Here is a 54,465-nt window from a genome sequence, read left to right as displayed (position 1 = left end):
CGCCGCGCCGATCATCTTCCTTCTCCTCTGGTCCGCGGGCTTTGCCATCGCCAAGATCGGTCTGCAGCACGCCGGACCCTTCACCCTGCTGGCCCTGCGCTACCTGATCGCCGTCGTGGTCCTCCTCCCCCTCGTCCCCCTGCTGAAACCGGACTTCCCGAGGGGTCGCGCCGCCTGGGACATCGCCATCGTGGGCTTCCTGATCCAGGTCGCCTACTTCGGCCTGTGCTACATCGCCTTTAAATCCGGCGTCTCGGCGGGCGGGGTGGCGATCATCGTCTGCCTGCAGCCGATCCTCGTCAGCCTGATCGCGCCCCGCATGGTTGGCGAGACCGTCAGCCGCCTCCGCTGGATCGGCCTCGCCCTCGGCCTGACGGGGGCCGTCACGGTGATCCTCGCCCGCTCCGATATCGCGCATGAACCCCTGATTGGGCTCCTGGCGGCGGTCGGGGGCCTCATCGGCATGACCGCCGCAACGCTTTACGAAAAGCGCTTCGGCGTGACGACCCATCCGGTCCCCGCCAACCTGATCCAGTACGCTGTCGGCGCGGTCTTCACCTTGCCGCTCGCCCTTGCGACCGAGGGGTTGCAGGCCGACTGGACGCCCGAGCTGTGGGCAACTCTCGCCTATCTGGTGATCGGCAATTCGCTGATCTCGATCACCCTTCTCCTCGCGATGATCAGGGCCGGAGAGGTCGCCCGCGTCTCGGCCCTTTTCTACCTGGTCCCGCCGCTGTCGGCGCTGTTCGCCTGGCCGCTCCTCGGCGAAGCCATGCCGCCCCTCGCCTGGGCCGGGATGGCGCTTGCCGGGATCGGGGTCACGCTGGCGCGACGGTAGGCTCCTCGCGCGCCTTCGGCTTCTCGTCGCGGGGGGCCAGCGAGGAGGGACGAAGTCGACCGACGAGCGGGGTCAGACGGGCTGCGCCCCGACCCCCAGCTTCACAGCCAATCCCGCATAAGCCGCACGATCCTCCGCCGACCAGTCCGCCACGCGCGAGGCCCAAAGCACCGCCTGGCTGGAATGGATCAGCCCGTCACTCAGGATACGCAGGTGGTTCGCTCGCAGCGTCTCACCGGACGAGGTGATGTCGGCGATGCACTCCGCCGTCCCGTTCTTCACTGTCCCCTCGGTCGCGCCCTGGCTGTCGACCAGCTGGTAATCCGCAACCCCTTGCGCTTGCAGGAAATCCCGCACCAGCCGGTGATACTTCGTGGCAATCCGCAGCCGGTGGCCGTGCGCCCTGCGGAACCCCGCCGCTGCGGCATCCAGATCGTCCACCGTCTCGACATCAATCCAGACGTTCGGCACCGCGATCACCAGGTCCGCCTGCCCGAACCCGAGCTTCGCGACCTCGGCCACCTCGTCCTCGCCCAGCTGCTCGCGCACCAGGTCCGAGCCCGTGACCCCCAGATGGATCCTCCCTGCTGCCAGCTCGCGCGGGACCTCACCCGCCGAAAGCAGCACCGGAACCACACCCTCGATGCCCTCGACCACGCCGGAATACTCCCGATCCGACCCCGCGCGCTTCATCACCACTCCGCGCGCGCCAAACCAGTCGAAGGTGTCCTGCATCAGCCGCCCCTTGGACGGCACCCCGATCCGGATCATATCGCCCCCTTCAGCCGAGCGACCAGACCCGGCCGGATCACCCCACCCACTGCCGGGATGAAGGCCCCTTGTCCAAGCACTGCCGTCAGTGCGTCATAGCGGCCCCCACTGGCGACCGGAGGCATCCCGTCCTTCAGGAAACTGAAGACGAACCCGTCATAATACTCCAGCGCCGTCCGCCCGTGGCTCGCCTCAAACGCCAGGGTCGAGACATCCACGCCCCGTGCCGCCAGCGCGTCCAACCGCGCCGCGAACCGATCCACCGCCGGGCCAATGGCCGGAAGCATCGGGGTGATCCCGCGCAGATGGCTCAGCGCATGACCCGCCGGGGCCTCCAGGCTGAGGAGATCATAGAGCAGCGCCGCCTCGGTCGCCTTGATCGGCGGAGTCTCGGCATCCGCGACCAGCGCCTCGGCCCGCGCCGCAATTTCCTCTGCAGAGCGCAGGCCCACGAAAGTCCCCGCTTCGTCGATCAGTTGATCCGGCGTCCCGGCCTTTAGCCGGTCAAGCAAAGCCACCCGCCCCGCCGGTACCGGAGCCCGTCCGGCAAACCGATCCAACAATGCCTTGAACCGCACCGGCCGCCAGACATGCCGCAAGAGCGCCGCCTTGCGCCGTTCCGTCGTCTCCAGCCCCCTTACAGCGGCCATCAGGATGCCGATATCCCCAGTTACCGGGCGCAGGCTCAGACCGGCCAGCAGGTCACGGAAAAGGGCAAACACCTCGGCATCCGCCGCCTCGGGTGAGGCACGGTCGAAAACCTCATACCCCACCTGCAAGTATTCGGATGCCCGCCCCGACCCACGCAACTGCTTGCGGAACACCTCGCCCAGATAGGCATACCGCGCCGGCTCCGCCCCATGCGCCATGTGGGCCTGCACGACCGGCACAGTGAAGTCCGGCCGCAGCATCATCTCGCCCCGGACCGGGTCATCCGTCACATAGGCCCGCGCCCGGATATCCTCGCCATACAGGTCCAGCAGCGTCCCCGCCGGTTGCAGGACATCCGCCTCGACCGGCACCGCGCCGGCCTGGACGAATGCCTGAAGGAGCCGCTCCCCTTCAGCCCGGATCGCGGCCTTGGGGGTCATTGCCCCAGCATCTTTCGCACTGCCACCACCAAGTCACCGCGGGCGACCTCGACCTGCGCCGGTCGGTCCTTCCACTCCTCCAGTGTCGCGCTTTCCGCGATCTTCGCACCGAGGATCAGGTCCTTCAGGATCACCGTCCCCGCAGCGGCCTCGTTCCCGCCCTGGATCACCGCGACCGGAGAGGCCCGCTTGTCCGCATACTTCAGCTGGTTGCCGAAGTTCTTCGGATTGCCCAGATAGACCTCCGCCCGGATGCCCGCCTGCCGAAGCTCCCCCACCATCGCCATGTAGTCGGCCATCCGGTCCCGGTCCATCACCGTGACGACCACCGGCCCTGCCACATCGCCCGAGACGCGCCCCTTCGCGTGGAGCGCGGCAAGCAGCCGGTCCACCCCGATCGAGACCCCCGTCGCCGGCACATCCTGCCCGGTGAACCGCTTCACCAGCCCGTCGTACCGTCCACCCCCGGCCACCGAGCCGAACTGCCGCTTGCGGCCCTTCTCGTCCAGGATCTCGAAGGTCAACTCCGCCTCGTAGACCGGGCCTGTATAGTAGCCGAGGCCGCGGACGACACCGGGGTCCAGCACGATCCGGTCGGGTCCGTAGCCCTGGGCCTCCAGCAGGGCCGCGATAGCTTCGAGTTCCGCGACGCCCTCGGCCCCGATCGCCGAACCGCCCACCAACTCCCGCAGCCGTGCGACCGTTTCGGCCCCCGTGTCGCGCTTGGCGGTGGTGAAGCCCATCACGACTTCGGCTTGCTCGGGGGACAGACCCGCCCCTTTGGTGAAATCGCCGCTGTCGTCCTTGCGGCCCTCTCCGAGGAGAGCCCGCACCCCGTCGGGACCGAGCCGGTCGATCTTGTCGATGGCCCGCAGGACGATGCCGCGTTCGGCATGCTTGTTGTCTCCGGCAAGGCCAGCGACCTCCATCACGCCGTTCAGGACCTTCCGGTTGTTCACCTTCACCACGTAGTCGCCGCGGGGGATGCCGACCTCTTCCAGGGCGTCGGCGAGCATGGCGCAGATTTCGGCGTCGGCGGCGACCGAGGCGGAGCCGACCGTATCCGCGTCGCACTGGTAGAACTGGCGGAACCTTCCCGGACCCGGTTTCTCGTTCCGCCAGACGGGGCCCATCGCGTAGCGGCGGTAGGGGCTGGGGAGGTCGTTGCGGTACTGGGCGGCGACCCTCGCGAGGGGGGCGGTGAGGTCGTACCGGAGGGCCAGCCAGTCGGCGTCCTCATCCTGCCAGGCGAAGACGCCCTCGTTGGGGCGGTCGACGTCGGGGAGGAACTTGCCGAGGGCCTCGACGGTTTCCACGGCAGAGGTCTCCAGCGGGTCGAACCCGTACCGGTGGTAGACCCCGGCGATGCGGTCGAGCATGGCTTTCCGTTCGGTGACCTCGGCCCCGAAGTAGTCGCGGAATCCCTTCGGGGTCTCGGCGCGGGGGCGGCGGGGGGGCTTGTCGGCCATGGCGGGACCTTCGCTTTTGATCGCCGTCCGTGTATCGGATGGGGGGAGAGGCGGCAAGCGGGGGTAGGATGGGGTCGGTCGATCTGGAAGAGAAGGTGGCCCACCTGATCCGGGCGGTGGAGGACCTGTCGGACGTGGTGGCCCGGCAGGCGACCGAGATCGCGGGGCTGGAGCGGCGGGTTCGGCTGCTGATGGAGCGGGCCGCGGAGGAGGAGGCCCTGCGGGGGGAGGCCCCGGAAGCGAACGTCCGCCCGCCTCACTGGTGAGGGGTGTCCACGGTGGACATTTCCGGATTTCGCTTTGATTACAAAGGGATGGTCGCGGACGTTAGGGGTTTTTTAAGTTTTGCCCAGAATATGCTTAACGTAGAGTAAAGCAAGCTCTAGACACGGGGAGGAAGAGTAAGCAGATTAGCTCCATTTAGTGGAGTCACGATATGCAGATTCGGGCGCTTGAGGTTTCTGGCTTTAGGTCGATACGAGAAGCCAAGATCGATTTCGATGACGTTACTGTTCTTATTGGAAGCAATAACGCGGGTAAATCATCCTTCCTACATGCTCTCAGGCTTTTCTTCGAAGCAGCTCCTAGAGTTACACCTGATGACTTCTACAAGCGTGAGGCAGAATCGATTGAAGTAACTGTGACCTTCGACAACCTGACACCCGATGAGCTTGAGGAGTTCGGTGGGGCAGTAATCGAAGGAAAACTGTCAGTTTCACGGACACTTTCCAGCGACAAGGATAGTAATCTTAGCTACAGTGTTCGCGCAAAGGCTTTTCCGGCCTTTGCCCCGATCAGAGCCGAATCCAGCAAATCAAAGCAACGGGATGCCTACAACGAGCTAGTTGGACAAGTCGAGGGGCTTTCTAAGGTAACATCTTCAGACCAAGCGTTGGAGAACATGTCCCAGTGGGAAGCGGCAAACCCAGATAAGCTCGAGTCGGTCTATGTTAGGGGTTTCTTTGGAGCGCCGAATGTCGCTAACGGAAAGCTAAAAAAGAAGACAGGCCTACACTTCGTACCAGCGGTGGCAAATGTTTCCGAGGAAACCGCGGACGCCAAGAAGAGCCCAATCATCCTACTTCTTGCGGATATCGCCCGCCAAACCTATGAGAACCGACAAGAAGTGAAGGATTTCATTGAGCAGACAAAGGCAAACTATGATGGACTAGTTTCACCGGACAACTTTCCTCAGTTGGCGCAGATTAGCGAGAGACTCACCGGGGCAATAAAGCGCTATTACAGCGATTCTAGGCTCTTCGCGGATTGGCAATCCGAAGAGAGTGTGAGGTTTGCCTTCCCCCAACCAGCAATTATGGTCGAGGATGCTGGATTTCTTAGTGCTTTAACGCATGTTGGTCACGGCTTGCAGCGTGCAGCGCTATTCTCAGTTGTGGAGTTCCTTGCTACGAGCACCGCGCAACCCGGCCAAGAGGAATTCGCAGCACCGCAGAGTGATATTATTCTCTTAATTGAAGAGCCAGAGATCTATCAGCACCCTCACAAGCAGAAGCTCGTAAGTGACGCGTTTCGCAGACTCTGCGAGGGTTTCAACGCCGCAACTGGCATAAGATTTCAAGTTGTGTTCGCTACGCACTCAGAGAAGTTCTTGGACATTCACAAGTTTCACACAGCGCGCATCGTTAGGCGGGAGGATGTTGGGGGAGAGCTTGTTCATAGCGTCGCTGCACTTTCCGTTTCTGAATGCGCAAGCTTCTTCGCGCAACTTGTTCAAAAGGACCCGATGACTGAGGAAGCATTCCTCGCAAAATTACACATCTTCTCCCGTGAAGTCTGTGAAGGGTTCTTTGCAAGCAAGCTAATTCTAGTAGAGGGACTGACCGACAAAGCAATTTTGGAAGGCGCCTATCGTTCAGCAGGGCGTGACCATTTGGCGGAAGGGATTCTGGTTGCGTCAGTAGACGGCAAGACAAAAATGGATAAGCCACTGTTCATCTTCAATAAGCTCGGCATCCCTACATATGCTGTTTTCGATTCTGATGCAAACTCTGCCGATAAGAAGACGAAAGTGAACAAGTACATCCAGACGATCTGTGGTGTTGCTGAACCACAGGAATACCCAGACGGATGCTTCGATCGTTTCGCTGCGTTTAGCACTAACCTTGAGAGGTACTTGAAAGATTGCTGCGGTGAGGCGTATGACAAAACCTTTGACGAAATTGCTGCCGAGTTCGGTCTGCATAGAGACGACATCTGCAAGACACCCTTCGCAGTCCTACAGGTTGTCTCTCGACTAAGAGCACAAGGAAAGACTTTTGAAAAGTTCGACCAGATAATTGATAGGGTTGACCAGATAGCGCCGCATTAGCGGCAGAGGATTCACTCTCTCCCGAACAACTCTTCCACCTTGTCCAGCACGTCGTCGATCAGGCCGGACTTCGCCTGCGCTCCGGTGAAGCGCAGGGTGTAGCCGCCGGGGCAGGCCTCCCGCGTGATCGTCAGGCCCTGGCGGAGCTTCAACAGCCTCCGGGGGCGGCGGGTGGTGGGGTTGGTGGGCTCTCGCAGCACATCCTGAAGGACGGGGCGGAGGGTGGACCATTGCGTCTCAGCCCCCTGGCCGATGACGGGGTGGAGGGTGGCGGTGAGGAGGTCCTCGTGCCCGGACTGGAGCGCGGCGGCGAGGGTGTCGAGTTGGCGGGTGGTGAGGCTGGTGGGGTCGGTGAGGAGGGGGGCGAGGGCTTCGACCACGCTCACATGGTTGCGGATGCGGGTGCGGGTGGTGCGGGGAGTGCTGGGGAAGAGGGCGGCGATGGCGGTGTCGGGGGTGTCGAAGTGGCCCTCATGGATGGCGTTGAGGATGAGAGTGGCCTTCTCCCATGGGGTGACGGGTTCGCGGATCTCATTCTCGGTCACCATCTGGGCGAGGGCCTGGGCGATGGTCTGGGGGGCGCGGAGGAAGGCGGGGATGGTGGTGTGGCCCAGGGCGCGGCAGGCGGTGAGGCGGCGGAGACCGGAGATGAGGCCGTACACGTGCCCGTCGCGGGGGGTGGAGAGCTGCCAGACCTCGATGGGGGTGCGGAGGCCTTCCGTGGCGATGGAGTGCTGGAGGAGTTGCAGGGCGGCGGGGTCAAGCGCGGTACGGTCGCGGAGGAGGGCGTGGGGGGCGATTTCCGCGATGGGCAAGTGCTGGAGGGGGGACATGGGCGTGCGCTCCTTTGAGAGGAGGGAAGCGCAGCGCGGTTAAGGCGGGGTGAGGGGGGCGCGCGGTTATTCGGCCGGGACCGCCTTGGCGCGGGGTTTGAGGACGATCTTCTCGGCCCAGGCATAAAGGTGGGCGCCGGCGATGCCGACGAGGATCGACAGGAGGAGCGCGAGCCAGGGGTGATGCTCGCCGAAGACTTTGTCGACGAGCGAGATCATCTGGTAGTGCGTCAGGTACATGAACATCGAGGCGCCGGCGATCTCGGCGACGATGACCTTGACCGGGGCGGGGACGGTGAAGGAGCGGATGAAGAGCACGACCGCGCAGCCGCCGGCGACGTAGAAGGCGGCGGAGGTGAAGTGCCAGTAGGCGAAGATGGTGACGAGGGAGAGGGCGAGGGCGAAGAGGCGGGAGGGCAGGTCGCGGGCCTGGGCGAGGACCATGCCAAGCGCGAAGCACCAGCCGTAGTGCCAGGGGGTGCGGTCGTAGTTGTAGTCGCCGGTCCAGTAGAGCTCGATCACGTAGTCCAGCGCGGCGGTGGCGAGGAAGAAGCCGACGGCGCTGAGCATGGGACGCGCGGCAAAGGCGCGGCGGACGGGGGCGAAGGAGAAGAAGAGGGCGGCGAGGATGAGGATCTGGATGTAGAACTCGACGAAGTAGAAGGTGTAGCCGGTGATCGTGTGGGGGTCGAAGTAGTTCGAGACGAGAAGGAGTTCCGGCAGTTCGAACTTGCGGGTGACGAGTTCGAGGAAGACGCCCATCAGGATCGTGGGGATCGCGACATAGCGGATGGTGCCCCAGAGGGTCTTGACGCTGCCGGAGCGGAGGATCTCGGGCAGCTGGAAGCGGGCGACGGAATAGCCGGCGAGCATGACGAGGAAGTAGGCGGCGCCCCAGTTGGTGGAGTAGACGAAGGCCTCGGTGTGGAGCGCGACGATGCAGACCATGAAGAAGGCGCGGGTCAGGGTCGCGGTTTCGAGGCGGCGCCAGGAGGAGGTGTTGCGGGCGTCGGCATGGGCCTGCAGCTGGGCGACGGTGAGCTTCTCCCAGTCGTCGGGCAGCTGGCCGAAGCGGGATTCGTAAGCGAGCGAGAAGGCGATGTAGTGGAGCGAGTCGCCGCCGAGGGAGTAGAAGCTGTCATCGGGCGAGATGGTCTGGCCGGCGAATTCGTGCCGGAAGAGCGCGCGGACGTCGGTGATGTCGCCCTTGTCCACGGCAGCAGGCGCGGAGGTGCTGACCTTGCGGCGGGAGAACTGGTCGGAGAGGAGGCGGCGCTGGACCTTGCCGGTACCGGTCACGGGCAGGGCGTCGAGGGCCATCACATGCAGCGAGGACCCGGCGGAGATGCCCATCTCGGCCAGGGCGGCGGTGGCGGCTTCCTTCACCTTGGGCAACTGGTCGGGCGCGCCGACGAAGGCCACCAGGACCCCGTCGCCGCGCTGGGGATCGGGGACCTTGGCGACAGCGATCTGCGGGCCTGAGGGCTGGCGGGCGCGGATGCGGTCTTCCAGCTGGTCGGGGACGATCTTCTGGCCGCCGCAGTTGATGAGGTCATCGGCGCGGCCGTCGAAATAGAGGTGGCCATCCTTGAAATGGCCAAGGTCGTTGGTCTGCAGCCAGCCGTCATCGTCGGTCAGGTCATGCAGACCGGCTGCGTCGATGCGCGAGCGGGCGACCTGGGGCCCTCGGATGCGGATGCGGCCATCGGCAGAAAGCGCGATTTCACCCTGGCCAACGGCATGGCCCACAGACTCCAGCTGGGCATCGGTGGCCTCGGAAATCACCAGGAAGGTCGAGCGTGAGGCTTCGGTCAGGCCATAGTGCTGGACAATGCGTGCATTCGGGAACATCGCCCGGATGCGGCGCTTTTCGTCGGCGGTCATCGCCTGCGAGCCGATCTCTAGCCAGCGGAGCGCCTTGCCTGCCGCACCGATGATGGCGGGATCGGCCAGGAGGATGCGCAGAAGCGTCGGCACGGCGGAAAGTGCGTTGACCTCGCCCGAGGTCAGCATGCGCGCCAGTTCCAGGGGATCGAAGCCGCGCGGCGGCATGTAGGCGAGCCCGCCCACGGCGCTGACCGCGCGGAACCGGGCCATGCCAAAGCTGAAGGTGGCCGGAACGCCCACATATTCGCGGATTTCGGACGTCATCTGCATCACCTCGATGATGCGTTCCGTCGTGTAGCCGAGGTTGCGGTAGGTCAGGAGAATGCCCTTGGGCAGCCCTTCGGTGCCCGAGGTGTAGCTGACCTGGGCAGGCAGGTCGTCCATGATGACGGGGTGCTGTGCGGTCAGCCAGCCGGTCTGGTCGCCCGGGTCGATGCAGCGGTCGATGTCGATGCCAGGAAGCTGGTCGGCCTGCGCTGGGCCGGAGACCAGAACCAGGGGACGCCGCGCGGCGTAAAGCGCGAACAGCTGTTCGACGAAAGCAATCGAGTTCTTGCGAACGACGGCTGTCGCCTGAAGCTTGCCGAATTCCATTTTTTGCTACCCGCAACGACTTGCCGGGCGGAAACGCCCAATTTGAATGACTAGTTCCGATTGTTGACCAAACTTTGTCTGCAAAACGGTTCTAAGGAGAATTCATGATCGCAATACACGTCAGCAATGCCGCGCTGCAGCTTTGCTGGCAAGGGCAAGTTTGCGTGATCCGGCGCGGGGCCGGTCAGGATTCCGGACCCGCGCAACCAGTGCGATAGACACGCGGGATCAGAACATCTGGAGGAGGCGCTTGAGGTAGTCCAGTTCCTCGGACGGGCGGGCGGGTTCACCGGACCGGCGGCGGATTTCGTCCAGAAGCTCTTGCGCGCGCTGGTCGGGGTCGTTCTGCACCATGTTCTCGTCCGAGCCGATTCGCGCAGTTTCGCCCGGGCGGCGGCCCAGCGGGTCGGTGCCTTGCGGATCGGCGGACCCGAATTCGCGGTCACCGCCCTGAGCGTCGCGGTTTTCGCGCTGTTCGTCGGCCATCGCCTCGCTGAACTGGCGCATGCCGTCGCGGAGCGCTTCCATCGCCTCGGCCTGGCGGTCGAGCGCGCCGTCGAGATCACCGTCGCGCAGCGCGTCCTCGGCCTCTTCCATGGCGCGACCGGCGCGGTCGAGGTTGCGGCGGCCCTCTTCGCCCTGTTCGGTGCCGTCGCCCGGCAGCTGGCCCTGCTGCAGCTGGTCCAGCCGTTCGCGCAATTCGCGCTGGCGTTCGGTCAGGCTGCGGTCGTCATTGCCGCCCTGCCCTTCGCCCTGCTGCGGGTCCTGGCCCTGGCCCTGCCCGTCCTGGCCAGGTTCCTGGCCCTGCCCCTGGTCCTGTCCGGGTTCCTGGCCCTGGCCCTGCTGTTCGCCGTTGCGCGGCACGCCCTGCAGGTCGCGGAAGGCGTCATCGGACAGTTCCTGCTGGTCGCGCAGGGTTTCGCCCAGCTCGCCCATCGGGCCATCCTGGCCTTGGCCCTGACCCTGGCCCTGCACCACCTGCATGTTTTCCATCATCTGGCGCAGCTGTTCCATCAGCTCGGCGGCCTCAGCCGTCTTGCCCTGCTCCATCAGCTCTTGCAGCTTGTCGAGCATTTCCTGCAGCTGGTCGCCGGACATCATCTGGCCCTGCATCATCTGCTGCTGCTGCTGGTCGCCCGGGTTGCGCTGCGATTCCTCGGCCAGTTCGCGCATGTATTCGTTCAGCGCCTGCTGCATTTCCTTCATCAGCTGGTCGATTTCTTCCGGCGAGGCGCCGTTTTCGATGGCTTCCTGCAGGCGGTCCTGGGCGCGCTGCAGGCGTTCCAGGGCGGACTGGAGGTTCCCTTCCTCGACCATCAGCGCGATCTTCCACAGCTTTTCGGCGATGGCGTCGCGGTCTTCGGTGGTCAGCGCGGCCTCTTTCGCCTCCAGGTCGCGCATCAGGACGCGCAGGTGCAGGAAGGCGCGGTCGTGACGGATGAAGCCCTCGGGGCGGTTGGTGACGGCCTTCAACAATTCGACAGCGCGGGGGGCGTTGACGCGGTTCCACAGGATGTCGCGGCGCATCTCGATGATGGCATTGGCGAGCGGGTCGAAGAAGCGCTTGCCATGCAGCGTGACGGCATAGGGGGCAGAGGTGCCTTCGTTGCCGCCCGCGTCTACGGCGGCGAAGACCATGGTCACGGGCAGGTTGGCGAAGACGTGTTTCGACAGGTCGTCGATGAGGGTGGAGGTAAGCTCCGTCCGGCTGCCCTTGCGCGGCATCGGCAGGTCAAGGGTGACGGGCTCGATGGTTTCGGGGTCGACGGTCAGGCCATGGCGGCGGTCGACCTTGGCGAGATCGAGGCTGATGGTGACGCGGCCGGCGGTGACGCCGTAGTCGTCGGCGGCCTTGAAGTCCTGTTTGAAGCGGCCGTCGGCCTCGCGCACCATCTCGCCGATGACTTCGATGGTGGGGGCCTGATCGGGGATCGCGGTGATCTGCCATTCGCGGCCGCCGGGGCCGGTGATGGACAGCTCGCCCGAGCGGGTGATGGTCAGGTCGTGGACGCCCTGGGAGGCGGTCGGGACGGCGGCGGCGGGGGTGGCCTCGGTGCCGGGTTCGGGGGCAGGCGGCGGGGGGATGTCGGCGACGGTCTGGGTGACGGTCAGGCCGCCTTCCGGCCCGTAGAGACGGATCTGCAGGCGGGTGCCGGTGGGAACCTCCAGCGCGGGGTCGGTGATGTCGTTGAGGTAGAGCGAGGGTTTGCCGGTATAGGCGGGGGGCTGGGCCCAGGCCTCCCAGCTTGGCCCGGCGGGGGTGGCGAGGGCCGCGCCGGGGGTGAGGCCGGCGACAGAGCCCGCGCGCCAGAACGAGCCGAAGAGGGCGGCCATGACGAAGGCGGTGAGCGCGACATAGCGGAGCGAGAAGCGGTCGCGGGAGGAGAGGCGGAGGTCGGGCTGGACGGGGCGGGCCCCGGCGGCGCGTTGGGCCATACGGTCTTGGTGCGCGCGCCAGACGGCGAGGGAAGCGGGGTCGCCCGTGCCGATGGCCTGGGTGTCGCGGAGCGCGGCGATGGGGCGGCCGGGCATGGTACTGTCCAGCCGGTCCAGCGCGTCCATCGCGGTGGGTTTGCGGAAACGGCGGATGCCCCAGACGAGGAGGGCCAAGGCGGCGAGGGCGATGACGGCTCCGGCCCCTTGCGCGTAGTGGAGCGGGCCGAGGTCCTGGATGCCGAAGGCGAGGGCAGCGAGGGTAACGAGGGTGAGGGACCACAAGGGCCAGAAGGCCCGGGCGAGCCGTTCCGCCCAAAGCCCCGCCAGCGTCAGGCGCATCGGCCAGACGAGCGATTTCAGCGGGGGTTGGGCCTTGGGTCCGGTCATGTCACCTGCCTGGGACCGGACGACGCGTCACAGCCACGGGGGAATGGTATCGCGGTTGAGGATTTCGTCAAAGCTTGGTCGTGCCCGGATGACAGCGAAGTGATCCCCGTTCACTAGCACCTCGGGGATCAGCGGCCGAGTATTGTATTCCGATGCCATGACCGCGCCGTAAGCCCCGGCGCTGCGGAAGGCGACGAGGTCACCCTCGGCCACCAGCGGCAGGTCGCGTCCCTTGGCGAAGGTGTCGCCGGTTTCGCAAACCGGGCCGACGACGTCGAATTCCTGCGTCGGGCTGGCGACGGGGGGTTCGGCCACGGGGATAATGTCGTGGTGCGCGCCGTACATCGAGGGGCGGACGAGGTCGTTCATCGCGGCGTCGAGGATCAGGAAATCGCGGCCCTCGCCGTTCTTCACGTAGATGACTTGCGCGACAAGGATGCCTGCATTGCCGGAGATGAGGCGGCCGGGTTCGATCTCGATCTCACACCCCAGGTCGCCCACCGTGCGCTTGATGAGCGCGCCATAGTCGGTGGGGAGCGGCGGTGCTTCGTTCGAGCGGGTGTAGGGGATGCCCAGCCCGCCGCCGAGGTCGAGGCGGGTGATGGTATGGCCCTCCGACCGCAAGCGGCGGGTCAGGTCGGCGACCTTGAGATAGGCCTGTTCGAAGGGTTCCAGTTCGGTCAGCTGACTGCCGATGTGGACGTCGATGCCGATGACCTGCAGGCCGGGAAGGCGGGCGGCTTCGGCATAGACCTCGGAGGCGCGGGCGATGGGGATGCCGAACTTGTTTTCCTTTTTCCCCGTCGCGATCTTTTCGTGGGTCCGGGCGTCCACGTCGGGATTGACGCGCACGGTGATCGGCGCGGTGACGCCGAGGCTGGTCGCGACCTCGGACAAGGCGCGCATTTCGGGTTCCGATTCCACGTTGAACTGCCGGATGCCGCCGGTCAGGGCGAGGCGCATTTCGTCGCGCGTCTTGCCGACGCCGGAGAAGACGATGCGGTCGCCCGGGACGCCAGCGGCCTTGGCCCGCAGGTATTCGCCGCCCGAGACCACGTCCATCCCCGCGCCGAGGTTGCCGAGCGTCTTCAGGACGGCGACGTTCGACAGGGACTTGATCGCGAAGCAGACGAGATGGGGGAGCGGGCTAAGCGCCTCGGTGAACAGGCGATAGTGCCGGGTCAGAGTGGCGGTGGAATAGACGTAGAACGGGGTGCCGACGGCGGCGGCGATGTCGGGGATCGCCACATCCTCGGCGTGGAGGGTGCCGTTCTTGTAGAGGAAATGGTCCATCGTCGTCCCCGGATCGCTGTCGCGCCGTCATAGCCGTGGGCGGGACGGCTGCAAAGGGACGATTTCTTCAAAGAAATCGTGACGGAGCCTTTGAAGGCTCCGGTCCGGAAATTATGAGATTTCCGGGAGTCAGCGGGGAGATGCGTTGCCTTCTTCGTGGGCGGCTTCCCAGACCTCATGCGCGGCATCGAGGTTCATCGCGGCGATGACGAGGCCGACGAGGATGTCGGGCCAGATCGAGGGATAGCTGGCGGTGACTAGACCGGCGGCGATGATGCCGATGTTCGCCAAGGCGTCGTTGCGGGCAGAGAGGAAGGCGGCCTTTGTCAGGGACCCTTCGGCCTTGCGGTGCCGGGCAAGAAGGAGGGCGGCGGTCAGGTTCACCGCCAGCGCGCCGAGGCCGACAAGGGTAAGCGCTTCGGCCACCGGTAGGGTCGGGTCCATCAGCTTGGCAACGAGTGTCCAGAGGAAGGCGACTGCCGGGACCAGAAGCAGCGCGGCCAGCACCTTGCCCACGGCGGCGCGGCGGGTGGCGGTCCAGGCCAGCGCAAAGAAGATCAGGATGTTGACGGCAGCGTCTTCCAGGAAGTCGGCGCTGTCGGCCAGGAGCGAGACCGAACTGGCCTTGAGGGCAGCCACGAACTCGACCCCGAAATAACCGAGGTTCAGGAGGGCGACGATCAGGACGGTTTGGCGGAGGGTGAGCATCGGATCGCCATGGTCAGAACAGGCCGGTGATAGCAGGCCGTACGGGACGGGCCAATGGCGGGAGGGCGGTTCCCACGGCGCAACCCGCATGTATAGTTGTCGGAATGTGGTGAGGGTGCTGGCATGGCGGTGACGCTGAAAGAGGTGGCGGAACGGGCCGGGGTGTCGCGGTCGGCCGTGTCGCGCACCTTTACCGATGGCGCCTCGGTGTCGGCCAAGACGCGGGCCAAGGTGGAACAGGCGGCGGCAGAGCTGGGCTATGCGCCGAACGCGCTGGCATCGAGCCTGACCACGGGGCGGACCAAGATGATTGGGCTGGTGGTGAACAACTTCCAGAACCCGCTGATCCTGGAGGTGTTCGACCTGTTCACCCGCGGCCTGCAGGACCGGGGGCTGCGGCCGTTGCTGGTGAACCTGACCGAGGCGACCGATCCGGCGGCGACGGTGCGGATGCTGCGGCAGTATTCGGTGGATGGGGTGATCGTCGCCTCATCCACCCTGCCGCCGAGCTTTGCCGAGGCGTTCAAGGGGGCGGGTTTGCCGGTGGTGCATGCGTTTGGCCGTCCCTCCAAGGCGCCAGATGTGTCGGTGGTGGGGATCGACAACGTGGCCTGCGGGCGGATGGCGGCAGAGGCGCTGCTGGCCCGGGGCTATGGCCGGGTGGGGTTTCTGGGCGGGCCGAAGGCGGCAAGCTCGACCCAGGACCGGGCGGCGGGGTTCCTGGGGGCGCTGGAAGGTAGGGCGGGCGTCGATGTGAGCGTCAGCTATGCCGAAGCCTATACGTTCGACGCGGGCCGGGCCGAGATGCAGCGGCTGCTGCAGGGTCCGCGGGCCGAGGCCTATTTCTGTGGCGACGACCTGCTGGCGGTGGGGGCGTTAAGCGCGATCCGCGAGGCGGGGCTGTCGGTGCCGGGTGACATCGGGCTGATCGGGCTGAACGACATGGAAATGGCGCGCTGGCAGATGATCGGGCTGACGACGATCCGCCAGCCGGTGGCGGCGATCATTGCGGCGGCGATCGCGGTGGTGGTGGCGACGATCCAAAGCCCTGACCGGAGGCCGGAGGTGCGGCTGTTTCCTTGCGAGGTGGTGGAGCGGGGGACATTAGGGCCCGCTCGTCGATGACTTCGTCACTCCTCGCTGGGGTCACCGAGGAGGAGACGAAGTCGAACGAGGAGGGTCAGCGGAACACCGGCGGGCGGGCGTCGACCCAGGTGCCACCCGCCTTGGCCGAGGCGACAGCAGCGTGGACGGCCGCCATGGAGCGCACCCCGGCGGCGGCGCGCGGGAGGCCGTCGCGGGCTTCGCCCCGGATCGCGTCGGCGAGGTCGCAGTAGATGTTGGCGACGGCCAGCGGGAAGCCCTCGGGGTGCGCGATGGCGACGCGGCTAAGGCGCTTGGCGTCGTCGTAGAGCCCGCCCTCACCCTTTTCCATGATCTGGGTGCGGCCGCCGACGGGCGTGTAGATCAGCTGGTTCGGCTGTTCGGAATGCCAGCGCAGGCCGCCGGTTTCGCCGAAGACCTGGATGTCGAAGCCGTGCTGCCGCCCGATGGCGACCGAGGACGTCCAGAGGCGCCCGACGGTGCCTTTGGCCATGCGGAAGTTGACCATTGCGTCGTCTTCCAGCTGGCGCGAGGCGATCGTGGAGGCGAAGTCGGCGGAGAGCTTTTCGACCTCGTCGTCGCAGATGAAGCTGGCCATGTGGAGCGCGTGGATGCCGCAGTCGGCGAACTGGCCGGAGACGCCGGCCATGGCCGGGTCATAGCGCCAGCGGACGCGGGGGTTGTCGGCGTCAGTCGCGTCGCCGTGGTGGCCGTGGCTGAAGTTGGTGACGACAAGGCGGACGCGGCCGATGTCGCCGTTGCGGACCATGGCGCGGGCCTGGCGGATCATCGGGTAGGCGGAGTAGCAGTAGTTCACCGCGCAGATGCGCCCGGTCTTCTGGGCGATCTTCACGATCTCCTCGCCTTCCTCGACCGTCACGGTCATCGGCTTTTCGCACAGGACGTGGAACCCGGCCTCCAGGAAAGCCTTGGTGATCTGGAAATGCGTCGCATTCGGGGTCGCCACGGTCACCAGGTCACAGCGGTCCGCCCGGTTGCGTTCACCCGCCAGCATCTCTTCCCAATCGCCATAGGCGCGGTCGGCGGCAACGCCCAGACGCTGCGCATATTCGCGCCCGACGTCGGGCCGGTGGTCCAGAGCCCCCGCGACCATCGCGAAATGCCCGTCGGCGAGCGCCCCCAGCCGGTGGGCCGGGCCGATCTGGCTGCCTTCGCCGCCGCCGATCATGCCCCAGTTCAGTTTTGCCATGATGAGCCTCAGAAGCCGATGGAGGAAAGGTAAGCGCGGTTCTTGCGCGCGTCGTCGATGGGGCTGACGTCCAGGGTGGGGTCGCAGTCCTGCTCGACGGTGCACCAGCCTTGATACCCAGCGTCAAGCAGGATCTGGCGGACGGCCGGGAAGTCGACGTCGCCGGTGCCGAGGTTGCAGAAGATGCCCTGGCCGCAGGCGTCGTAGAAGCCGGTGCTTTTGGCGATGACGTCGGCCTTCACGACGGGGTCGATGTCCTTGAAGTGCATGTAGGAGATGCGGCCGATGTGGCGGCGCATGAAGGCCACCGGGTCGAAACCGGCATAGGAGTGGTGGCCGGTGTCGAAGCAGATCTTCAGGATCTTCTCGTCGACCTCGTCGAGGAGCCGTTCAAGTTCCGGTTCGAAGTCGATGAAACCGGCCGCATGGGCGTGGATGCCGACGGTCAGGCCGAATTCCTCGGTCCCGAGGCGGGCGATGGTCGCGATGCGGTCGCGGAAGGCGGTCCATTCGGCCTTGTCCATCTGTTCGGCGGCATCGGCGCGGCCCGCAGTGGGCGCACGGCGGGGGGAGATGGAGTCGATCAGCACCAGGTGCTGCGCGCCGTGGGCGGTCAGCGCGCGGCAGGTGCGCCAGGCGGCGTCGCGGACGTCGTCCCAGGCGGCGGGGTCGTGGAACGGGCGGAAGACGACGCCGCCGATGAGGTCGAGGCCGTTTTCTTCCAGAGCGTCGAACAGGATCGCGGGGTCTTCGGGCATGTAGCCGATGGGGCCAAGCTCGATCCCGGTATAGCCCGCATCGGCGCAGTCCTTCAGGACCTGCCGCCAGGGCGGATTGCGCGGGTCGCCTGCGAATTCGACGCCCCAGGAACAGGGCGCATTGCCGATGCGGATGGTCATTGGGTCCTCATGTGCGGGGAACGGTCAGCCATTGGCGGCTGTCGGACGACTGGAAGGCGGTGTCGACCAGCTGCCAGACGGCAAGCCCGTCGCGGAAGGTGGGCCAGACCGGCTGGCCGGTGTGGATCGCGGTCAGGAAATCCTTGGCCTCGATGATGATCTGGTCCTGATAGCCGGTGCCGTGGCCGGGGCCCTGGCAGAAGGGCAGGTAATCCGGATGCGCCGGACCGGTCAGGATGCGGGTGTAGCCGCGCGTCGCCTCGGGCCCCTCGGCCCGGTACAGCCAGACTGAGTTCTGGTCTTCCTGGTCAAAGCGGATGCCGCCCTTGGTGCCGTGGATTTCATAGGCATAGCCCATCTTCCGGCCTGTCGCCGTGCGGCTGATGTAGAGGTGGCCCATCACACCCGAGGCAAAGCGCAGCATCAGTTGCGCGTGGTCGTCGTTCGTCACCGCCTCGGGTCCCGTTGGGCCGGGACGGGTGGCGTGGATGGTCTCGATCCGGGCGTTCAGTTCGGCCACCGGACCCATCAGCGCCAGCATGCAGTTGATCGGATGCGGGGCAAGGTCGCCCATGCAGCCGTTTGCCCTGTCCTTGGTGCGCCAGGTGGAGGGAAGGCTGGGGTCGGCCAGGAAATCCTCGGTATGTTCACCCCGGAACCAGGTGACGTCGCCGATGGCGCCTTCGGCCAGCAGTTGCCGGACGAACTGGGTTGCGGGGGCGCGGACGTAGTTGAAGCCGATCATGTTCGGCAGACCCGAGGCTTCGGCGGCAGCCACCATCGCCTTGGCGTCTTCCAGCGAGGCGCCGAGTGGCTTTTCGCAGAAGACGGGCTTGCCGGCAGCGAAGGCGGCCTCGGCAATCGCGCGGTGGGTGGATTGGGGCGAGGCGATGACCACGGCCTGCACCTTGGGGTCGGCGACAAGGTCGCGCCAGTCGGCGGTGGCGCGGGCGAAGCCATAGGCCTTGCGGTAGCGTTCGGCGCTGTCGGGGCTGGTCGCGGCGATGACTTCAAGCCGGGGGCGGAGGGGGGTGTCGAACACCGCGCCGACAGCGGACAGGGCCACGGCATGCGCCTTGCCCATATAGCCACCACCGACCAGCCCGATCCCGATCTCTGCCATCGCGCCCCTCCCCGAAGCACATATTGCAACCGGTTGCAAAATCTGTATCCTGACTTCCGAAGGCGCGCAAGTCCCCGCTTGGGGTCCGGTGGCGCGCCGTCGGTGAGGGGCAGCATGGCAGAGCTTGCGCGGTTGCGGGATCGGAATTTTCTGGTGCTTGGCCGCGCCGGGATGGACCTCTATGCCGACCCCCCGGGCACGCGGATGGAGGTGGCGACGCGGTTCGCGGCCCATCTGGGCGGATCGTCGGCCAATATCGCGGTGGCTTTGGTGCGGCAGGGCTGCCGTGCGGCGCTGGTGACGCGGGTGTCGGACGACGCGGTGGGTCGGTTCTGCCTGGCGCAGCTGGACGCCTATGGGGTGGACCGCAGCCATGTGCGGGCGGAGGGCGGCGAGGCGCGCAATTCGCTGGCGGTGGTCGAAACACGTTTGGAGAACTGCCAGTCGGTGATCTATCGCAACGGGGCCGCCGATTTCGCGATGACGGATGCGGATGTCAAGGCGGTGGATTATGCGGCGTTCTCGGCGCTGGTCACCACGGGCACGGTGCTGGCGGCGGAGCCGTCGCGGTCTGCGGCATTCCGGGCCTTTGACCTGGCGCGGGCGGCGGGGCTGCCGCTGATCTTCGATGTCGACTATCGGCCCTATTCCTGGCCTTCGGCGGCGGTTGCGGCCGAGGTCTATTCGCGCGCCGGGGCGATCTGCGACGTGGTCGTGGGCAATGACGTGGAGTTCGGTTTCATGGCTGGGCATGTGGACCGGGGGCTCGACAAGGCGCGCAGCCTAATCGCCGAGGGGGCGCAGATCGTCGTCTACAAGATGGGCGAGAAGGGGGCGGTCACCATCACCCGGGACAGTGAGTTCGCCACAGGCGTCTATCCGACCAAGGCACTGAAGCCGACCGGGGCGGGCGACAGTTTCCTGGGCGCGATGATCGCGGGGCTGGCCGCTGGGCTGCCGGTGCGCGACGCCGTCCTGCGTGGCTCGGCTGCGGCGGCGATGGTCGTGGCGCGGGTGGGCTGTGCGCCGGCGATGCCAACGGGACCAGAGCTTGATGATTTCATGGCCGGACATCCCGGCCCAATCCCCGAAGGGACCTGAAGAATGCACATTCCGCCGCATGACAACCGCAACCGCGCCATCGTCGACATGGCCGATCCGCTGGTGCCGCTGGTCTATTTCAACATCGTGCGGCTGCAGGCGGGGGAGCATTTCGACTATCGCACTCCGGGCTACGAGACCTGCGTGGTCCCGGCGACGGGGACGGTGACGGTGGAGGTGTCGGGCGAGGTCTTTGCCGATATCGGCAACCGGGGGGTCGATGTCTGGGATGGCGAGCCGGAGGGGGTCTATGTGCCATCCGGCACCGGCGTGCGGATCACGGCGCGGACGGCGACGGAGTGTTTCATCGCGGGCGCGCAGTATGGCGAGGCGCTGTCACCCTTTGCGGTGCGGGCACGCGATCTGGACGTGGTGCAGTATGGGTCGGACGACACGAAGACTCACCGCAAGATCAAGCATATCCTGGGGACCAAGTATCACGACCGGGTGGGGCGTCTGCTGGTGAGCGAGCTGTTCACCGTGGGCGCGGGGGGGTGGTCGGGTTTTCCGAGCCACAAGCACGATACCGACCGCTTGCCGGATGAGACGCGGCATGACGAATGCTACAACTTCCGCTTCCGGCCGGATTATGGGTCAGGCATGCAGATGCTGCAGCGGGTGGATAACGAGCCGGGGGATGCCTATCACATCATGAACCGGTCGACGGTGCTGATCGACAAGGGCTATCACCCCTGCTGCGCGCTGCCGGGGTATGAGATGTACTATTTCACCATCCTGGGCGGGCAGTCGCAGCGGAGCCTGAAGCAGTATTTCCAGCCGACCCATGCGGCGCAGGTGCACACGATCCCGGGGATCCTGGACATGGTGGCCAAGTTCAAATGATCGCCACTCTGGCCGAGGTTCTGCAGCCTGCGCTGAAGGGCGGCTATGCGGTGCCGGGGCTGGTCTGCCTGGGCTGGGAGGACGCGCGGGCCTATGTCCGGGCGGCGGAGGCCGAGCGGGCTCCGGTCATCCTGCAGGCGGGCCCGGGGGCGCGGGCGCATATGCCGGTGCGGATCTGGGGGGCGATGTTCCGGGAGCTGGCCGAGGGGGCCTCGGTGCCCGTGGTGGCGCATCTGGACCATGGGCTGACGGTCGAGGACTGCCGGGTGGCCCTGGGCGAGGGGTTTACCTCGGTGATGATCGACGGCTCGGCACTGGCGCTGGAGGAGAACATCGCGCTGACGGCGGAGGTCGCGACACTGGCCCATGCGGCGGGAGCGTCCTGCGAGGGAGAGCTGGGCGTGGTGGGCTATGCCGGGGGGAAGGCCTCGACCGGGACCGACCCAGAGGAGGCGGCTCGGTTCGTGCGCGAGACGGGGGTGGACGCGCTGGCGGTGTCGGTGGGGAACGTGCACCTGCAACAGGGCGCGGGTCAGGGGCTGGATGTGGCGCTGATCCGGCGGATCGAGGCGGTGACGGAGGTCGCTCTCGTCATTCACGGCGGGTCGGGGGTGCCGGTGGAGCAGCGGGCGCTGCTGGCGGCGGGATCGCGGATTGCCAAGTTTAACATCGGGACCGAGCTGCGGATGGCCTTCGGGGCTACGCTACGGGCGGCAGTGGCGAAGGACCCGGGCCGGTTCGACCGGGTCCAGATCCTGCGCGAGACGGAGGATCCGGTGGAAAGAGTTGCTCGGTCGGTGATCCGGGGTTTGAGGGCCTCGGGTCGGGCCTGAGCGGCGCTGGCGAGTGGGGAGGCTCGCCAGCGCCTTCCGTCAAACGGGCTTACTTGCCCCAGATCGCGGCGTAGGCCTCACGGTAGCCGTTGTTCGGATCGAAGGCGTTGCCCTCGGTGCCGGCAAGGGCTTCCTTGGTCACCAGCGCGGGCGCGGTGATGTAGCCCGAGCAGGCCTCACCCTGGATCGCGCGGTTGAGTTCGTCGACCAGCTGCCAGCCTTGCAGGTTCAGCGGTTCGGCCACGGTGACGGCCTGGTATTCGCCATTGCGGATGCGCTGGAAGGCGGCCTCGGAGCCGTCCCCGGCGGACCCGGCCTTGGGCGCGCCATCGCCGGGGATGCCAGCGGCGGCAAGCGAGGGGCCCATGAAGTCAAAGTAGAGGTCGTTGATCGCCAGCGAATGGGTCCAGCTTGCGCCGTACTTCTGCAGCAGCGTGGTGGTCAGCGGGCCCATCCGGGTGGAGGTTTCGGCGATGGGCGTGTCGACGTATTCGAGCACGGTGCCGCCCGCAGCCTCGACCGCGGCCTTCATCCGGTCGGCCTTGTCGATGGCGATCTGGTAGGTCGAGTCGGTGAAGATCACCACGCCCGGCTTGCCGCCCGCATCGTCGATGGCCCATTTCGCGGCCACGTCGGACACGGTCATCGCGTCGGTGGAGACGTTGGCAAAGATGCCGCCCGGCGCGTCGCAGCCGATCTTCGGGCCGGAGTGCCAGGAGACCATCGGGATGCCTGCGGCGGTCACGCCTTCCAGCGCGGCAGCCTGTTCGGCGGCGTCAAAGCCGTTGATGACGATCCCGGCGGGGTTCAGCGCGAGCGCCTGCCCCACGGCGGCAGAGCGGCTTTGCACCGAGCCCGCGCCGTCGAGGACTTTCACTTCCCAGCCGATCTTGGCGGCGGCTTCCTCGATGCCAGTCGTCACGCCCAGGATGCCGCCGTTCTTCAGGTCGGCGGCGAGGACGACGATGGTCTTGCCCTCAGCCGCCTTGGGGCCCGAGGTCGGGCCGTCGAAGGCGTCCTGCGCGAAGGCAGCGCCCGAAAAGGCAAGGGCGGTGCCCGCGAGAAGGGCTTGAAGCAGGGTCCGTTTCAGCATGTGGTTTCCTCCCGTAAGATGCTGTTTTTATTTCGACTTCGCGCCTTTCTTGCGTTGCGCGTAGCCGGCGATGCCGATGGCGATGAGAAGCGTGGTGCCGTTGAACAGGGGCTCCACCCAGAACGACCCGCCGAACTGCTGGATTCCGCTGATGCCGACGGCGAGGATCATCACGCCGACGATGGTGCCCCAGACGTTGACCCGGCCGGGCTTGATGGTGGTGGAGCCAAGGAAGGCCCCGACAAGGGCTGGGAGCAGGAATTCGAGGCCGACGCTCGCCTGCCCGATCCGCAGTTTCGAGGCGAGGAGGACACCGGCCAGCGCGGTCAGCGCGCCGGAGGTCACGAAGGCCCCGATCACGAATTTTCGCGTGGGGATGCCGTTCAGCTCCGCCGCGCGCTGGTTCGCGCCGATAGCGTAGAGGTAGCGGCCGATGGGGGTGTAATCGAGGACGACCCAGAGGATCAGGGTGATCGCGAGGACATAGAAGGCGGTGATCGGCAGGCCGAAGACGAAGGTGCCATTGATCGCGTAGAAGGCGGTGGGAAGCTCACCCACCATCTGGCGACCCCCGGTGTGCCAAAGGGCGATGGAGTAGAGGATCGTCCCGGTGCCAAGCGTGGCGATGAAGCTGTCGATGCGGGCGACTTCGACGAGGAGGCCGTTGAGGGCTCCGACGATGATGCCGAGGATCAGGACGATACAGACCGCGACCGGCCAGGGAATGCCGTAAAGCGTCTGCAGCGAGATGGCGAGGATGTGCCAGAGGACGATGCCGTAGCCCACGGTCAGGTCGATGCGGCCCGCGACCATCGGGATCATCGCGGCCAAGGAGAGAAGCGCGATGATCGCCTTGTCCGACAGGATGGAGCGGAGGTTGAGGAGCGTCGGGAACGTGTTCGGCAGGAGGACCGAGAAGAACAGGATCAGCGCGACCATCAGGATCACAAGGCCGTAGGTCGGCGCGAGGCGGGCGAGTTTTGCGCCCGAGGAGAGGCCGCGGAGTTCGTCCTTGGTGGGCTCGACGGCGTTGGATTCGATACCGGGCATGGGGGACCTTTAGGCGGCTTCACCGGCCGATGCGGCCTGGATCAGGGATTCGGTGGAAAGTTCGACGCCGGTCAGCTCAGTGACGGGCAGGCCGCGCGAAAAGACGATGGCGCGGTGGCAGATGTTGGCGATCTCCTCGAAGTCGGTGGAGACGACGAGGACCCCCATGCCGGAGGCGAGGGCCTGGTAGAGGAGGTGGTAGATCTCGGCCTTGGCACCCACGTCGACGCCTGCGGTCGGGTCTTCGGTGACGAGAAGGCGGCGGCCACTGTCCAGCCAGCGGCCGACGACGACCTTTTGCTGGTTGCCGCCCGACAGCGCCTCGATGGCAAGGGTGGGGTCGTTGGGCGACAGGCCGACGCGTTGGCCGATGGCGCGGGCCATGGCTTCCTCGCGGCCGGCCGACATCAGCGACAGGAGACCGCGCCCGGTGGCGGAGGGGTTGAGGAAGGCGTTCTCGCGGATGGCCATACCGGGGGCGACGCTTTCACCGACGCGGTCGCGGGCGACAAGGCCGATGCCGGAGCGCATGGCGGTCTGGGCGGTGCGGAGGTCCGGTTCCTTGCCGTCGAGGGTGACGCGTCCAGCGTGCGGGATGACGCCGAAAAGCGCCCGCCCGATGTCTTCGTGGCCCGCGCCGCGGAGGCCTGCCAACCCAAGGAGTTCGCCTCGCTTGATCTGGAAGCTGACGGGGCCGACGGCGGGGGTTTTCAGGCTTTGGACGTTCAGGATCGCGGGGCCGTCCTGGACCGGGGGCCGGGCGATTTCGCGCGCCTTGCGGCCGACGATGAGGGAGACGAGCTCCTCGGGCGTGGTGTGGTCGATGGGGCGCATGCCGACCATCTGGCCGTCGCGGAGGACGGCGACGCGGTCGGCGATGCGGAAGATCTCGTCCAGACGATGGGAGACGTAGATCATGCCGACGCCCTTCTGCTTCAGCGGGCGGAGGGCGGAGAAGAGAAGCTCGACCTCGTCGGCGGGGAGGCTGGCGGTGGGCTCGTCGAGGACCAGGAAGTCGCAGTCGGCGGCAAGGGCGCGGGCGATGGCGACGAGGGATTTCTGCGTGCGGGTCAGGCTTGAGACGCGGGCAGTGGCGGGGAATTCGGCCTTGACCAGTTTGAGGGCGTCGTCGGCGCGGGCCTCGGTCGCGGTCCAGTCGATGCGGCCCCCCTTGCGGACGTAGCCGAGGGCGAGGGCGATGTTTTCGGCGACGGACATCCAGTCGATCAGGCCGAGGTCCTGGTGGATGAAGGCGACCTTCTGGCCGCCGGACTTTCCGGCCTCGTGGGTGTAGGGAGTGCCGTCGATCAGCACGCCGCCTTCGTCGGGGCGGTGGATGCCGCCGAGGGTCTTGATGAGGGTCGACTTGCCCGCGCCGTTTTCGCCGAGGAGCGCCACGATCTCACCGCGTGCGACCTTCAGCGACACGCCTTTCAGCGCCTTCGTCCCGCCGAAGGACTTGACGATGCGGTCGAAGAACAGGCCGTCGGACGACGGTTGCATGGCAGACTTCCTCCCTTCCCGGGCGCGCCTGATCTTGCGTCAGGTTTACCGGTAACGTAGCCTAACGTGAGCCTGTGGGGTTTCCGAGTCAAGCAGAAAGTTATCGATAACATGAGTCGCAGATGAAGGCTAATCTGGAGGACATCGCCAAGGCGGCGGGAGTGTCGAAGATGACGGTCAGCCGCGTGTTGCGCGGGGGGACCGGGTTCTCCGACGACACGCGGGACCGGGTGGTCAAGGTCGCGGAAAGATTGGGATATGTCCCGAACAAGCTGGCGGCGGCGTTCGGGTCGTACCAGGCCTCGACGCTGGTGGGCATGTGCGTGCCGAGGCTGACCTCGGGCCTGTTCGCGCATGTGCTGGACGGGGTGGACCGGGCGCTGAGCCGGCTGGGGTATCAGCTGATGATCGGGGCCAACAACCATTCGACGGCGGAGGAAGAGGCCTGGGTCCGCCAGATCGCCAGTTGGCGTCCGGCGGGGCTGATTCTGTCAGGCCGCAACCATACTCCGGCGACGGTGGACCTGTTGCGGCAGGTGGCGGTGCCGGTGGTGGAAATCTGGGACCTGACGACCTCGCCCATCGACATGTCGGTGGGGTTTTCGCACTACGACTGCGGGGTGGAGATGGGGCAGTTCCTGCTGCGAAAGGGGCGGCGGCGGGCGGGCTATGTGGGGGCCTTGGCGCGGGCCGACGTGATGGGACAGGCGCGGCTGGAGGGGTTTCAGGCGGTGCTGGCGCAGGCGGGCGCGCCGCTGGTGGACCGCGAGGTGCTGCTGGACATGCCGGGGTTCTATGCGGGGTATTACGGGCTGGAGACTCTGCTGGCCCGGACGCCCAACCTGGATGTGGTGTACTTCCACAACGACGACATGGCGGTGGGCGGGTTGGCCTATGCCCAGGCGCGCGGCATCCGGGTGCCGGAGGACCTGGGGATCGCCGGTTGGGGGGGCATGGAGGCGGCGTCGATCCTGCCGAAGCGGCTGACGACGACGGTGGTGCCGACGACGGCCATCGGGAAGGCGGCGGCGGAGGCGCTGGTGGCCCGGCTGAAGGGGGAGGCCGGGCAGGAAGTGACGGTGGTGCCCACACGGTTGGTGCCGGGGGAGACGGGGTAGGCGGGGGGCGGAATCTTCAAAGATTCCGCGACGGAGCCTTTAAAGGCTCCGGTCCGATTTCTTTGAAGAAATCGGTTACGCGTGCGCCCAGGGGCCGTGGTGGAGGTCCTTGCCGTCCAGCCGGTCGAACCCGTGCAGGCCGAAGAAATCGCGCTGGCCCTGGATCATGTTCGCCGTCCCCCGCGCGGTGCGCATCGCGTCGAACCAGGCGAGGCCTGCGGACAATGCAGGCAGCGCGTGGCCGTGGAGTGCGGCGGCAGCCACGACCCGGCGAAGGGCGGGGAGGCAGCGCTTGATCTCAGCCGTGAAGCGGGGGGCTAGGATCAGGTTGCGGGCGGGGTCTTCGGTCAGGGCCTGGGCCATGGCGTCGAGCATCGAGGAGCGGATGATGCAGCCCGCGCGCCAGACCCTTGCGATGGCGGGAAGTTGCAGGTCCCAGCCGAAGGACGCTCCGGCAGCGGCGGTCATCGTGAAGCCCTGGGCGTAGCAGAGGATCTTTCCGGCGGTTAGCGCATCCTGCAGGTCGCTGATCGTCACGTCGGGCGTGGGTTCGGGCGCGGGGCCGTAGACGGCCTCACCCACGCGGCGTTCGTCCAGGCGGGCAGAGATGTTGCGGGCGGCGACGGCGGCTTCGATCACCGGGATCGGGGCCGAGAGGTGCTGCGCCTCGATCGCGGTCCAGCGGCCGGTGCCCTTTTGCCCGGCCTTGTCGAGGATGACGTCAAGAAGGGCCGCGCCGGTCAGCGGGTCCTTGGCGGCGGCGACGTCGGCCGAGATTTCAATGAGGTAGCTTTGAAGTACGCCCTTGTTCCAGTCGGCGAAGGTTTCGGCGATCTGGGGGGCGGGAAGGGAAAGGCCGTCGCGCATGATGCCGTAGACCTCGGCGATCATCTGCATGTCGGCGTATTCGATGCCGTTGTGGACGGTCTTGACGAAATGGCCTGCCCCCGCGGGACCCATCCAGTCGGCGCAGGGCTGGTCCTTGTGCTTGGCGGCGATGGCGTGAAGGACCGGGGCGATGCGGTCCCAGTCTTCCCGTGCGCCGCCGCCCATGATCGCGGGGCCGTGGCGGGCGCCTTCCTCGCCGCCCGAGACGCCCATGCCAAGGAAGCGGAACGGCAGGCCTTGGGCGGCGCGGCGGTTGGTGTCGTGGAAGTTGGCGTTGCCAGCGTCGATCACCAGGTCGTCGGGGGAGAGGTGGGGGGTGAGCGCCGTGAGCATGTCATCGACGGCGGGGCCTGCAGGGACCATCAGGATGATGGCTCGCGGCGGCTGGATGGCGGCGACGAGGTCGGCGAAGGTGTCGGTGGGGGTGATGCGGTCGGCCAAGTCCCCTGCCCCGGCCTTGAAGGCGTGGGTGACGCTGGTGGTGCGGTTCCAGACGGCGATGGGGAAGCCCTTCTCGGCGATGTTCAGCGCGAGCGCGGCGCCCATCGTGCCAAGGCCGATCAGGCCGGTGTTGGTCATGGCCATTGGATGCCCTTGCGGTTCAGGATCACGGAATAAAGGCTGGTCGTCGCGGTGATGAACAGCCGGTGCTTGGCGCGGCCGCCGAAGCAGATGTTGGAGACGACCTCGGGGACGAGGATCTTGCCCAGCAGTCGCCCGTCGGGCGCGATGCAATGGACGCCGTCGCCCGCCGAGGACCAGAGATTGCCGTCGCTGTCCACCCGGATGCCATCGGCGCAGCCCTTGTCGATCTGGTGGAAGAGACGGCCGTTGGTCGGGCGGCCTGCCACCATGTCGAAAACTCGGATGTGCTGGGGGTCGGCGTGGAACATGCGGCCGGTGTCGGCGACGTAGAGTTTGCTTTCGTCGGGGCTGAAGGCCAGGCCGTTCGGGCAGTTCATGTCGGTGATGACGGCTTCGATCTTGCCCGAGGGGTCGATTCGATACACCTGGCAGGGGAGTTCCTGGGGCGAGCGGTAGCCTTCGTAGTCGGTGCCGATGCCGTAATGCGGGTCGGTGAACCAGATGGAGCCGTCCTTTGCCACGATCACGTCGTTGGGGCTGTTCAGGGGCTTGCCCTGGTAGCTATCAGCCAAGGTGGTGATCGTCCCGTCCCATTCGGTCCGGGTGACGCTGCGGCTGCCGTGCTGGCAGGAGATCAGCCGCCCCTGCAGGTCGCGGGTGTGGCCGTTGGTGTAGTTCGCGGGCTGGCGGAAAGTGGTCGTGCCGTCCTCGGACCAGCGGACGATGCGGTTGTTCGGGATGTCCGAGAAGAGGAGGCAGCCCTGGTCGCCGAACCAGACCGGGCCTTCCGCCCAGTCGAAGCCGGTGCAAAGGCGTTTGACGGGGGCGTTGTGCAGGACATAGGTCGCGAAGACCGGGTCGTGGATTTCGAAGAAGGACATGTGGGTCTCCTTGGCGCGGGAGTGTGGTCGACCCCGGGCGCGGGGTCAAACCGAAGGTCGGTCAATCGGCGAACACGATCTGCGCTTTCATCGCCTGGGAGCGGTCGGAGGCGAGGCGGAAGGCGTCTTCGGCGCTGGACAGCGGGACGGTGTGGGTGATGAGGGGTTTCACGTCGATCAGGCCCTTTTGCATCAGACCGACGCCCACGGCGAATTCGGGGTGGAAGCGGAAGGAACCGCGGAGGTCGAGTTCCTTGGCGGTGATCGCCATCATCGGGAGCGTCATGTCGCCGCCGAGGCCGAGTTGCAGGATGACGCCTCGGGGGCGAAGGGCGGCAATGCCGCTGGTCAGCGCAGCGGCGACTCCGGTGCATTCGTAAAGGACGTCGAAGTGGCCCTTGTCGGGGGTGTAGGCGCTGAGCGCCTCGGGGTCCTTGGCGGTGTTGATCACTCGGTCGGCGCCGACTTTGGCGGCGAGGGCGAGGGTGAAGTCGGAGAGGTCGGTGGCGACGATCTCGGCAGCGCCAGCGCGGTGGGCGGCGAGGATGGAGAGGACGCCGATGGGGCCGCAGCCGGTGACGAGGACTTTCTTCCCAAGCATGTCCCCGGCGCGGCGGGTGGCGTGGAGCGTGACGGCGAGGGGTTCGGCCATGGCGGCCTCTCCCGCCGTCAGGCCGGTGGCGTCGACGCATTGGGTGGCGTCGGCGATCAGGATTTCGCGGAAGGCGCCCTGGATGTGGGGGAAGGGCATGGCGCTGCCGTAAAAGCGAATGTTGAGGCACTGGTTGGGCAGGCCTTCGAGGCAGAACTTGCAGGTTCCGCAGGGGCGGGAGGGGGAGACGGCGACGAGTTGGCCTTTGGTGAAGGCAGTGGTGCCTGGGTCCTCGACATAGGCGGAAACCTCGTGGCCGAGGATCATCGGTTCCTTCAGCCGCACGGCCCCGAAGCCGCCGTGATTGTAGTAGTGGAGGTCCGAGCCGCAGACGCCGCCGGTGGCAAGGCGCAGGCGGAGTTGGCCGGGGTTGAGGGGGTCGGGCTCGCGGTCCTCGATTCGTAGGTCCTTGGCGGCGTGGATGACGATGGCTTTCACAGCGGCACCGGCGTCACGAGGGGTTGCCCGGCGAAATGGGCGGTCAGGTTGTCGCGCATGAGTTTGCCCATCGCCTTGCGGGTGTCGACGGTGCCCGAGCCATGGTGGGGTTGGAGGAGGACGTTTGGGGCCTTCAGGAAGCGGGGGTTGAGGTTCGGCTCGCTTTCGAAGACGTCAAGCGCGGCCCCGGCGATCTGGCCCTGTTCCAGCGCGTCGAGGAGGGCGGATTCGTCCACGTTCGCGGCGCGGCTGATGTTGATGACGGTGCCGTCGGGGCCGAGCGCTTGCAGAACCTTGGCGTTGACGATGTGGCGGGTCTCGGGCGTCGCGGCGAGGGCGACAAAGAGGTGGTCGCAGTTCCGGGCCAGTTCGACGGCGTCGGGGATGTAGGTCCAGGCCTCCGCCCCCGGTTTGGGGCTGCGGGCGGAGTAGGCGATCTTCATGCCGAAGCCCTCGCAGCGGCGGGCGATGGCGGCTCCGATACGGCCTAAGCCAAGGATGCCCGCGCGGGTGCCGGAGACCTTGCGGGTCAGCGGGAACATACCCTTGGCGGCCCAGTCGCCGGAGCGGACCCACTCTTCCGCCTGGCCCGTGCGGCGGACGAGGGCGAGGAGCATGGCGAGCGCGATGTCGGCCACGTCTTCGGTCAGGACGTCAGGGGTGTTGGAGACCTTGATCCCCCGCGCCCGGCAAGAGGCGAGGTGGACGGCATCGTAGCCGACGCCGAAGACCGAGATCATTTCCAGGTTCGGACAGGCGGCGATCATCGCCTCGCTGGCCCCAAGGTCGCCCCGCGTGGCGATGGCGCGGATCTCGGGGCCGACCGAGGCCAGGAGGGCGTCCTTGTCGGCGGCCTCCCACCAGCGGTGGATCGTATAGGCGGCGTCGAGGGGGGTCTGGTCCCAGTCCGGGTAGGGGCCGACTTGCAGGACATGGGGTTTGGTCATCTTGTCCTCTGCATCCTTGACAGGCCGTGTTATCGATAACATAAACGAGTCGAAACGCGCTTGTCGAGAGCGAAGTGAAGGGACGGGACGCATGGGACATCGGCTGTTTGACCTGACAGGACGCCGGGCGCTGGTCACCGGGTCGTCGCAGGGGATCGGGTTCGCGCTGGCGCAGGGGCTGGCCGAGGCGGGGGCGCAGATCGTGCTGAATGGGCGCGATACGGGGAAGCTGGGGGCGGCGGCGGGGCGGATCAAGGGGGCGGAGGTGCTGGCCTTTGATGCGACGGACCACGGGGCGGTGCGTGCGGCCGTGGATGCGTTCGAGGCGTCCGGGAAGGTGATCGACATCCTGGTGAACAATGCCGGGATGCAGCACCGCGCGCCGCTGGAGGAGTTTCCAGCCGAGGCGTTCGAGCGGCTGTTGCAGACGAATATCGCGAGCGTGTTCCATGTGGGGCAGGCGGTTGCGCGGCACATGATCGCTCGCGGACGGGGGAAGATCATCAACATCGCCTCGGTGCAGACAGCGCTGGCCCGGCCCTCCATCGCGCCCTACACGGCGACGAAGGGGGCGGTGGGGAACCTGACCAAGGGGATGGCGACGGACTGGGCGAAGCATGGGCTGCAGTGCAATGCGATTGCTCCGGGGTATTTCGACACGCCGCTGAACGCGGCTCTGGTGGCGGACCCGGCGTTTTCTGCCTGGCTGGAGAAGCGGACACCAGCGGGGCGCTGGGGCAAGGTCGAGGAATTGCAGGGGGCCTGCGTGTTCCTTGCCTCGGAGGCGTCGAGTTTCGTCAACGGGCACATCCTCTATGTCGACGGCGGGATCACGGCCTCGCTATGACCTTGCGCGTCGTCATCATGGGGGTGGCGGGCTGCGGGAAGTCGTCGGTGGGCGAAGGCCTGGCGGCGCGGCTGGGGGTGCCGTACCGGGATGGGGACGACCTGCACACGCCGCAAGCGGTGGAAAAGATGCGGGCGGGGATTCCGTTGACAGATGACGACCGTTGGCCGTGGCTGGACCGGGTGGCGCTGGAGCTGGACGAGGCGGCGCCGGTGATTGTCGGCTGTTCCGCCCTGCGGCGCATCTACCGCGACCGGATTCGCGCCGGAGCGGGCGGGCCGGTACAGTTCGTGCATCTGTCGGGCACCCGTGAGCTGATCGCGTCGCGGATGGCATCGCGCACGGGGCATTACATGCCGCTGTCACTGCTGGACAGCCAATTCGCCATCCTGGAGCCGCCGGGAACGGACGAGGCCCTGACGGTGGACATCGATCAGCCGCTGGAGGTCCTTGTCGACCGCATCGCCACCGCCCTTGCCGGAGAGCCGCAATGACCCAGACCATCACCCTGATCGGAGCCGGAGCGATGGGCGGGGCCATTGGTGCCCGGCTGGTGAAGACGGGCACGGTGCTGCGGGTGTTCGACCTGGATCCGGTGAAGGTGGCGGAACTAGTGGACCTTGGGGCGATGTCTACGCCCTCGGCGGCCGAGGCGGCGCGGGGGTCGACGGCGGTGATCCTGTCGCTGAACGCTGCGCATATTGTGCGGGCGGCGGTGTTCGGGGCGGGCGGCGTGGCGGAGGGGGCGGCGCCGGGGACGCTGGTGATCGACATGTCTTCCATCGACCCGGTGGCAACGAAGGCTTTGGCGGAGGAGGCTGCGGCGAAGGGCCTGCGCTGGGTGGACAGTCCGTTGTCGGGCGGCATCCCGAAGGCGGCGACCGGGGAGTTGACGCTGATGCAGGGTGGCGAGCCGCAGGATGTGGCCGAGGCGCAAGCGGTGCTGGCGCGGGTGGCCACGAACCAGACGCGGATGGGGGGTCCCGGGGCGGGGCAGACGACGAAGCTGATCAACCAGGTGCTGTGCGGGTTGGGCTTCCTTGCCGTGGCCGAGGCGACGGCGCTGGCCGAGGCGGCGGGGGTGGATGCGGCAATGATCCCGAAGGCGCTGGCGGGGGGCCGGGCGGATTCGGCGATCCTGCAGGAATACATGCCCCGGATGGCCGCGCGGGATTACCGCCGGACGGGGCGGATCGACAACATGGTCAAGGACCTGAACGGGGCCGCGGACCTTGCGCGGGCGACGGGGACGGCGATGCCGCTGACTGCGCTTTGCGCCGAAGTGCACCGGATGCTGACGGCGGCGGGCCTGGGTGGTGAGGATCAGGCGGCGCTGATGGAATTCTTCAAGGGTCCGCGAAAGGATTTGACGGCATGATTACTCGGTATGCGCTGTTCGAGGGTACCCTGCACGAGGGGCATGAGGAGGCCTTTCGCCGCGATGTGCTGGCCGAGATCCTGCCGGTCTGGCGACGGTTTCCGGGGGCGCTGGCGGTGCATGTGACCTTCGCGGAGGACCGGGACGAGGGGGCTCCGGAGTATCCCCTGATCCTGGCGATTGATTGGCCGGACATGGCGACGGTGAAGGCGTTTCTGGACCACCCGATCCGCAAGGAGGGTCGTGCGGCGACGGAAGGAGTGCTGGCGCGGCATTTCACGGGGCGCATTCATCACCACGTGACCTCGGCGCACAGCTTTGCGCCGGTGCTGGCGTCGGAAGGCGGGGGACGCTAGCAAGGGACATGACCAGCCCGCGCAAGACCCCGACCATGGCCGATGTCGCCCGGATCGCCGGGGTCTCGCCCATGACGGTGAGCCGGGCCTTCAAGCGCGACAGCTCGGTCTCCGAGGCGACGCGGGATGCGATCCTGAAGGCGGCGGAGGAGCTGGGGTATGTCTTCGACTCGACGGCCTCTTCGTTGCGGTCGCAGAAGACGGATTTCGTGGCGGTCACGATCCCGTCGATCAACAATGCCAACTTCGCCGAGACTTTGCGCGGCCTGTCCGAAGGGCTGAAGGCGCGGGGGCTGCAGATCCTTTTGGGTTACACCGACTATGACATCCACGAGGAGGAGCGGCTGATCGAGCAGCTGCTCCGCCGCCGCCCGGAGGCGATTGTGGTGACGGGGGGCAGGCATACCCCACGCGCGCGGCGGCTGTTGGAGAACGCGGGGCTTCCGGTGATCGAGACCTGGGACCTGCCGGCCGAGCCTATCGGGCATGTGGTGGGGTTTTCCAACGCCGAGGCGGTGCGGGGGATGGTCGACCATTTCGTGGCCCAAGGGGTGACGCGGATTGCCTTCGTCGGCGGCGATGCGGACCGGGACACGCGGGGGACCGACCGGCGCGAGGGGTTCGTGGCGGCGATGCGGGCGCAGGGGCTGGATGCGAGCCGGTTGATCGACGCGGGCGCGCCGCCGATTTCGATGCGGGAAGGCGCGGATGCGATGGGGCGGCTGTTGGAGACGCTGCCCGACACTCAGGCGGTGATCTGTGTATCCGACTTGTCGGCCTTCGGCGCACTGACGGAATGCCAGCGCCGGGGCGTCCGCGTGCCCGAGGACATCTGGATCGCGGGGTTCGGCGACTATGAGATCGGGGGGATTTCGGTCCCCGCCCTGACCACGATCAACCCTTTCCCGCGCGAGATCGGGGCCAGGGCGGCGGCCTTGATCCTGGATGTGCTGGATGGGCGGCAGGTGGGGCCTGCGACGGTGCGGATCGCGCCGGAATTGCTGATCCGGCAGTCGAGCCGCTAGAGGATATCCAGCGCCTTGATGTCCTCGGCCGCGAAGTCGATCAGCGCGCGGACCTTGCGGGGCAGGACGCGGCCTTCCAGGTAGACCGCGTTCAGCTGCCCGGTTTCCCCCGGCTGATCGGCCAGCACCCGAACCAGACGGCCCGAGGCGAGGGCGTCATAAACGGCAAAGCGCGGGGCATAGGCGAGGCCCCGACCCTTGATCGCGAGGTCCACCGCCGCGCGGGCCGAGTTGACCTGAAAGCGGCCTCGCACGGCAACCTCGGTTCCCTCGGGACCGAAGGCCCAGCTGCGCGGGGTGCGGCGGTTGGTGTCCAGGATGCAGTCGTGCTGGACCAGGTCAGCCGGGCTTTGCGGCGTGCCCATCCGGGTCAGGTAGGCCGGGCTTGCCACCAGGATCGAGCGGAAGCTGCCAAGCTTGCGGGCCTTCAAGGACTGGGTGCTGATCTGGCCCATGCGGAAGGCGAGGTCGACCCCCTCGGCCGCCAGGTCGACGTGCCGGTCGTTCAGCCGAAGGTCAAAGGTCAGTGCCGGGTTGCGTTGGCCGAAGCGGTCCAGCATCCCGGCCACCCAGATCTCGCCAAAAGTGACGGGGGCCGCGACGCGGATCACCCCGGCGAACCCGCGTGAGCCTTCGGAGACCTCGCTGACCAGGCTGTCGAGATCATCAAGAAGCGCGGGCGCGCGGGACAGAAGCTCTTCGCCCGCGGGGGTCAGCCCGACCTTGCGCGTGGTCCGCTGCAGAAGACGGACGCCCAGCCGGTCCTCAAGGTCAGCCACGTATTTCGAGGTGAGCCGGTTCGACACGCCCAGCTGTTTCGCCCCGATCGTGAAGGACCCGGTCTGCGCCGTGGCGACAAAGGCCTTGAGTTCGTCGATCAGGTCCATTTTTCGATTAGGAACGTTTTGTGGATAGTCATTCGTTAACTTCGCCATTTCATGCAGTCGGGTCAAGGATTAGCTGTCAGCCATCCGAAACCGCCGCGCGCTTGCGGCCCCGAAAGGACCCCTGCCATGACCCCGAATCCCGACTACGCCGCCCTGATCCTGCGCGTCGCGAGCGGCGCTCTCTTCATCGCCCACGGGCTGATGAAGGTCTTTGTCTTCACCATTCCCGGCACCGTCGGGTTCTTCGAAAGCCTGGGGCTGCCCGGGTTCCTGGCCTATCTGGTGATCCTCGCCGAAGTCGGCGGCGGCCTGGCGCTGATCCTGGGCGTCGCCACCCGCGCGGTGTCGCTGGCGTTGATCCCGGTGCTTCTGGGCGCGACCTGGGTGCATGCGGGCAACGGCTGGGTCTTCTCCAGCCCGAATGGCGGCTGGGAATTCCCGCTGTTCTGGGCGATCGTGCAGGGGGCCGTCGCGCTGCTTGGCTCGGGTGCCTATGCGCTGAAGCCTTCCGCCCAATCGGCTGCCACGACGGCTTGATCCTATGGGCCGCCCTTCACGGGGCGGCCCTTTCGACAGGAGACGACGATGAGTGCGATCACCGACCTAACTGCCCTGCGCGACCGGCTGAAGCCTTCGGCCCGGATGCCCGTGGTCTTTCTGGGCCACGGCAGCCCGATGAACGCGCTGGAGGATACCGAGTACAGCCGCGCCTGGACCGCGCTGGGGCAAAGCCTGCCTGAACCGCAGGCGATCCTGGTCGTCTCGGCCCACTGGATGACGCGGGGGACGACGCTGGTCGATGTGTCGCATCTGCCGAAGACGATCCATGATTTCTACGGCTTTCCCGATGCGTTGTACGCGATGGACTATCCGGCCCCCGGCAACCCGGAGCTGGCGCGGGAAGTGGTCAGTTTGCTCGCCAGCCACCATGCGGCGGAGGATGATACATGGGGCCTCGACCACGGGGCCTGGACGGTGCTTCGGTTCCTCTATCCGCAGGCCAAGGTGCCGGTGTTCCAGGTCTCCATCGACATGGGGCGCGGGCTGGCGCATCAGCTGGAGGTCGGGCGGACCCTGTCGGCCCTGCGCGACCGGGGGGTGCTGATCCTGGGGTCCGGGAACGTGGTCCACAACCTGCGCGCCATGCGGTTCGGCGGGCAGCCGCACGACTTTGCGCTGGAGTTCGACCGCCTGTTCGCCGACCGGCTGGAGGCGCGGGACCTGTCGGCGCTTGCCGATGCGCAGGGGCTGGGGACGCTGCTGCGGATGGCGCACCCGACGGTCGACCATTACATGCCGGCGCTGACCATCGCCGGGGCGTCGGACACGCGGGACCAGCTGACCTTCATGACCGATGCCATCGACCTTGGGTCGGTATCGATGCGGTCCTTCGTTTTCCACGCCTGAGGAGGCTGCCATGCTGGTCGAAGGGAAATGGGTCGCCGACTGGCAGCCGGTGCAGAAGGCCGACGAGAAGGGGCGGTTCGTGCGCCAGACCTCGACCTTCCGGAACTGGGTGACACCGGATGGCAGCGCGGGGCCGACGGGGACCGGGGGCTTCAAGGCGGAAGCCGGGCGCTATCGGCTGTATGTCGGGCTGATCTGCCCCTGGGCCAGCCGGACCCTGATGGCGCGCAGCCTGAAGGGGCTTTCGTCGCTGATCCCGGTCACCGTGGTCAACCCGGCGCTGACGCCGCAGGGCTGGCAGTTCGGCGGCTATCCGGGGGCGGATGAGGACCCGCTGTTCGGCGCGACCTACATGCATGAGATCTACACTCGGGCCGACCCGAGGATCAGCGGGCGGGCGACGGTGCCGGTGTTGTGGGACATGGCCCAGAACGTGCTGGTGAACAACGAAAGCGCCGACATCGTGAGGATGTTCGACACGGCTTTCGAGGGGCTGGCCCCGTCGGGCCTGCGGCTTTACCCAGAGGACCTGGGGGCCGAGATCGACGCGCTGAACGCGCGCATCTATGACGCGTTGAACAACGGGGTCTACAAGGCGGGGTTTGCGGTCACGCAAGAGGCCCATGACGAAGCGGCCGAGGGCGTCTTCGCCATGCTGGACGAGTTGGAGGCGCGGCTGACCGGGGACTACCTGTTTGGGCCGAGGCTGACCGAGACCGACATCCGGACCTTCGTGACCCTGATCCGGTTCGATGCAGCCTATCATGGCCTGTTCAAGCTGAACCGCCGCCGGATCGCTGACTACCCGCGCCTGTCGGCCTACATGGAGCGCATCCTGCGCCTGCCGGGGGTGGCCGGGACAGTGAACCTGGACCACATCACCCGCGGCTACTACTCGATCAAGGCGCTGAACCCCTCCGGCATCCGGCCCGTGGGACCGGAGCATGTGATCCGGCTGGTGCGGGACGCAGGCGCGGTGGTGTGATCAGGCCACCGAGGGGCGCGAGCGCAGGAACAGGTACAGCGGCAAGCCGCAGCTGACGCCGATGCAGAAGGTCGCGGGGATCGCCACGAGGCCCAGCCAATCCCGGCGGCCAAGGCTTTCGGCCAGGACCCAGACGGTCAGCGCGATGGCGGCGATGGTCAGGTCCCATGTGAGGCCGGTGGTCGAGGCGTTGACGTACCAGGCGTCGATCAACCCGCCAAGGCCGGTTCCCGTCTCCTGCATGTAGGTCACGAACCAGTACATCGGATGCACCGCGCCCCAGATGGCGAGCGCCAGGAAGGCCAGCCGCAGGGGGGTCACTTGACCACCACACCCATCTGGACCTCGCCCGAGACCTGGACGCCGCGCGTCGGGGCTTCGGGCGGGCCATCGGCTCCGCAGGCGACGAGGATGAGGCAGGCGAGAATGGCAAGACGGGGCATGATTGGTCCTTCGGTCAGTCTTCGATGGTCACGGTGGCACCGCCGACCTTGCCGGACAAGGCAGGATTCACCGACACGCCATCGGGGCCGAAGGTCACGTTGGTCGACAGGGTCGGGCTCTGGCAGGCAGCCAGGGCCAGAAGCGAGATCAACAGCCAGGGTTTCATCGCGGGCCTCCTGTGCAAGAACCTAGCAGCCAAGCGCGGAATGTCACCCCAGCGCCTGTTTCCAGCGCGCGATCTGGGCGCGGACCTGGTCCGGAGCGGTGCCTCCGTATGAGGTACGGCTGCGAACGGAGTTTTCCACGCCGAGGACATCATAGACACTGGCGGTGATGCCCGGATGGACGGACTGCATCTGGGCCAGCGTCAGGTCAGGCAGGTCGACCCCCTGCCCTTCCGCCATCGCCACCAGCGCGCCCGTCACATGGTGCGCCTCGCGGAAGGGAAGGTTCAGCGTCTTGACGAGCCAGTCGGCAAGGTCGGTGGCAGTGGAGAAGCCAGAGGCCGCGGCGGCCTTCAGGACCTCGCGGTTGGCGGTCATGTCGCTGACCATGCCGGTCATCGCGGCGAGGCCGAGCATCAGGGAGTCCGCGGCGTCGAAGACCTGTTCCTTGTCTTCCTGCATGTCCTTGGAATAGGTCAGCGCGAGGCCCTTCATCACTGTGAACAGCGCGACCGTGGCGCCCAGGATGCGGCCGAGTTTCGCGCGGAGCAGTTCCGCCGCGTCGGGGTTCTTCTTCTGCGGCATGATGCTGGAGCCGGTGGTCCAGCGGTCGGACAGGCGGACGAAGCGGAATTGGGCGCTGGACCAGATCACCAGCTCTTCGGCAAAGCGCGACAGGTGCATGGCGCAGATTGAGGCGGCCGCGAGGAACTCCAGCGCGAAGTCGCGGTCACTGACGCTGTCTAGGCTGTTCGCGGTCGGGCGGTCGAAGCCAAGTGCCTTGGCCGTGGCGTGCCGGTCGATGGGAAAGCTGGTCCCGGCAAGTGCCGCGGCGCCAAGGGGGCATTCGTTCATCCGGTTCCGCGCGTCTTCAAAGCGTGACCGGTCGCGGGCGAACATCTCGACATAGGCCATCATGTGGTGGCCCCAGGTCACGGGCTGGGCGGTCTGCAGGTGGGTGAAGCCGGGCATGACCCAATCTGCGCCCGCCTCGGCCTGTGCGAGGAACGCCTGCATCAGTCCGGTAAGCCCGGCGATGGCCTGATCGCACTGGTCTCGGACCCAGAGGCGGAAGTCGACGGCGACCTGGTCGTTGCGCGACCGCCCGGTGTGCAGCCGCTTGCCGGCCTCGCCGATCCTATCGGTCAGGCGGGCCTCGATGTTCAGGTGGATGTCTTCAAGGTCGGTGGTGAAGGGGAACTTTCCGGCCTCGATCTCTGACAAGATCGCGAGCAGGCCTTCCCCAATGGCTTCCGCGTCCATATGAGAGATGATGCCCTGCGTGGCCAACATGGCCGCATGGGCCCGGCTGCCCGCGATGTCCTGGGCGTAGAGCCGCTGGTCGAAGCCGATCGAGGCGTTGATCGCCGTCATGATCGCGCTGGGACCTTCGGCGAAACGCCCGCCCCACATCGTGTTGGCGGATTTGGGATCACGGGCGTCGGACATGGGCGGGGCTTTCTGGGGTGGGAAACGTGCGGAAATTGCTGGTCGTCCTTTATACGGCCTTGGTGCTTGGTGCAAACCCGGCCCTTGCGGACGTGGCCGCCTTGCGCGACGGCGACATGAAGAAGCTGGCGCTGCACGACGCGCCGGTGACGATCCCCGAGGCCGTGCTGCTGGATGCCAAGGACGCCGAGCATTCGATGGCCGATTATCACGGCAAGTGGGTCGTCCTGAACTTCTGGGCCACCTGGTGCGCACCCTGCCGGCACGAGATGCCCTCGCTGGACCGGCTGCAAGCGGCGATGCCCGAGATCGCGGTGGTGCCGGTGGCGACGGGCCGCAATGCGGTCACCGGAATCGAACGGTTTTTCGATGAGGCCGAGATCAAGACCCTGCCGATCCTGCGCGACCCGAAGTCGGACCTGGCGCGGGGCATGGGGGTGATGGGCCTGCCCGTCACCGTGATCCTGAACCCGGAAGGGCAGGAAGTCGCCCGGCTGATCGGCGACGCGGAATGGGACAGTGACAGCGCCAAGGCGATCATGGCGGCGCTGGTCGCGGGTCAGTAAGCCCATCCCCGCGTCGCGACGTCGTCTTCACGTCAGGGCCCGAACCAGCGTGGAGCCGAGGTCAGCGACCTGCGACCCTTTTCGCGCCGACCGCGCGGATCAGGGCCAGGATCTCGGCAGGCGGCTCGCGTTCCACGCGGCGATAGTCGGTGCAATCGGCGCTGCGGGTCACAAGCCCCAATTCCAGCATCGTGCGCCGGATGATTGCCGCATCGCCAAAGCAATGCCATGTGTTCAGCCTGGCGCTGATCTGCCGTTCGGTCATCGTCTCGCCGCGGGGCAGATGCGACCAGAGCACCCACAGAACCTTGTGCTGGACCGAAGTCTTCGAGGGCCAGCGCAAAAGCCGCCCTGCACTGTCGAAATGGCGAAGCAGGCGCTCGACCTCGACATGGTCGACCAGCGGCGAGGGTCGGGCCAATCGCCCGGCAGCCAGCGTGCTGGCGCGCAGGTGCTGGTAGTTGCGGAACCCGCCTGCGCGGGCAAGAAGGTTCATCAGCGTCAGGTGGCTTGGCGGGGCCTCGGGCCAATCCCGGCGCAGGTTGCGGGCGAACAGGGTCAGGTCGGCCACCGAGAGTGGCAGGGTGTCGCGGGACATCGTCATCCTCCGTCATGCCCTTCGGACATCGCGGGTCACCGGCTTGGCGATCGGGCACAGGGGGATGTGGACGATCCGGATGCGCAGGTTTAGCTGCCCGCAAGGGGCCGGTGACGCCTGGGTGAACTGCTGACCCTATGCGCAAGCTATCCAGCCGCGCGCACCGGCGCAACTGCCGTAATCAAAGGTCAAACGTCGCGAAGACCGGGACGTGGTCTGACGGCTGCTCCCATCCCCGCACGGGGCGGAGGATGCGGCTGCCGTGGGCGGCGTTCGAGATGTCGGGGGTGGCCCAGATGTGGTCCAGCCTGCGGCCCTTGTCGGCGGCGTCCCAGTCGGGGCTGCGATAGCTCCACCAGCTGTAAAGGCGGCCCTGGGGGATGTCCTGCCGGGTCACGTCGACCCAGCGGCCCGCCTCCATCGTATCGCCCAGATGGGCGACCTCGACGGGCGTGTGGCTGACGATTTTCAGCAGCGCCTTGTGGTCCCAGACGTCATCCTCGCGGGGCGCGATGTTCAGATCGCCCACCAGGATCGCCTTTTCCGGCCGGTCGGCGCGGAAGTGGTCGCGCATGTGGGTCAGGAAGTCGAGCTTTTGGCCAAACTTGAGGTTTTGCTCACGATCTGGTATGTCGCCACCGGCGGGGACATAGAAGTTGTGGATCGTCACCCCGTTTTCCAGGCGTCCCGCGACGTGACGGGCATGGCCCAGCGTCGCGAAATCGTGCCCGCCCGCATCTTCGATGGGCAGCTTCGACAGGATCGCCACGCCGTTATAGCCCTTCTGCCCGCGCGCCACGACATGGGTGTAGCCAAGGGCACGGAAGCCATCCATCGGCAGAAGCTCGACCGGGCACTTGCATTCCTGCAGGCAGAGGATGTCGGGGGTTTCCTCGGTCATCAGCCGCGAGACGAGTGCTTCGCGCAGGCGGACCGAGTTGATGTTCCAGGTGGCGAGGGTGAAGGGCATCGGCGGGCTCCCGGGCTGCAGGCGGGTGACCCTAAGGCCGCCCGCCGCAAGTCTCAAGGCCCCGGAGGCGTCAGTCGGTGACGGTGAACGTCGCGATTTCGCAGAGGTTCTGGGTCTTCTCGGCCTCGGCGCCTTCCGAGGTGACGAAGCGCAGGTCGTAGTCGCAGACATCAAGCCCGTCGGCGATGGTCACGTCGCCCGAAACGCCGGGATCGACCGAAGCCACCGTAAGGATGTTTTCGCCCCACTGGTCCTGATCGACCGGCGAGACATACATCTCGGTGATCGAATGCGAGCTGTCGTTGACCAGCGTGAAGACAAGGTCTTCGGCCAGGACGGGCGAGGCGACGAGGGTGGCAAGGGCAGCAGCAGCGACGATGCGCATGGAAATCTCCGGATCAGGTGGCCGCAGCCTGTCTGCGGCAGGCGGCTGTCTGTCGGGAGATTGTGCAGACTGCGTGGCAGCCCCATGCAATGTCCGTGGCGTTTGCAAAGAAAAGCCGGGCAAGAAGCCCGGCCCAGGCCATACAGGGAGGTGAGGTTACCTTAGCAGGCCGCCAGACGGCAGGATTTGATCCATCTCAACCGCGGGACAAAAAAAGGCCGGGCAAGAAGCCCGGCCAGGTCCAACAGGGAGGATGCCGCGCCATAACCCCGACGCGACCAGGGGAACTTGCTGCACAACCGGTGCATGAGGAAAAAGTAGCAAGCGAATCCGGCAACAATAAGCCCTAAGCGGCAAGATTTCGTGTTTGTTGCAAGGCGGACGCATTGTGGCCGCCCTGCAACGCTTGCCTCAGGCCACCAACCGATACCCGCCGCTTTCCGTCACCAGAAGCCGCGCGTTCGAGGGATCGGGCTCGATCTTCTGGCGCAGGCGGTAGATGTGGGTTTCCAGCGTGTGCGTGGTCACGCCCGCGTTGTAACCCCAGACCTCATGCAAGAGGACATCCCGCGCCACCACGCCGCTGGCCGAGCGGTAGAGGTACTTCAGGATGTTGGTTTCCTTCTCGGTCAGGCGGATCTTCTTGTCCTTCTCGTCCACCAGCATCTTCTGGGCGGGCTTGAAGGTGTAGGGGCCAAGCTGGAAGATCGCGTCTTCCGACTGTTCGTGGGTCCGCAGTTGCGCCCGGATGCGGGCCAGGAGGACCGGGAACTTGAAGGGCTTGGTCACGTAGTCGTTGGCACCCGCATCGAGGCCCAGGATCGTGTCGCTGTCGGTGTCGTGCCCGGTCAGCATCAGGATCGGGCATTTGACCCCTTGCTTGCGCATCCGGCGGCAAAGCTCACGCCCGTCGGTGTCGGGCAGGCCGACGTCCAGGATCACCAGATCGAAAAGGCCGGCCTTGACCTTCTCCATCCCGTCCGCGCCGGTGCCGGCTTCGAACACGTCGAAGTCTTCGGTCATCACCAGCTGTTCGCTGAGCGCCTCGCGCAGGTCGTCGTCATCGTCGACAAGCAGGATTTTCCGCAGTCCAGCCATGGAAGCCTCCGTTGCTGATGCGGTTGACATGCGCCCCGATCACGAAGCCCGCAAGGTTTGCAACAAATTCCTCACGCGGACGTGTCGCTCCTGTGGGAAATGTTTCAGCTCAGGTGGCGTTCTTGTAGTTCAGCTCGGACAGGACGGCGTCCAGCTGGGCGTCGGACCACCCCTCGCGCACGGCCTGAGACAGGAAATCGGCCATCGTGCGGGGGGCAAGGCCGCCGATGGGAGGGTTGCGGTCGAGGTTGGTCGGGAAGGGATAGCCCTCGGCCGTTGCGGCGATGACGTTGGCCACGTCGATCCCCGGCCCGCCCGCCCGCAGGACGGGGAAGACGGCGCGGGACATGCGGGCGCGGTCGACCGACTCCATCGCCCGCCCGAAGGCCGAGGAGACCTGGAACAGGTTCACCATCCTGAAGCGGTCGGTCGTGCGGTTCGTCCCGGCCCCATGCATGACGGCGGGGTTGAAGAACAGCGCATCGCCCTTCTGCAGCGGTAGCTGGACGTAGTGCGTGGCGAAATGGTCCTGGAACTCGGGTCGGCCGAAGGCGAGGTAGCCTTCGTGGAACTGTTGCGAGAACGGCAGCAGCATGGTCGGCCCCGTCTCGACCGGCATATCGCAATGCGCGACCGCACCCTGCAATGTCAGAAGGGGCGAGACGCCGTGGATAAGCGCCGGGAAGCGGGCCATCTGGGCGGGGGACATGAAGCCCAGGTGATAGTCGCGATGCGGGACCTGCGCGGCGCCGCCGGGGTTCACCCGGTTGACCTGCGCGGTCATCTGGTAGGCGGGGCCAAGCCAGGCCTCGGATGCCAGGGCCAGCGTGTCGGCGCTGTAGTAGGCGGCGAAGTTGGCGGGGTCGGCGAGGCAGTGCTTCTCCAGCGAGTTCCAGATCCGGTCGTTCGCGCCGGGCTTGGCGAAATGGTCGCCGCCGCCGCGGTTGGCGGCCTTCTCCTCGGCGATGATGGCCTCGAAGATCGCGGTGGCGCGGTCGACCATGGCGGCATCGGGCATCGCATCCTTGATGACGATGATCCCCGGGCCGTCGGCAAAGACCCAGGCCCATTCCGCGGTCAGCGCACGGCGCAGTTGCGGGTCGCGGGCGGCCTTGCCCACGGCGTCGCCCGCGTAGATCGGGATGTTCCGCACCACCTCGGCGGCCTGCGGCACGTCCTCGCTCTCGGTCGTCTGCGACACCTGCGCCTTGAACTGCGCAAAGTCGCCGCTGTCGGCACTGATCCAGACCGGGCGGCGGGCGGGGCGGGAGGGTGCGTTCATCGGGCAGGCTCCTGTCGGGGTTGCCGCAAGACTGGCGCGGGATGGGGCCCCGGGACAACAGAAATCTGGACAACAGAAATCGTCAGAAGGCTTCCGCCCCGCACCATTGCGGCCTAGATAGGGGCATGTCCCTTGGCCTGACCATCGCCGAACGTCTGACCCGCGCGCGCGGAGACCTGCGCATGGGGGTGCCGGTCGTGCTGACGGGTGCAGGCGGCGCGGCGCTGGTGGCGGCGGTCGAGACGCTGGATGCCGCGCGGCTGGCGGATTTGCGGGGCTTCGGCGCGCCGGTGCTGGCGATCACCGAACGGCGGGCCACGACGCTGAAGGCGCGCGCCTATGACGGTGACCTCGCGCGGATCATCCCGCCCTCGGACGCCGACCTTTCCTGGATGCGGTCCGTTGCGGACCCTGCTGATGACCTGCGGACGCCGATGAAGGGCCCGCTGCAATCGGCGCGCGATGGGGCGGCGGAGCTGGCCCGGGCGGCTTTGGCTTTGGCCAAGTCGGCGCACCTGCTGCCTGCCGCTCTGCTGGTGTCCGTCGACAGCGCACTGGCCCTCGCCGGGTCACACGGCCTGACCCTGCTGACACTGGACGAGATATCTCCGGCACTGGCCGCCCTGCCCCCGCTGGATGAGGTCGTCTCGGCCCGCGTCCCCCTGGTCGCTTCCAGCGCGGGGCGGGTGCACGTCTTCCGGCCCAACGACGGCGGCGAGGAACACTATGCCATCGAGATCGGCCGCCCGGATCGGGACATGCCGGTGCTGGCGCGGCTGCACTCGGCCTGTTTCACCGGCGATGTGCTGGGGTCATTGAAATGCGATTGCGGTCCGCAGCTTCGGGCTGCTCTGGCGCAGATGGGGCAGGAAGGCGCCGGAGTCCTTTTGTACCTGAACCAGGAAGGCCGCGGCATCGGCCTTGCCAACAAGATGCGCGCCTATTCCCTGCAGGATCAAGGGTTTGACACGGTGGAAGCCAACCACCGCCTGGGGTTCGAGGATGACGAGCGCGACTTCCGCATCGGGGCCGAGATCCTGCGGAAGCTCGGGTTTTCGTCGGTGCGGCTGCTTACCAACAACCCGAAGAAGCTGGCGATGATGGAAGGCTGCGGGCTGCACGTCACCGAACGGGTGCCGCTGCATGTGGGCGAGACCAATGAGAACCGCGCCTACCTGGCGACGAAGGCAGCGAAGTCAGGGCACCTGCTGTGAAACCCACTGACCTCGTTGTCACCACCATGGGCTTGCGCTTCCTGGGCCGCCGCTTCCCTTGCACCCTCGGGCGCAGTGGGATCGTGCCGGCATCGGCAAAGCGCGAGGGCGACGGGGCGACCCCTGCCGGCGTGCACCGGCTGGTGGGAATGCTCTACCGCCCCGACCGGCTGACCCGCCCCGCCGACTGGGCACTGCCCATTGGCCCGTCGGACCTGTGGTCGGATGATCCGGCGGACCCGGACTACAACCTGATGGTCCGGGCCCCGCATCGGTTCAGCCACGAACGACTGCGCCGGGCCGATCCGATGTATGACCTGGTGATCCTGACCGGCTGGAACTGGCCCCATGCCGAACCGGGCCGCGGCTCGGCCATCTTCATCCACCAGTGGCGCCGCCCCGGTGCGCCGACGGCCGGCTGCGTGGCCCTGTCGCGCCGCGACCTGCACTGGATCGCCCCGCGCATCACGCATCAGACCCGGCTGGTCGTTCGGCTGTAATCCCCTTTCCGAAACGCTTTGGATTGCATAATCTGCCCGAAATTCGGGAGGATTCGATGCCGGCACCACTCAGCGCAGATGATCAGGTTTTTGACCTGCGGCTGGCCCGATCCGCGCCCGACCTGTTCCCGATGCTGGAGGCGCTGTATGGCGCGCGCACGGACTATCCGGCGTTTCGGGAAAAGCTGCTGAAGGTCCTGCGCAAGGGCTGGGCCGACCGGCCCGAGGACCTGAAGCGGCTGGACCTGGCCCGCGACCTGGAGCCCGACTGGTTCCAGCGACCGGGCATGGCGGGGTATGTGTTCTACATCGACCGCTTCAACGGCAACCTGCAGGGCGTGCTGGAAAAGCTCGACTACCTTGAGGACCTCGGCGTCACCTATGTCCACCTGATGCCCTGCCTGAAGCCCCGGCCTGGGGACTCGGACGGCGGCTATTCGGTGATGGACTACCGCCAGATCAACCCGGCCTTCGGGACGATGGCGGACTTCGAGGCGGTGAGTGCCGCCCTGCGGGCGCGGGGGATGTCGCTGTGTGTGGACCTGGTCTTGAACCACACGGCGAAGGAGCACGCTTGGGCGAAGAAGGCGGCGAAGGGGGATGTGAAGTATCAGGAATACTACCTGATGTTCGACACTCCGGACATGCCGAACCTGTACGAACAGACTCTGGTCGAGGTCTTCCCCGACAATGCTCCCGGCAACTTCACCCATTACCCCGAGATCGGGAAATGGGTCTGGACGACCTTCAACGAACACCAGTGGGACCTGAACTGGGCCAATCCTGCTGTGTTCCTGGAGATCGTCGAGGTCATGCTGTTCCTGGCGAACAAGGGCGTCGACGTGCTGCGGCTGGATGCGGTGGCCTTCATGTGGAAGCGGCTCGGGACGCGCTGCCAGTCGGAGCCGGAGGTGCACATGATCCTCCAGGCGCTGCGGGCCTGCAGCCGGATTGCCAGCGCGGCGGTGCTGCACCTGGAAGAGGCCATCGTCGCACCGGCGGAGATGCTGCCCTACCTCGGGCGCGGGAAGCATGACGGGAAGGAGGGGAACCTCGCCTACCACAACAGCCTGATGGTGCAGTTCTGGTCGGCCTTGGCGACGCGGGACGTGCGGTTGATGACCCATGTCCTGGCCACGCATTTTCCGGACCGGCTGACCAATGCGACCTATGCGACCTACATCCGCTGCCACGACGACATCGGCTGGGCGGTCACGGATGAGGATGCGGCGGCGTTTGGGGTGTCGGGGCAGGGCCACCGGGCGTTTCTGTCCGACTTCTACGAAGGGTCGTTTCCCGGCACCTTTGCCAAGGGGGCACTCTTCCAGGTCAATGAGGCGACCGGGGACAAGCGGATTTCCGGCAGCTTCGCCTCATTGGCCGGGATCGCGCAGGACCCCGAGCTGGCGGTCCAGCGGATCCTGATGGGGCACGCGCTGATTGCGGCCTGGGGGGGCATTCCGCTGATCTACATGGGGGACGAGCTGGCGCTGCCGAACGACGACAGCTATCTGGCGAACCCCGACCACGCGCATGACAGCCGCTGGATCCACCGGCCGCGGATGGACTGGCAGCTGGCCGCGACCCGGCATGACGGCGACACACCCGCCGCGCGGGTGTTCCGGGGGACGCAGGCGATCCTGGCCCGGCGCGCGGCGACCCCGGCCCTGCATGCGGCGGTTCCGGTGCGGGTGGTTGCGTCGGGGAACGACGCGGTCCTGGCCTTCCAGCGGCTCGCGCCGACGGGGACGCTGTTGTGCCTGTTCAACTTTACCGAACACTGGCAGCACCTGCCCGAATCCGTCCTTCGGGCGCTGGGGGCGGTCGAGATGCACGACGCCCTGTCGGATCAGCGGGTGGAGATCCACCACGGCCAGATCGCCCTGCCGCCCTATGCAAGGGTCTGGCTGACCTGAACCTGTCCACGGTGGACATTTCCGGATTTCCGTTTGGAATCCGTGGGGTGTTCGTGGACGGTAACGGTCTGTTCATCGTGATTTCCGGGGCGCCCCACTCCTCCAGCCCCTTCCCACGAAGGGGGAGGGGAGGCGCCTGGCATTGCCGTCACGCCTTGAAGGAGGCGTCCGCGCCTGGCCGCCACGGCAGAGCCTCCGGCGGGAGTATTTGGGAAAAGAGCAAGCCAGCGCGTCAAGCTTGCGGGTAGGCCCGCGCGCCGAAGATCGCACTGCCGACGCGAATGTCGGTCGCGCCATGGGCGATGGCGTTTTCGAAATCGCTGCTCATCCCCATCGAGAGCCGGGGCAGGCCGTGGTCGGCGCCCATCCGGGCCAGCATGGCAAAGTGCGGGGTGGGGTCCTGATCCTCGGGCGGGATGCACATCAGGCCGACGGGGGTAAGGTCCATCGCCTGGCAGTCCTTCAGGAAGCCGCTCAGGTCGGCGGGCAGGACCCCGGCCTTCTGCGGCTCCTCCCCCGTGTTCACCTGCACGAAAAGCTGCGGCAGCGACCCGCGCGCCTGCTGCAGGCTGGCCAGCTTTTGCGCCAGGGAGGGGCGGTCCAGCGTGTGGATCGCGTCGAAGAGGTCCACCGCCAGCTTGGCCTTGTTGGTCTGCAGGGGGCCGATCATGTGCAGTTCCAGCGGGCCATAGCGATCCCGCCAGGCGGGCCATTTCGCGGCGGCTTCCTGCACGTAGTTTTCGCCAAAAATTCGGTGGCCCTGGTCCAGCACCGCTGTGACCCGCTCCGCTGGCTGGACCTTGGACACGGCGATCAGCCGAACGGACCCTTCCGCCCGCCCTGCCGCGCGTTCAGCCGCGTGAATGCGTTGGGTGATGTCTGCCAGTGCCATGCGGTGATCCCCTTTGCCGGGCAACCTAACCGGGCAGGCAGAAAAGAAAAGAGCGGGCACAAGGCCCGCTCTTTCCGTTCGTCCAATCCGGATGGATTAGAACGAGAACTTCAGGCCGACGTCGGCGAAGGTGTTGTCGGTAGCAATATCGTTGTTCTGCTGAACGATACCGGCAGCGAAGGTCGCGCCGCCACCCAGGTCGTAAGCAACGCCCAGGCCAACGTGCTGGGTGTCGTTGCCAGCAACCTTGGTGTTGCCGAAGTCGGTGTAGAAACCGGTGATCGTGGTAGCGCCGGTCACGTAGTCAACCGACAGCGACCAGGTGGTGTCTTTGCCGTTGATGTCGCTGTCAGCGACTTTGGCTTTGACGGTCGCAGCACCGAAGGTGGCCGAGGCCGAGGCCGAGATCAGGTCTTCAGCGTAAACAGTGCCAGCGGCGGGCAGAGTGTAAACCGCCGGAGCAGCGGTGGTGCCGTCGGTGGTTTCCCAGCCGAGAGCGGCCGAGTAGTTGCCAGCCGAGTACTTCACAGCAACGCTGAGCTCTTCAGCAGCGGTCGCACCAGCAGCTGCGCGCTGACCAGCGCCGAGACCGAAGGTGAAGCCACCGGTCGAGTACTCGTAGTAAGCAGCGGTCTTGGTGGTGCCGACGAAGTCGATTTCCTGCAGCGAGTCGTTCGGGCCGTAGCCAACGCCCGAGGTCTGGCCGACGAGAGCGTCAGCAGCGCCGCCAACGTCACCCATGGTCAGCTTGCCGAACGCGCCCGAGATGAACACGGTCGAGTCGCCGTTCGAGGTGTTGCCCTGGCCCGACTGGTCAGCGCGCATCGAAGCGCCGAACGACAGACCAGAGTCGGTTTCACCCGAAGCGGTGAAGACGATACGAACGCGCGAGCTGAACTGGGTAGCCGAGCCAGCAGCGGTGTCCGAGTAGACCAGACCCATGCGGGCCGAACCCGACAGGGCGATTTCCGCGGAGGCAGCGCCAGCCATCAGAGCGAACGCGCTGGTCGCGAGAAGAATCTTTTTCATGTTTCCCTCTTTCTTCAAGGTAAGCCCGCCGCAGGGGAATCCGCAGGGGAATGGAGTGTATTTCCACCGCAACGCCCCGGATTGCAACGACGGCCAGCGAGGCGGGCGAAATCGCCGGAAAGTTGGTGCAGCTATGCCACAGGTTCGCCGGCGGGCCTGCCGTCCGCGCCTTGCACGCGCCCGCCGGGTTACCGTGAAAGCCCTTGGCACGCCCCATGCCCTAAGCTAGACAGCAGGCAAGGGTACGAAGGATGGCCGGATGATCGTGCATCAACTTTGCAAAGCGGCGTTGGTAACGGGGCTTGCCTTCACGCTTTCTGCCTGTGGCGGCGGTATCGGCAGCGGGAACCTGTTCGGCAACCGGTCCTCGATTCCGACCGAGGAACAGATGACCCGGAAGGAACGCGCCGATGCACAGCGCGCGGCAAACGCGGCGGCGAATCCTGACCGCGAGGAGCGCGGCTCGACCATCTGGGACCTGTTCTCGAATTCCGACAACCCGAACACCACGGTCGAGGTCAACAAGTACATCTGGCAAGCCAGCCTGGAAGTGCTGAATTTCCTGCCCATCGAATCGGTTGACCCGTTCACCGGCGTCATCGTGACGGGGTACGGGCGGCCTCCGGGCGGCGGGCGGGCCTATCGCGCGACGATCTATGTGCAGGACCCCGCACTTGATGCGCGCAGCCTGAAGGTGGCGCTGCAGGGCCAGGGCGGCGGGTCGGTCGCGCCGGAAACCGTGCGGGCGATCGAGGATGCGATCCTGACCCGGGCACGCCAGCTGCGGGTGCGCGACAGCAAGCTTTAAGCATCTGGAATGGCGGTTTGTACCGGGAAGGGGTGGACCTTTCCCGGTCTCCATGTGTAATTCCGCGCGGAATTCCCCAAGAGGCCCCCTGATGGCGCGTTACACCCCTTCGCAGATCGAACCCAAGTGGCAGGCGGCCTGGGACAAGGCGGGGGCCTTCACGGCAAAGCGCGATCCGGCGAAGCCCAAGTATTATGTGCTGGAGATGTTCCCCTACCCGTCAGGGCGCATCCACATGGGGCATGTGCGCAACTACACGATGGGCGACGTGGTGGCGCGGCACAAGGCGGCCTGTGGGTACAGCGTCCTCCATCCGATGGGCTGGGACGCGTTCGGCATGCCGGCGGAAAACGCGGCGATGGAGCGGGGCGGGCATCCGAAGGACTGGACCTACGGCAACATCGCCGACATGAAGGCGCAGATGAAGCCGCTGGGCCTGTCGATCGACTGGTCGCGCGAGTTGGCGACCTGCGATCCGGAGTATTACGGCCAGCAGCAGGCCATGTTCCTGGACATGATGGAAGCGGGCCTCGTTTACCGGAAGGCTGCGGTCGTGAACTGGGACCCGGTCGACATGACGGTTCTGGCGAACGAGCAGGTGATCGACGGCAAGGGCTGGCGGTCGGGTGCGGCGGTCGAACGGAGGGAGCTGACGCAGTGGTTCTTCAAGATCAGCGACTATTCCGATGAGCTGTTGTCGGCGCTGGACGGGCTGACGAACTGGCCGGAGAAGGTGCGCCTGATGCAGGCGAACTGGATCGGCAAGTCGCGGGGTCTGCAGTTTGCGTTCGAGACGGTGGGGGCTCCTGCCGGGTTCGAGACGCTGGAGGTCTACACGACCCGGCCCGACACGCTGATGGGGGCAAGCTTTGCCGCGATCAGCCCGGACCATCCCTTGGCCAAGGCGCTTGAGACCGACCCGAAGGTCGCCGCCTTCGTCGCCGAATGCCGCAAGGGTGGCACCTCGGCCGAAGAGATCGAGACGGCCGAGAAGATCGGGTTGGACACCGGGATCCGGGTGAAGCATCCGCTTGATCCGACTTGGGAATTGCCGGTCTGGATCGCGAACTTCATCCTGATGGATTACGGCACCGGGGCGATCTTCGGCTGCCCGGCGCATGACCAGCGCGACTTCGACTTTGCGACAAAATACGGGTTGCCGATCAAGCCCGTGTTCACGGCGGACGGCAACGATGCCGTGCTGACCGAGGCCTACGTGCCGATGAAGTCGGAAAAGGTGCACTACATCCGCGGTTTCGCCGGGGATAAGGTGCAGACCGGCGACGAGGGCGTGGCCAGCGCCATCGCGCATGCCGAGGCCAAGGGCTATGGCAAGGGCGTGACGAAGTACCGGTTGCGCGACTGGGGCGTTTCCCGCCAGCGCTATTGGGGTTGCCCGATCCCGGTGATCCACTGCGCGAGTTGCGGCGTGGTGCCCGAGAAGAAGGAAAACCTGCCGATCGAGCTGCCCTATGACGTCAGCTTCGACAAGCCCGGCAACCCGCTGGACCGGCATCCGACCTGGGCCGCTACCACCTGCCCGAAATGCGGGGCAGCGGCCCGGCGCGAGACGGACACGATGGACACCTTCGTCGATTCGTCCTGGTACTACGCCCGCTTTACCGCCCCGCGCGCGACGACGCCGACCGTGCTCGAGGATGCCGATTACTGGATGAACGTCGACCAGTACATCGGCGGGATCGAGCATGCGATCCTGCACCTTCTGTACAGCCGATTCTTCGCCCGGGCGATGCACAAGACCGGCCACCTGCCCGCAAAGGCCATCGAGCCGTTCAATGCGCTGTTCACCCAAGGCATGGTCACGCACGAGATCTACCGGTCCATCGACCTGCAGGGTCGGCCGGTCTATCACCTGCCGGAAGACGTCGTGCGCCTGACCATCCAGGGCGAGGCGGTGGCATTCCTGAAGATCCACCATGAGATCGACCTGACCGGGCTCAGCGACGCCCAGGTCAAGGAAATGCTGATGGAAGCGGCCGCCACGCCGATCGAGATCATTCCTTCGGCCAAGATGTCGAAGTCGAAGAAGAACGTCGTCGACCCGATGAACATCATCAAGGCCTTCGGCGCCGACACCGCCCGCTGGTTCGTGATGTCCGACTCGCCCCCCGACCGCGACGTGGAATGGACCTCGTCGGGCGCGGAAGCCGCGTACAAGCATCTGTCCCGGGTCTGGAGCCTGTCGTCGCGGATCGGCCAGATGCCGGCCGACCACAAGGGCGAAGGCGACGCGGATCTGGCGAAGGCCATGGCCAAGGCGATCACCGAGGTGTCCCGGGACATCGAAAACTTTGCCTTCAACAAGGCCATCGCGACGCTTTACGCCTTTACCAACACCATTGCGCGGGCCAATGCCTCGACCCCGGTGATGAAGGAGGCGATCCGCACGCTGGCCAAGCTGATGTCGCCGATGACCCCGCACCTGGCCGAGGAGGTCTGGTCGCTGCAGGGCGGTGAGGGTCTTTGCGCGCAGGCGCCCTGGCCCAAGGCCGACCCCGCCCTCTTGGTCGATGACCGGGTGACGCTGCCGATCCAGATCAACGGCAAGCGGCGGGCGGAAATCAGCGTGCCGAAGGACATGGCCCCGGCCGAGGTTGAAAAGCTGGCGCTGGCGGAAGAGGATGTGGTCAAGTTCCTTGCCGGGCAGCCGGTGAAGAAGATCATCGTCGTCCCGGGCCGCATCATCAATGTCGTCGTCTGAGCGAAAAGACCCCGTTGCCCCGCCGTCCCCGCTTCGGGGGGTTGGGATCGGTCGTCGTTTCGTCCTGCTCGCCCCCCTGGCGCTGGCTGCCTGCGGGTTCACCCCGGCGCTGGCGCCCGATGGCCCGGCGTCGCGGCTGATGGGCACGGTCTATGTCCAGGACCCGACCGGCAAGAACGGCTTTGACCTGGTCGAACGGCTGGAGGAACGGCTGGGGCGGCCCGAAAACCCGCGCTATGACCTGGGCTACACCATCGTCACCGAAACCGTGGGCGTCGGCATCACCACCGACAACAAGATCACCCGCTACAACCTGAAAGGCGTGGTCGACTACAGCCTGACCGACCGTGTCTCTGGCGCGCGGGTGGCGGGTGGCCGGGTGCAGAACTTCACCGCCTATTCGGCCACCGGCTCTACCGTCGCCGGGCTGGCGGCCGAGGAAGACGCCGCTCTCCGGCTGATGCGCATCCTGGCCGACCAGATCACGGCCCAGCTGATCGCGGCGTCCGCCAAACTGCCATGATCCTGAAGGGGGTAGAGGCCGCCCGCTATTGCGCCCGGCCCGACCCGGGGCGTGCGGGGCTGTTGATCTTTGGCGCGGACGCCATGCGGGTGGCGCTGAAGCGGCAGGATGCCATC

The 54,465-nt window shown here is 66.5% G+C and carries 54 protein-coding genes (2 of these 54 only partly in view); 24 read left to right on the top strand and 30 right to left on the bottom strand.

Translation table 11 applies throughout. The features are described from left to right. On the top strand, positions 1-838 hold the 3' portion of the coding sequence (locus AC2EAL_RS05455) for a DMT family transporter (RefSeq protein WP_484723151.1). Its footprint begins 20 nt before the window's first position; the window shows 838 of its 858 coding nt (coding positions 21-858); the start codon falls outside the window, past its left edge; its stop codon occupies positions 836-838. Positions 839-910: 72 nt separating this feature from the next. Here the strand turns inward: AC2EAL_RS05455 and hisG are convergent, their stop codons facing one another. From hisG to hisS, 3 genes are read right to left on the bottom strand one after another with little or no spacing between them, the layout of a single operon-like run. Continuing rightward, the gene (gene hisG / locus AC2EAL_RS05450; RefSeq protein ID WP_484723150.1) at positions 911-1,609 is read right to left on the bottom strand and encodes an ATP phosphoribosyltransferase; all 699 of its coding nucleotides are present in this window, start codon (positions 1,607-1,609) and stop codon (positions 911-913) included. Further along, positions 1,606-2,700, bottom strand: coding sequence for an ATP phosphoribosyltransferase regulatory subunit (locus AC2EAL_RS05445; protein WP_484723149.1), 1,095 nt, complete (start codon positions 2,698-2,700; stop codon positions 1,606-1,608). The genes hisG and AC2EAL_RS05445 overlap by 4 nt, the downstream gene beginning before the upstream one ends. Then, positions 2,697-4,169 (bottom strand): histidine--tRNA ligase, encoded by a 1,473-nt coding sequence (hisS, locus tag AC2EAL_RS05440; protein ID WP_484723148.1) that lies wholly within the window; start codon positions 4,167-4,169, stop codon positions 2,697-2,699. Before hisS ends, AC2EAL_RS05445 begins: the two co-directional genes overlap by 4 nt. Positions 4,170-4,237: 68 nt before the next feature. On the opposite strand from hisS, the gene AC2EAL_RS05435 reads away from it, so the two are divergent. Next, positions 4,238-4,435 (top strand): SlyX family protein, encoded by a 198-nt coding sequence (locus AC2EAL_RS05435; RefSeq protein ID WP_137109680.1) that lies wholly within the window; start codon positions 4,238-4,240, stop codon positions 4,433-4,435. Positions 4,436-4,605: 170 nt separating this feature from the next. Beyond that, positions 4,606-6,498, top strand: a complete 1,893-nt coding sequence (locus AC2EAL_RS05430; protein ID WP_484723147.1) for an ATP-dependent nuclease — start codon at positions 4,606-4,608, stop codon at positions 6,496-6,498. Positions 6,499-6,509: 11 nt separating this feature from the next. Here AC2EAL_RS05430 and AC2EAL_RS05425 read toward each other — a convergent pair whose 3' ends face one another. From AC2EAL_RS05425 to AC2EAL_RS05405, 5 genes are all read right to left on the bottom strand, one after another. Next, on the bottom strand, positions 6,510-7,331 hold the full coding sequence (locus tag AC2EAL_RS05425; protein WP_484723146.1) for a ParB/RepB/Spo0J family partition protein: 822 nt from the start codon (positions 7,329-7,331) through the stop codon (positions 6,510-6,512). 66 nt (positions 7,332-7,397) lie between these two features. Next, positions 7,398-9,812: an AMP-binding protein gene (locus AC2EAL_RS05420; RefSeq protein WP_484723145.1), complete on the bottom strand. Its 2,415-nt coding sequence runs from the start codon at positions 9,810-9,812 to the stop codon at positions 7,398-7,400. A gap of 228 nt (positions 9,813-10,040) precedes the next feature. After that, positions 10,041-12,635, bottom strand: coding sequence for a TIGR02302 family protein (locus AC2EAL_RS05415; RefSeq protein WP_484723144.1), 2,595 nt, complete (start codon positions 12,633-12,635; stop codon positions 10,041-10,043). A 27-nt stretch (positions 12,636-12,662) separates the two neighbouring features. After that, positions 12,663-13,928: a diaminopimelate decarboxylase gene (lysA, locus tag AC2EAL_RS05410; protein WP_484723143.1), complete on the bottom strand. Its 1,266-nt coding sequence runs from the start codon at positions 13,926-13,928 to the stop codon at positions 12,663-12,665. A 129-nt stretch (positions 13,929-14,057) separates the two neighbouring features. Then, a complete protein-coding gene (locus AC2EAL_RS05405) occupies positions 14,058-14,636 on the bottom strand; it encodes a cation efflux transmembrane domain-containing protein (protein ID WP_484723142.1) in 579 nt (192 codons plus the stop codon). A gap of 123 nt (positions 14,637-14,759) precedes the next feature. Here AC2EAL_RS05405 and AC2EAL_RS05400 point away from each other — a divergent pair, with 123 nt between their 5' ends. Beyond that, on the top strand, positions 14,760-15,761 hold the full coding sequence (locus AC2EAL_RS05400; protein WP_484723141.1) for a LacI family DNA-binding transcriptional regulator: 1,002 nt from the start codon (positions 14,760-14,762) through the stop codon (positions 15,759-15,761). Between the two features lie 55 nt (positions 15,762-15,816). Here the strand turns inward: AC2EAL_RS05400 and AC2EAL_RS05395 are convergent, their stop codons facing one another. Genes AC2EAL_RS05395 through AC2EAL_RS05385 form a run of 3 tightly spaced genes read right to left on the bottom strand, consistent with a single transcriptional unit; the run spans position 15,817 to position 18,972 of the window. Next, the gene (locus tag AC2EAL_RS05395) at positions 15,817-16,950 is read right to left on the bottom strand and encodes a Gfo/Idh/MocA family protein (protein ID WP_484723140.1); all 1,134 of its coding nucleotides are present in this window, start codon (positions 16,948-16,950) and stop codon (positions 15,817-15,819) included. 8 nt (positions 16,951-16,958) lie between these two features. Then, entirely contained in the window at positions 16,959-17,849 is an 891-nt protein-coding gene (locus AC2EAL_RS05390) for a TIM barrel protein (RefSeq protein ID WP_484723139.1), read from the bottom strand. 7 nt (positions 17,850-17,856) lie between these two features. Beyond that, positions 17,857-18,972: a Gfo/Idh/MocA family protein gene (locus tag AC2EAL_RS05385; RefSeq protein ID WP_484723138.1), complete on the bottom strand. Its 1,116-nt coding sequence runs from the start codon at positions 18,970-18,972 to the stop codon at positions 17,857-17,859. A 114-nt stretch (positions 18,973-19,086) separates the two neighbouring features. Between AC2EAL_RS05385 and iolC the strand changes: the two genes are divergently transcribed. Genes iolC through AC2EAL_RS05370 form a run of 3 tightly spaced genes read left to right on the top strand, consistent with a single transcriptional unit; the run spans position 19,087 to position 21,749 of the window. Next, complete coding sequence (iolC, locus tag AC2EAL_RS05380; RefSeq protein WP_484723137.1) at positions 19,087-20,073, top strand: 5-dehydro-2-deoxygluconokinase; 987 nt, start codon at positions 19,087-19,089, stop codon at positions 20,071-20,073. Between the two features lie 3 nt (positions 20,074-20,076). Further along, a complete protein-coding gene (locus tag AC2EAL_RS05375; protein WP_484723136.1) occupies positions 20,077-20,916 on the top strand; it encodes a 5-deoxy-glucuronate isomerase in 840 nt (279 codons plus the stop codon). Continuing rightward, a complete protein-coding gene (locus AC2EAL_RS05370; protein WP_484723135.1) occupies positions 20,913-21,749 on the top strand; it encodes a class II fructose-bisphosphate aldolase in 837 nt (278 codons plus the stop codon). The genes AC2EAL_RS05375 and AC2EAL_RS05370 overlap by 4 nt, the downstream gene beginning before the upstream one ends. Before the next feature lie 49 nt (positions 21,750-21,798). Here AC2EAL_RS05370 and AC2EAL_RS05365 read toward each other — a convergent pair whose 3' ends face one another. Genes AC2EAL_RS05365 through AC2EAL_RS05355 form a run of 3 tightly spaced genes read right to left on the bottom strand, consistent with a single transcriptional unit; the run spans position 21,799 to position 25,395 of the window. Further along, positions 21,799-22,842, bottom strand: coding sequence for a substrate-binding domain-containing protein (locus AC2EAL_RS05365; RefSeq protein WP_484723134.1), 1,044 nt, complete (start codon positions 22,840-22,842; stop codon positions 21,799-21,801). A gap of 27 nt (positions 22,843-22,869) precedes the next feature. Next, positions 22,870-23,892, bottom strand: coding sequence for an ABC transporter permease (locus tag AC2EAL_RS05360; protein WP_484723133.1), 1,023 nt, complete (start codon positions 23,890-23,892; stop codon positions 22,870-22,872). Positions 23,893-23,901: 9 nt separating this feature from the next. After that, positions 23,902-25,395 (bottom strand): sugar ABC transporter ATP-binding protein, encoded by a 1,494-nt coding sequence (locus tag AC2EAL_RS05355; RefSeq protein ID WP_484723132.1) that lies wholly within the window; start codon positions 25,393-25,395, stop codon positions 23,902-23,904. A 122-nt stretch (positions 25,396-25,517) separates the two neighbouring features. On the opposite strand from AC2EAL_RS05355, the gene AC2EAL_RS05350 reads away from it, so the two are divergent. Next, complete coding sequence (locus AC2EAL_RS05350) at positions 25,518-26,513, top strand: LacI family DNA-binding transcriptional regulator (protein ID WP_484723131.1); 996 nt, start codon at positions 25,518-25,520, stop codon at positions 26,511-26,513. A gap of 75 nt (positions 26,514-26,588) precedes the next feature. Here AC2EAL_RS05350 and gndA read toward each other — a convergent pair whose 3' ends face one another. From gndA to AC2EAL_RS05330, 4 genes are all read right to left on the bottom strand, one after another. After that, positions 26,589-27,986, bottom strand: coding sequence for an NADP-dependent phosphogluconate dehydrogenase (gene gndA / locus AC2EAL_RS05345; protein ID WP_484723130.1), 1,398 nt, complete (start codon positions 27,984-27,986; stop codon positions 26,589-26,591). Further along, positions 27,977-28,867: an SMP-30/gluconolactonase/LRE family protein gene (locus AC2EAL_RS05340; RefSeq protein ID WP_484723129.1), complete on the bottom strand. Its 891-nt coding sequence runs from the start codon at positions 28,865-28,867 to the stop codon at positions 27,977-27,979. Before AC2EAL_RS05340 ends, gndA begins: the two co-directional genes overlap by 10 nt. Before the next feature lie 61 nt (positions 28,868-28,928). Beyond that, the gene (locus AC2EAL_RS05335) at positions 28,929-29,957 is read right to left on the bottom strand and encodes an L-idonate 5-dehydrogenase (protein WP_484723128.1); all 1,029 of its coding nucleotides are present in this window, start codon (positions 29,955-29,957) and stop codon (positions 28,929-28,931) included. Continuing rightward, entirely contained in the window at positions 29,954-30,904 is a 951-nt protein-coding gene (locus AC2EAL_RS05330) for a 2-hydroxyacid dehydrogenase (RefSeq protein ID WP_484723127.1), read from the bottom strand. Before AC2EAL_RS05330 ends, AC2EAL_RS05335 begins: the two co-directional genes overlap by 4 nt. A 91-nt stretch (positions 30,905-30,995) precedes the next feature. Between AC2EAL_RS05330 and AC2EAL_RS05325 the strand changes: the two genes are divergently transcribed. The 5 genes from AC2EAL_RS05325 to AC2EAL_RS05305 are packed head-to-tail and all read left to right on the top strand — an operon-like array spanning position 30,996 to position 34,510. Next, entirely contained in the window at positions 30,996-31,751 is a 756-nt protein-coding gene (locus tag AC2EAL_RS05325) for an SDR family oxidoreductase (RefSeq protein ID WP_484723126.1), read from the top strand. Beyond that, positions 31,748-32,245 (top strand): gluconokinase, encoded by a 498-nt coding sequence (locus AC2EAL_RS05320; protein ID WP_484723125.1) that lies wholly within the window; start codon positions 31,748-31,750, stop codon positions 32,243-32,245. The genes AC2EAL_RS05325 and AC2EAL_RS05320 overlap by 4 nt, the downstream gene beginning before the upstream one ends. After that, positions 32,242-33,129: an NAD(P)-dependent oxidoreductase gene (locus AC2EAL_RS05315; protein ID WP_484723124.1), complete on the top strand. Its 888-nt coding sequence runs from the start codon at positions 32,242-32,244 to the stop codon at positions 33,127-33,129. Before AC2EAL_RS05320 ends, AC2EAL_RS05315 begins: the two co-directional genes overlap by 4 nt. Further along, on the top strand, positions 33,126-33,485 hold the full coding sequence (locus AC2EAL_RS05310; RefSeq protein ID WP_484723123.1) for a hypothetical protein: 360 nt from the start codon (positions 33,126-33,128) through the stop codon (positions 33,483-33,485). Before AC2EAL_RS05315 ends, AC2EAL_RS05310 begins: the two co-directional genes overlap by 4 nt. Positions 33,486-33,493: 8 nt before the next feature. Next, positions 33,494-34,510 carry a LacI family DNA-binding transcriptional regulator gene (locus AC2EAL_RS05305; protein ID WP_484723122.1) on the top strand — a complete coding sequence of 339 codons (1,017 nt, stop codon included), beginning with the start codon at positions 33,494-33,496 and terminating at the stop codon, positions 34,508-34,510. Here AC2EAL_RS05305 and AC2EAL_RS05300 read toward each other — a convergent pair. Further along, a complete protein-coding gene (locus AC2EAL_RS05300; protein ID WP_484723121.1) occupies positions 34,507-35,397 on the bottom strand; it encodes a LysR family transcriptional regulator in 891 nt (296 codons plus the stop codon). The two genes, AC2EAL_RS05305 and AC2EAL_RS05300, sit on opposite strands and share 4 nt — an antisense overlap. A 126-nt stretch (positions 35,398-35,523) precedes the next feature. Here AC2EAL_RS05300 and AC2EAL_RS05295 point away from each other — a divergent pair, with 126 nt between their 5' ends. From AC2EAL_RS05295 to AC2EAL_RS05285, 3 genes are read left to right on the top strand one after another with little or no spacing between them, the layout of a single operon-like run. After that, positions 35,524-35,934, top strand: coding sequence for a DoxX family protein (locus AC2EAL_RS05295; RefSeq protein WP_484723120.1), 411 nt, complete (start codon positions 35,524-35,526; stop codon positions 35,932-35,934). Between the two features lie 48 nt (positions 35,935-35,982). Further along, positions 35,983-36,804, top strand: a complete 822-nt coding sequence (ygiD, locus tag AC2EAL_RS05290) for a 4,5-DOPA-extradiol-dioxygenase (RefSeq protein ID WP_484723119.1) — start codon at positions 35,983-35,985, stop codon at positions 36,802-36,804. Positions 36,805-36,814: 10 nt separating this feature from the next. Further along, entirely contained in the window at positions 36,815-37,789 is a 975-nt protein-coding gene (locus AC2EAL_RS05285) for a glutathione S-transferase family protein (RefSeq protein ID WP_484723118.1), read from the top strand. Here AC2EAL_RS05285 and AC2EAL_RS05280 read toward each other — a convergent pair whose 3' ends face one another. The 4 genes from AC2EAL_RS05280 to argH are packed head-to-tail and all read right to left on the bottom strand — an operon-like array spanning position 37,790 to position 39,846. Next, the gene (locus AC2EAL_RS05280) at positions 37,790-38,110 is read right to left on the bottom strand and encodes a DUF2834 domain-containing protein (protein ID WP_484723117.1); all 321 of its coding nucleotides are present in this window, start codon (positions 38,108-38,110) and stop codon (positions 37,790-37,792) included. After that, positions 38,107-38,232, bottom strand: a complete 126-nt coding sequence (locus AC2EAL_RS05275; RefSeq protein ID WP_484723116.1) for a hypothetical protein — start codon at positions 38,230-38,232, stop codon at positions 38,107-38,109. The genes AC2EAL_RS05280 and AC2EAL_RS05275 overlap by 4 nt, the downstream gene beginning before the upstream one ends. Positions 38,233-38,246: 14 nt before the next feature. After that, positions 38,247-38,399 carry a hypothetical protein gene (locus AC2EAL_RS05270; protein ID WP_484723115.1) on the bottom strand — a complete coding sequence of 51 codons (153 nt, stop codon included), beginning with the start codon at positions 38,397-38,399 and terminating at the stop codon, positions 38,247-38,249. 43 nt (positions 38,400-38,442) lie between these two features. Next, the gene (gene argH, locus AC2EAL_RS05265; RefSeq protein ID WP_484723114.1) at positions 38,443-39,846 is read right to left on the bottom strand and encodes an argininosuccinate lyase; all 1,404 of its coding nucleotides are present in this window, start codon (positions 39,844-39,846) and stop codon (positions 38,443-38,445) included. 26 nt (positions 39,847-39,872) lie between these two features. Here argH and AC2EAL_RS05260 point away from each other — a divergent pair, with 26 nt between their 5' ends. Then, positions 39,873-40,412 carry a TlpA family protein disulfide reductase gene (locus AC2EAL_RS05260; RefSeq protein ID WP_484723113.1) on the top strand — a complete coding sequence of 180 codons (540 nt, stop codon included), beginning with the start codon at positions 39,873-39,875 and terminating at the stop codon, positions 40,410-40,412. A 61-nt stretch (positions 40,413-40,473) separates the two neighbouring features. Here the strand turns inward: AC2EAL_RS05260 and AC2EAL_RS05255 are convergent, their stop codons facing one another. From AC2EAL_RS05255 to AC2EAL_RS05235, 5 genes are all read right to left on the bottom strand, one after another. Then, positions 40,474-41,010, bottom strand: coding sequence for a DUF2087 domain-containing protein (locus tag AC2EAL_RS05255; RefSeq protein WP_484723112.1), 537 nt, complete (start codon positions 41,008-41,010; stop codon positions 40,474-40,476). 181 nt (positions 41,011-41,191) lie between these two features. Then, positions 41,192-41,980, bottom strand: coding sequence for an exodeoxyribonuclease III (locus tag AC2EAL_RS05250; RefSeq protein ID WP_484723111.1), 789 nt, complete (start codon positions 41,978-41,980; stop codon positions 41,192-41,194). A 70-nt stretch (positions 41,981-42,050) separates the two neighbouring features. Further along, positions 42,051-42,365 (bottom strand): hypothetical protein, encoded by a 315-nt coding sequence (locus AC2EAL_RS05245; RefSeq protein ID WP_484723110.1) that lies wholly within the window; start codon positions 42,363-42,365, stop codon positions 42,051-42,053. A 411-nt stretch (positions 42,366-42,776) separates the two neighbouring features. Next, on the bottom strand, positions 42,777-43,463 hold the full coding sequence (locus AC2EAL_RS05240) for a response regulator transcription factor (protein ID WP_484723109.1): 687 nt from the start codon (positions 43,461-43,463) through the stop codon (positions 42,777-42,779). A 109-nt stretch (positions 43,464-43,572) separates the two neighbouring features. Continuing rightward, positions 43,573-44,745, bottom strand: a complete 1,173-nt coding sequence (locus AC2EAL_RS05235) for a phytanoyl-CoA dioxygenase family protein (protein ID WP_484723108.1) — start codon at positions 44,743-44,745, stop codon at positions 43,573-43,575. A 125-nt stretch (positions 44,746-44,870) separates the two neighbouring features. On the opposite strand from AC2EAL_RS05235, the gene ribA reads away from it, so the two are divergent. The 3 genes from ribA to AC2EAL_RS05220 are packed head-to-tail and all read left to right on the top strand — an operon-like array spanning position 44,871 to position 48,375. Beyond that, positions 44,871-45,959 carry a GTP cyclohydrolase II gene (ribA, locus tag AC2EAL_RS05230; protein ID WP_484723107.1) on the top strand — a complete coding sequence of 363 codons (1,089 nt, stop codon included), beginning with the start codon at positions 44,871-44,873 and terminating at the stop codon, positions 45,957-45,959. Then, the gene (locus tag AC2EAL_RS05225) at positions 45,956-46,459 is read left to right on the top strand and encodes a L,D-transpeptidase family protein (RefSeq protein ID WP_484723106.1); all 504 of its coding nucleotides are present in this window, start codon (positions 45,956-45,958) and stop codon (positions 46,457-46,459) included. The genes ribA and AC2EAL_RS05225 overlap by 4 nt, the downstream gene beginning before the upstream one ends. 56 nt (positions 46,460-46,515) lie before the next feature. Continuing rightward, a complete protein-coding gene (locus tag AC2EAL_RS05220) occupies positions 46,516-48,375 on the top strand; it encodes an alpha-amylase family glycosyl hydrolase (RefSeq protein WP_484723105.1) in 1,860 nt (619 codons plus the stop codon). 232 nt (positions 48,376-48,607) lie between these two features. Here the strand turns inward: AC2EAL_RS05220 and AC2EAL_RS05215 are convergent, their stop codons facing one another. Both AC2EAL_RS05215 and AC2EAL_RS05210 read right to left on the bottom strand, forming a co-directional pair. Beyond that, entirely contained in the window at positions 48,608-49,267 is a 660-nt protein-coding gene (locus tag AC2EAL_RS05215) for a YggS family pyridoxal phosphate-dependent enzyme (protein WP_484723104.1), read from the bottom strand. Between the two features lie 96 nt (positions 49,268-49,363). Beyond that, a complete protein-coding gene (locus tag AC2EAL_RS05210; RefSeq protein WP_484723103.1) occupies positions 49,364-50,296 on the bottom strand; it encodes a porin in 933 nt (310 codons plus the stop codon). A gap of 259 nt (positions 50,297-50,555) precedes the next feature. Here AC2EAL_RS05210 and AC2EAL_RS05205 point away from each other — a divergent pair, with 259 nt between their 5' ends. The 4 genes from AC2EAL_RS05205 to holA form a co-directional block, all read left to right on the top strand. Further along, the gene (locus AC2EAL_RS05205) at positions 50,556-51,104 is read left to right on the top strand and encodes a DUF3576 domain-containing protein (protein ID WP_484723102.1); all 549 of its coding nucleotides are present in this window, start codon (positions 50,556-50,558) and stop codon (positions 51,102-51,104) included. A gap of 91 nt (positions 51,105-51,195) precedes the next feature. Then, entirely contained in the window at positions 51,196-53,826 is a 2,631-nt protein-coding gene (leuS, locus tag AC2EAL_RS05200) for a leucine--tRNA ligase (RefSeq protein ID WP_484723101.1), read from the top strand. Further along, positions 53,813-54,349, top strand: coding sequence for an LPS assembly lipoprotein LptE (lptE, locus tag AC2EAL_RS05195; RefSeq protein WP_484723100.1), 537 nt, complete (start codon positions 53,813-53,815; stop codon positions 54,347-54,349). The genes leuS and lptE overlap by 14 nt, the downstream gene beginning before the upstream one ends. Next, positions 54,346-54,465 carry the 5' end (the start) of a DNA polymerase III subunit delta gene (gene holA, locus AC2EAL_RS05190; RefSeq protein ID WP_484723099.1) on the top strand. It continues 894 nt past the right edge of the window, so the window shows 120 of its 1,014 coding nt (coding positions 1-120); it begins with the start codon at positions 54,346-54,348; its stop codon lies beyond the right edge, outside the window. The genes lptE and holA overlap by 4 nt, the downstream gene beginning before the upstream one ends.

It is taken from the genome of Tabrizicola sp. T74, from assembly GCF_057219935.1.
Note: the sequence above shows the minus strand (reverse complement) of the source record. Positions and strands in the feature narration are given on the sequence as shown.

Coding starts and splice junctions, on each gene's coding strand:
- AC2EAL_RS05415 (WP_484723144.1), bottom strand. CDS start 12,635: ATGACCGGACCCAAGGCCCAACCCCCGCTGAAATCGCTCGTCTGGCCG.
- AC2EAL_RS05270 (WP_484723115.1), bottom strand. CDS start 38,399: ATGAAACCCTGGCTGTTGATCTCGCTTCTGGCCCTGGCTGCCTGCCAG.
- AC2EAL_RS05405 (WP_484723142.1), bottom strand. CDS start 14,636: ATGCTCACCCTCCGCCAAACCGTCCTGATCGTCGCCCTCCTGAACCTC.
- ygiD (WP_484723119.1), top strand. CDS start 35,983: ATGAGTGCGATCACCGACCTAACTGCCCTGCGCGACCGGCTGAAGCCT.
- hisG (WP_484723150.1), bottom strand. CDS start 1,609: ATGATCCGGATCGGGGTGCCGTCCAAGGGGCGGCTGATGCAGGACACC.
- AC2EAL_RS05305 (WP_484723122.1), top strand. CDS start 33,494: ATGACCAGCCCGCGCAAGACCCCGACCATGGCCGATGTCGCCCGGATC.
- AC2EAL_RS05320 (WP_484723125.1), top strand. CDS start 31,748: ATGACCTTGCGCGTCGTCATCATGGGGGTGGCGGGCTGCGGGAAGTCG.
- AC2EAL_RS05205 (WP_484723102.1), top strand. CDS start 50,556: ATGATCGTGCATCAACTTTGCAAAGCGGCGTTGGTAACGGGGCTTGCC.
- lptE (WP_484723100.1), top strand. CDS start 53,813: ATGTCGTCGTCTGAGCGAAAAGACCCCGTTGCCCCGCCGTCCCCGCTT.
- AC2EAL_RS05340 (WP_484723129.1), bottom strand. CDS start 28,867: ATGTCCTTCTTCGAAATCCACGACCCGGTCTTCGCGACCTATGTCCTG.
- argH (WP_484723114.1), bottom strand. CDS start 39,846: ATGTCCGACGCCCGTGATCCCAAATCCGCCAACACGATGTGGGGCGGG.
- AC2EAL_RS05255 (WP_484723112.1), bottom strand. CDS start 41,010: ATGTCCCGCGACACCCTGCCACTCTCGGTGGCCGACCTGACCCTGTTC.
- AC2EAL_RS05355 (WP_484723132.1), bottom strand. CDS start 25,395: ATGCAACCGTCGTCCGACGGCCTGTTCTTCGACCGCATCGTCAAGTCC.
- AC2EAL_RS05220 (WP_484723105.1), top strand. CDS start 46,516: ATGCCGGCACCACTCAGCGCAGATGATCAGGTTTTTGACCTGCGGCTG.
- AC2EAL_RS05300 (WP_484723121.1), bottom strand. CDS start 35,397: ATGGACCTGATCGACGAACTCAAGGCCTTTGTCGCCACGGCGCAGACC.
- AC2EAL_RS05235 (WP_484723108.1), bottom strand. CDS start 44,745: ATGAACGCACCCTCCCGCCCCGCCCGCCGCCCGGTCTGGATCAGTGCC.
- AC2EAL_RS05400 (WP_484723141.1), top strand. CDS start 14,760: ATGGCGGTGACGCTGAAAGAGGTGGCGGAACGGGCCGGGGTGTCGCGG.
- AC2EAL_RS05330 (WP_484723127.1), bottom strand. CDS start 30,904: ATGACCAAACCCCATGTCCTGCAAGTCGGCCCCTACCCGGACTGGGAC.
- AC2EAL_RS05390 (WP_484723139.1), bottom strand. CDS start 17,849: ATGACCATCCGCATCGGCAATGCGCCCTGTTCCTGGGGCGTCGAATTC.
- AC2EAL_RS05375 (WP_484723136.1), top strand. CDS start 20,077: ATGCACATTCCGCCGCATGACAACCGCAACCGCGCCATCGTCGACATG.
- AC2EAL_RS05350 (WP_484723131.1), top strand. CDS start 25,518: ATGAAGGCTAATCTGGAGGACATCGCCAAGGCGGCGGGAGTGTCGAAG.
- AC2EAL_RS05240 (WP_484723109.1), bottom strand. CDS start 43,463: ATGGCTGGACTGCGGAAAATCCTGCTTGTCGACGATGACGACGACCTG.
- lysA (WP_484723143.1), bottom strand. CDS start 13,928: ATGGACCATTTCCTCTACAAGAACGGCACCCTCCACGCCGAGGATGTG.
- leuS (WP_484723101.1), top strand. CDS start 51,196: ATGGCGCGTTACACCCCTTCGCAGATCGAACCCAAGTGGCAGGCGGCC.
- AC2EAL_RS05315 (WP_484723124.1), top strand. CDS start 32,242: ATGACCCAGACCATCACCCTGATCGGAGCCGGAGCGATGGGCGGGGCC.
- AC2EAL_RS05295 (WP_484723120.1), top strand. CDS start 35,524: ATGACCCCGAATCCCGACTACGCCGCCCTGATCCTGCGCGTCGCGAGC.
- AC2EAL_RS05370 (WP_484723135.1), top strand. CDS start 20,913: ATGATCGCCACTCTGGCCGAGGTTCTGCAGCCTGCGCTGAAGGGCGGC.
- AC2EAL_RS05445 (WP_484723149.1), bottom strand. CDS start 2,700: ATGACCCCCAAGGCCGCGATCCGGGCTGAAGGGGAGCGGCTCCTTCAG.
- gndA (WP_484723130.1), bottom strand. CDS start 27,986: ATGGCCATGACCAACACCGGCCTGATCGGCCTTGGCACGATGGGCGCC.
- AC2EAL_RS05250 (WP_484723111.1), bottom strand. CDS start 41,980: ATGCCCTTCACCCTCGCCACCTGGAACATCAACTCGGTCCGCCTGCGC.
- AC2EAL_RS05435 (WP_137109680.1), top strand. CDS start 4,238: ATGGGGTCGGTCGATCTGGAAGAGAAGGTGGCCCACCTGATCCGGGCG.
- AC2EAL_RS05365 (WP_484723134.1), bottom strand. CDS start 22,842: ATGCTGAAACGGACCCTGCTTCAAGCCCTTCTCGCGGGCACCGCCCTT.
- AC2EAL_RS05395 (WP_484723140.1), bottom strand. CDS start 16,950: ATGGCAAAACTGAACTGGGGCATGATCGGCGGCGGCGAAGGCAGCCAG.
- ribA (WP_484723107.1), top strand. CDS start 44,871: ATGTCCCTTGGCCTGACCATCGCCGAACGTCTGACCCGCGCGCGCGGA.
- AC2EAL_RS05325 (WP_484723126.1), top strand. CDS start 30,996: ATGGGACATCGGCTGTTTGACCTGACAGGACGCCGGGCGCTGGTCACC.
- AC2EAL_RS05275 (WP_484723116.1), bottom strand. CDS start 38,232: ATGCCCCGTCTTGCCATTCTCGCCTGCCTCATCCTCGTCGCCTGCGGA.
- AC2EAL_RS05285 (WP_484723118.1), top strand. CDS start 36,815: ATGCTGGTCGAAGGGAAATGGGTCGCCGACTGGCAGCCGGTGCAGAAG.
- AC2EAL_RS05425 (WP_484723146.1), bottom strand. CDS start 7,331: ATGTCCCCCCTCCAGCACTTGCCCATCGCGGAAATCGCCCCCCACGCC.
- AC2EAL_RS05215 (WP_484723104.1), bottom strand. CDS start 49,267: ATGGCACTGGCAGACATCACCCAACGCATTCACGCGGCTGAACGCGCG.
- AC2EAL_RS05360 (WP_484723133.1), bottom strand. CDS start 23,892: ATGCCCGGTATCGAATCCAACGCCGTCGAGCCCACCAAGGACGAACTC.
- AC2EAL_RS05430 (WP_484723147.1), top strand. CDS start 4,606: ATGCAGATTCGGGCGCTTGAGGTTTCTGGCTTTAGGTCGATACGAGAA.
- AC2EAL_RS05385 (WP_484723138.1), bottom strand. CDS start 18,972: ATGGCAGAGATCGGGATCGGGCTGGTCGGTGGTGGCTATATGGGCAAG.
- AC2EAL_RS05420 (WP_484723145.1), bottom strand. CDS start 9,812: ATGGAATTCGGCAAGCTTCAGGCGACAGCCGTCGTTCGCAAGAACTCG.
- AC2EAL_RS05245 (WP_484723110.1), bottom strand. CDS start 42,365: ATGCGCATCGTCGCTGCTGCTGCCCTTGCCACCCTCGTCGCCTCGCCC.
- AC2EAL_RS05310 (WP_484723123.1), top strand. CDS start 33,126: ATGATTACTCGGTATGCGCTGTTCGAGGGTACCCTGCACGAGGGGCAT.
- iolC (WP_484723137.1), top strand. CDS start 19,087: ATGGCAGAGCTTGCGCGGTTGCGGGATCGGAATTTTCTGGTGCTTGGC.
- AC2EAL_RS05210 (WP_484723103.1), bottom strand. CDS start 50,296: ATGAAAAAGATTCTTCTCGCGACCAGCGCGTTCGCTCTGATGGCTGGC.
- hisS (WP_484723148.1), bottom strand. CDS start 4,169: ATGGCCGACAAGCCCCCCCGCCGCCCCCGCGCCGAGACCCCGAAGGGA.